General features: G+C 59.5%; 57 protein-coding genes, 1 tRNA gene and 1 other RNA gene (1 of these 59 only partly in view). 16 read left to right on the top strand and 43 right to left on the bottom strand.

Translation table 11 applies throughout. From position 1 onward, the window contains the following. Positions 1–808 carry the 5' portion of a D-alanyl-D-alanine carboxypeptidase family protein gene (locus U0L91_RS08625; RefSeq protein WP_330046113.1) on the bottom strand. It extends 377 nt beyond the left edge of the window, so only the first 808 of its 1185 coding nucleotides appear in the window; the start codon lies at positions 806–808; the stop codon falls past the left edge of the window. Between the two features lie 149 nt (positions 809–957). Between U0L91_RS08625 and mtaB the strand changes: the two genes are divergently transcribed. Together mtaB and U0L91_RS08615 are read left to right on the top strand one after the other, a co-directional pair. Then, positions 958–2271: a tRNA (N(6)-L-threonylcarbamoyladenosine(37)-C(2))-methylthiotransferase MtaB gene (mtaB, locus tag U0L91_RS08620; RefSeq protein WP_330046111.1), complete on the top strand. Its 1314-nt coding sequence runs from the start codon at positions 958–960 to the stop codon at positions 2269–2271. Between the two features lie 224 nt (positions 2272–2495). After that, positions 2496–4019 carry a 4Fe-4S dicluster domain-containing protein gene (locus tag U0L91_RS08615; RefSeq protein WP_330046109.1) on the top strand — a complete coding sequence of 508 codons (1524 nt, stop codon included), beginning with the start codon at positions 2496–2498 and terminating at the stop codon, positions 4017–4019. A 129-nt stretch (positions 4020–4148) separates the two neighbouring features. Here U0L91_RS08615 and rlmH read toward each other — a convergent pair whose 3' ends face one another. The 5 genes from rlmH to U0L91_RS08590 form a co-directional block, all read right to left on the bottom strand. Next, complete coding sequence (rlmH, locus tag U0L91_RS08610) at positions 4149–4634, bottom strand: 23S rRNA (pseudouridine(1915)-N(3))-methyltransferase RlmH (RefSeq protein WP_330046107.1); 486 nt, start codon at positions 4632–4634, stop codon at positions 4149–4151. 20 nt (positions 4635–4654) lie between these two features. Further along, complete coding sequence (locus U0L91_RS08605) at positions 4655–5443, bottom strand: MBL fold metallo-hydrolase (RefSeq protein ID WP_330046105.1); 789 nt, start codon at positions 5441–5443, stop codon at positions 4655–4657. A 127-nt stretch (positions 5444–5570) separates the two neighbouring features. Next, positions 5571–6854, bottom strand: coding sequence for a UDP-N-acetylglucosamine 1-carboxyvinyltransferase (locus U0L91_RS08600; protein ID WP_330046103.1), 1284 nt, complete (start codon positions 6852–6854; stop codon positions 5571–5573). A 180-nt stretch (positions 6855–7034) separates the two neighbouring features. After that, positions 7035–8936, bottom strand: a complete 1902-nt coding sequence (locus U0L91_RS08595; protein ID WP_330046101.1) for a peptidoglycan DD-metalloendopeptidase family protein — start codon at positions 8934–8936, stop codon at positions 7035–7037. Between the two features lie 21 nt (positions 8937–8957). Next, positions 8958–9923, bottom strand: coding sequence for an RluA family pseudouridine synthase (locus U0L91_RS08590; protein WP_330046099.1), 966 nt, complete (start codon positions 9921–9923; stop codon positions 8958–8960). A gap of 104 nt (positions 9924–10027) precedes the next feature. Here U0L91_RS08590 and rnpB point away from each other — a divergent pair. Then, an RNA gene (gene rnpB, locus U0L91_RS08585) (RNase P RNA component class A) lies at positions 10028–10384 on the top strand. A gap of 49 nt (positions 10385–10433) precedes the next feature. Here rnpB and U0L91_RS08580 read toward each other — a convergent pair. The 26 genes from U0L91_RS08580 to U0L91_RS08455 form a co-directional block, all read right to left on the bottom strand. Beyond that, positions 10434–10685: a pro-sigmaK processing inhibitor BofA family protein gene (locus U0L91_RS08580; protein ID WP_330046097.1), complete on the bottom strand. Its 252-nt coding sequence runs from the start codon at positions 10683–10685 to the stop codon at positions 10434–10436. Beyond that, entirely contained in the window at positions 10670–10897 is a 228-nt protein-coding gene (locus U0L91_RS08575; protein WP_330046095.1) for a hypothetical protein, read from the bottom strand. The genes U0L91_RS08580 and U0L91_RS08575 overlap by 16 nt, the downstream gene beginning before the upstream one ends. Positions 10898–10918: 21 nt before the next feature. Then, positions 10919–12394, bottom strand: a complete 1476-nt coding sequence (gene spoIVA, locus U0L91_RS08570) for a stage IV sporulation protein A (RefSeq protein ID WP_330046093.1) — start codon at positions 12392–12394, stop codon at positions 10919–10921. 16 nt (positions 12395–12410) lie between these two features. After that, complete coding sequence (locus U0L91_RS08565; RefSeq protein ID WP_330046092.1) at positions 12411–13895, bottom strand: hypothetical protein; 1485 nt, start codon at positions 13893–13895, stop codon at positions 12411–12413. Positions 13896–14237: 342 nt separating this feature from the next. Continuing rightward, complete coding sequence (locus U0L91_RS08560) at positions 14238–14882, bottom strand: thiamine diphosphokinase (protein WP_330046091.1); 645 nt, start codon at positions 14880–14882, stop codon at positions 14238–14240. Further along, positions 14879–15748 carry a ribosome small subunit-dependent GTPase A gene (gene rsgA / locus U0L91_RS08555; protein ID WP_330046089.1) on the bottom strand — a complete coding sequence of 290 codons (870 nt, stop codon included), beginning with the start codon at positions 15746–15748 and terminating at the stop codon, positions 14879–14881. Before rsgA ends, U0L91_RS08560 begins: the two co-directional genes overlap by 4 nt. Further along, positions 15742–17637, bottom strand: a complete 1896-nt coding sequence (pknB, locus tag U0L91_RS08550; protein ID WP_330046087.1) for a Stk1 family PASTA domain-containing Ser/Thr kinase — start codon at positions 17635–17637, stop codon at positions 15742–15744. The genes rsgA and pknB overlap by 7 nt, the downstream gene beginning before the upstream one ends. After that, complete coding sequence (locus U0L91_RS08545) at positions 17630–18379, bottom strand: Stp1/IreP family PP2C-type Ser/Thr phosphatase (protein WP_330046086.1); 750 nt, start codon at positions 18377–18379, stop codon at positions 17630–17632. Before U0L91_RS08545 ends, pknB begins: the two co-directional genes overlap by 8 nt. A 23-nt stretch (positions 18380–18402) precedes the next feature. Continuing rightward, positions 18403–19479, bottom strand: a complete 1077-nt coding sequence (gene rlmN, locus U0L91_RS08540; RefSeq protein ID WP_330046084.1) for a dual-specificity RNA methyltransferase RlmN — start codon at positions 19477–19479, stop codon at positions 18403–18405. Between the two features lie 7 nt (positions 19480–19486). After that, positions 19487–20833: a 16S rRNA (cytosine(967)-C(5))-methyltransferase RsmB gene (gene rsmB / locus U0L91_RS08535; protein WP_330046082.1), complete on the bottom strand. Its 1347-nt coding sequence runs from the start codon at positions 20831–20833 to the stop codon at positions 19487–19489. Continuing rightward, positions 20830–21795 (bottom strand): methionyl-tRNA formyltransferase, encoded by a 966-nt coding sequence (gene fmt / locus U0L91_RS08530; RefSeq protein ID WP_330046080.1) that lies wholly within the window; start codon positions 21793–21795, stop codon positions 20830–20832. Before fmt ends, rsmB begins: the two co-directional genes overlap by 4 nt. Then, complete coding sequence (gene def / locus U0L91_RS08525) at positions 21767–22282, bottom strand: peptide deformylase (RefSeq protein ID WP_330046079.1); 516 nt, start codon at positions 22280–22282, stop codon at positions 21767–21769. Before def ends, fmt begins: the two co-directional genes overlap by 29 nt. 42 nt (positions 22283–22324) lie before the next feature. Continuing rightward, positions 22325–24583 carry a replication restart helicase PriA gene (gene priA / locus U0L91_RS08520; protein ID WP_330046076.1) on the bottom strand — a complete coding sequence of 753 codons (2259 nt, stop codon included), beginning with the start codon at positions 24581–24583 and terminating at the stop codon, positions 22325–22327. A 24-nt stretch (positions 24584–24607) separates the two neighbouring features. Further along, positions 24608–25177 (bottom strand): guanylate kinase, encoded by a 570-nt coding sequence (gmk, locus tag U0L91_RS08515; RefSeq protein WP_330046074.1) that lies wholly within the window; start codon positions 25175–25177, stop codon positions 24608–24610. Further along, on the bottom strand, positions 25177–25431 hold the full coding sequence (locus U0L91_RS08510; protein WP_330046073.1) for a DUF370 domain-containing protein: 255 nt from the start codon (positions 25429–25431) through the stop codon (positions 25177–25179). Before U0L91_RS08510 ends, gmk begins: the two co-directional genes overlap by 1 nt. Positions 25432–25441: 10 nt before the next feature. Continuing rightward, positions 25442–26320: a YicC/YloC family endoribonuclease gene (locus U0L91_RS08505; RefSeq protein ID WP_330046071.1), complete on the bottom strand. Its 879-nt coding sequence runs from the start codon at positions 26318–26320 to the stop codon at positions 25442–25444. Between the two features lie 243 nt (positions 26321–26563). Then, on the bottom strand, positions 26564–27076 hold the full coding sequence (locus U0L91_RS08500; RefSeq protein ID WP_330046069.1) for a cob(I)yrinic acid a,c-diamide adenosyltransferase: 513 nt from the start codon (positions 27074–27076) through the stop codon (positions 26564–26566). A gap of 18 nt (positions 27077–27094) precedes the next feature. Then, complete coding sequence (locus U0L91_RS08495; protein WP_330046067.1) at positions 27095–27691, bottom strand: histidine phosphatase family protein; 597 nt, start codon at positions 27689–27691, stop codon at positions 27095–27097. A 23-nt stretch (positions 27692–27714) separates the two neighbouring features. Next, positions 27715–28164 (bottom strand): aspartate carbamoyltransferase regulatory subunit, encoded by a 450-nt coding sequence (locus U0L91_RS08490; RefSeq protein ID WP_330046066.1) that lies wholly within the window; start codon positions 28162–28164, stop codon positions 27715–27717. Beyond that, positions 28158–29105 (bottom strand): aspartate carbamoyltransferase, encoded by a 948-nt coding sequence (gene pyrB, locus U0L91_RS08485; RefSeq protein ID WP_330046065.1) that lies wholly within the window; start codon positions 29103–29105, stop codon positions 28158–28160. Before pyrB ends, U0L91_RS08490 begins: the two co-directional genes overlap by 7 nt. A gap of 12 nt (positions 29106–29117) precedes the next feature. Beyond that, positions 29118–30440: an aspartate aminotransferase type Ic gene (locus U0L91_RS08480; RefSeq protein ID WP_330046063.1), complete on the bottom strand. Its 1323-nt coding sequence runs from the start codon at positions 30438–30440 to the stop codon at positions 29118–29120. 176 nt (positions 30441–30616) lie between these two features. Then, positions 30617–31612: an ABC transporter permease gene (locus U0L91_RS08475; protein WP_330046062.1), complete on the bottom strand. Its 996-nt coding sequence runs from the start codon at positions 31610–31612 to the stop codon at positions 30617–30619. Continuing rightward, positions 31609–33078 carry a hypothetical protein gene (locus tag U0L91_RS08470; protein WP_330046060.1) on the bottom strand — a complete coding sequence of 490 codons (1470 nt, stop codon included), beginning with the start codon at positions 33076–33078 and terminating at the stop codon, positions 31609–31611. The genes U0L91_RS08475 and U0L91_RS08470 overlap by 4 nt, the downstream gene beginning before the upstream one ends. Continuing rightward, a complete protein-coding gene (locus tag U0L91_RS08465) occupies positions 33079–33936 on the bottom strand; it encodes a carbohydrate ABC transporter permease (RefSeq protein ID WP_330046058.1) in 858 nt (285 codons plus the stop codon). After that, on the bottom strand, positions 33933–34778 hold the full coding sequence (locus U0L91_RS08460) for a carbohydrate ABC transporter permease (protein ID WP_330046056.1): 846 nt from the start codon (positions 34776–34778) through the stop codon (positions 33933–33935). Before U0L91_RS08460 ends, U0L91_RS08465 begins: the two co-directional genes overlap by 4 nt. 32 nt (positions 34779–34810) lie before the next feature. Continuing rightward, positions 34811–36937: an extracellular solute-binding protein gene (locus U0L91_RS08455; RefSeq protein ID WP_330046054.1), complete on the bottom strand. Its 2127-nt coding sequence runs from the start codon at positions 36935–36937 to the stop codon at positions 34811–34813. 141 nt (positions 36938–37078) lie between these two features. Between U0L91_RS08455 and U0L91_RS08450 the strand changes: the two genes are divergently transcribed. Further along, positions 37079–37759 carry a response regulator transcription factor gene (locus U0L91_RS08450; protein WP_330046053.1) on the top strand — a complete coding sequence of 227 codons (681 nt, stop codon included), beginning with the start codon at positions 37079–37081 and terminating at the stop codon, positions 37757–37759. Continuing rightward, positions 37753–39045, top strand: coding sequence for a sensor histidine kinase (locus U0L91_RS08445; protein ID WP_330046051.1), 1293 nt, complete (start codon positions 37753–37755; stop codon positions 39043–39045). The genes U0L91_RS08450 and U0L91_RS08445 overlap by 7 nt, the downstream gene beginning before the upstream one ends. On the opposite strand, the gene U0L91_RS08440 is transcribed toward U0L91_RS08445, so the two are convergent. Beyond that, a complete protein-coding gene (locus U0L91_RS08440; RefSeq protein WP_330046049.1) occupies positions 39042–41294 on the bottom strand; it encodes a hypothetical protein in 2253 nt (750 codons plus the stop codon). The genes U0L91_RS08445 and U0L91_RS08440 overlap by 4 nt on opposite strands. 135 nt (positions 41295–41429) lie before the next feature. Between U0L91_RS08440 and U0L91_RS08435 the strand changes: the two genes are divergently transcribed. Then, positions 41430–42101: a response regulator transcription factor gene (locus U0L91_RS08435; protein WP_330046048.1), complete on the top strand. Its 672-nt coding sequence runs from the start codon at positions 41430–41432 to the stop codon at positions 42099–42101. Next, positions 42095–43366, top strand: a complete 1272-nt coding sequence (locus U0L91_RS08430) for a sensor histidine kinase (RefSeq protein WP_330046208.1) — start codon at positions 42095–42097, stop codon at positions 43364–43366. Before U0L91_RS08435 ends, U0L91_RS08430 begins: the two co-directional genes overlap by 7 nt. A 314-nt stretch (positions 43367–43680) precedes the next feature. Here the strand turns inward: U0L91_RS08430 and U0L91_RS08425 are convergent, their stop codons facing one another. Together U0L91_RS08425 and U0L91_RS08420 are read right to left on the bottom strand one after the other, a co-directional pair. Continuing rightward, positions 43681–44895 carry a tyrosine-type recombinase/integrase gene (locus U0L91_RS08425; RefSeq protein WP_330046047.1) on the bottom strand — a complete coding sequence of 405 codons (1215 nt, stop codon included), beginning with the start codon at positions 44893–44895 and terminating at the stop codon, positions 43681–43683. Continuing rightward, entirely contained in the window at positions 44895–45458 is a 564-nt protein-coding gene (locus tag U0L91_RS08420; RefSeq protein WP_330046045.1) for a helix-turn-helix domain-containing protein, read from the bottom strand. Before U0L91_RS08420 ends, U0L91_RS08425 begins: the two co-directional genes overlap by 1 nt. A 142-nt stretch (positions 45459–45600) precedes the next feature. Here U0L91_RS08420 and U0L91_RS08415 point away from each other — a divergent pair, with 142 nt between their 5' ends. From U0L91_RS08415 to U0L91_RS08380, 8 genes are read left to right on the top strand one after another with little or no spacing between them, the layout of a single operon-like run. After that, entirely contained in the window at positions 45601–45798 is a 198-nt protein-coding gene (locus U0L91_RS08415) for a hypothetical protein (RefSeq protein ID WP_330046043.1), read from the top strand. Further along, positions 45795–46241, top strand: a complete 447-nt coding sequence (locus tag U0L91_RS08410) for a hypothetical protein (protein WP_330046041.1) — start codon at positions 45795–45797, stop codon at positions 46239–46241. The genes U0L91_RS08415 and U0L91_RS08410 overlap by 4 nt, the downstream gene beginning before the upstream one ends. Before the next feature lie 3 nt (positions 46242–46244). Further along, positions 46245–46724, top strand: a complete 480-nt coding sequence (locus U0L91_RS08405) for a DUF6291 domain-containing protein (protein WP_330046039.1) — start codon at positions 46245–46247, stop codon at positions 46722–46724. A 6-nt stretch (positions 46725–46730) separates the two neighbouring features. Beyond that, on the top strand, positions 46731–46931 hold the full coding sequence (locus U0L91_RS08400) for a hypothetical protein (protein ID WP_330046037.1): 201 nt from the start codon (positions 46731–46733) through the stop codon (positions 46929–46931). Continuing rightward, complete coding sequence (locus tag U0L91_RS08395; protein ID WP_330046035.1) at positions 46921–47271, top strand: phBC6A51 family helix-turn-helix protein; 351 nt, start codon at positions 46921–46923, stop codon at positions 47269–47271. The genes U0L91_RS08400 and U0L91_RS08395 overlap by 11 nt, the downstream gene beginning before the upstream one ends. Then, a complete protein-coding gene (locus U0L91_RS08390) occupies positions 47272–47463 on the top strand; it encodes a hypothetical protein (RefSeq protein WP_330046034.1) in 192 nt (63 codons plus the stop codon). It begins immediately after the preceding gene. 14 nt (positions 47464–47477) lie between these two features. Beyond that, entirely contained in the window at positions 47478–47858 is a 381-nt protein-coding gene (locus U0L91_RS08385) for a hypothetical protein (RefSeq protein ID WP_330046032.1), read from the top strand. Positions 47859–47891: 33 nt separating this feature from the next. Next, the gene (locus U0L91_RS08380; protein ID WP_330046030.1) at positions 47892–48440 is read left to right on the top strand and encodes a hypothetical protein; all 549 of its coding nucleotides are present in this window, start codon (positions 47892–47894) and stop codon (positions 48438–48440) included. 264 nt (positions 48441–48704) lie between these two features. On the opposite strand, the gene U0L91_RS08375 is transcribed toward U0L91_RS08380, so the two are convergent. From U0L91_RS08375 to U0L91_RS08345, 7 genes are all read right to left on the bottom strand, one after another. Beyond that, a tRNA-Pro gene (locus tag U0L91_RS08375) sits at positions 48705–48781 on the bottom strand. Between the two features lie 163 nt (positions 48782–48944). Further along, a complete protein-coding gene (locus tag U0L91_RS08370; RefSeq protein WP_330046028.1) occupies positions 48945–49427 on the bottom strand; it encodes a GNAT family N-acetyltransferase in 483 nt (160 codons plus the stop codon). Between the two features lie 22 nt (positions 49428–49449). Then, a complete protein-coding gene (locus tag U0L91_RS08365; protein WP_330046026.1) occupies positions 49450–50022 on the bottom strand; it encodes a chromate transporter in 573 nt (190 codons plus the stop codon). Beyond that, a complete protein-coding gene (locus U0L91_RS08360; protein WP_330046024.1) occupies positions 50019–50585 on the bottom strand; it encodes a chromate transporter in 567 nt (188 codons plus the stop codon). The genes U0L91_RS08365 and U0L91_RS08360 overlap by 4 nt, the downstream gene beginning before the upstream one ends. Positions 50586–50781: 196 nt before the next feature. Further along, positions 50782–51357: a cytidylate kinase-like family protein gene (locus tag U0L91_RS08355; RefSeq protein WP_330046022.1), complete on the bottom strand. Its 576-nt coding sequence runs from the start codon at positions 51355–51357 to the stop codon at positions 50782–50784. 40 nt (positions 51358–51397) lie between these two features. Continuing rightward, complete coding sequence (locus tag U0L91_RS08350; protein ID WP_330046020.1) at positions 51398–52780, bottom strand: MATE family efflux transporter; 1383 nt, start codon at positions 52778–52780, stop codon at positions 51398–51400. Positions 52781–52875: 95 nt separating this feature from the next. Then, positions 52876–53337: a MarR family winged helix-turn-helix transcriptional regulator gene (locus tag U0L91_RS08345; RefSeq protein WP_330046018.1), complete on the bottom strand. Its 462-nt coding sequence runs from the start codon at positions 53335–53337 to the stop codon at positions 52876–52878. A 213-nt stretch (positions 53338–53550) separates the two neighbouring features. On the opposite strand from U0L91_RS08345, the gene U0L91_RS08340 reads away from it, so the two are divergent. After that, positions 53551–54282, top strand: a complete 732-nt coding sequence (locus U0L91_RS08340; protein ID WP_330046016.1) for a glycerophosphodiester phosphodiesterase — start codon at positions 53551–53553, stop codon at positions 54280–54282. A gap of 201 nt (positions 54283–54483) precedes the next feature. On the opposite strand, the gene U0L91_RS08335 is transcribed toward U0L91_RS08340, so the two are convergent. After that, a partial coding sequence (locus U0L91_RS08335) for an FtsX-like permease family protein (RefSeq protein WP_330046015.1) occupies positions 54484–56577 on the bottom strand: 2094 nt, incomplete at its 5' end.

The raw sequence follows: 56577 nt of genomic DNA, 5'->3' as shown, positions 1-56577 counted from the left end.
TCGTGGCAGCCTGGAAACGCTCCGCACCGGTCGAAGACCCCAGCACGACGGCAATCAGCCGCAGATTGTCCCGCTCGGCACTGGCGGAAATACAGACGCCCGCCTTGCCGGTTGTTCCGGTTTTCAGCCCGGTGATACCCGTATAGCTCTTGAGCAGTTTGTTCGTATTGACGAGCTGGGTGGCGCCGTCGCGCAGGGAGTCCATCCAGATCGTGCAGTAGTCGCCGATCTCGGGATGATGCAGCAGCATTTCCCGGCTCATGATGGCCACATCCCGCGCCGTGGAAAGGTGTCCGTCCTCATCCAGACCGCAGGCATTGCGGAACTGCGTGTTGGTCATGCCGAGTTCCGCCGCGCGGGCATTCATCCGGTCCACGAAGGCCGGTTCGCTGCCGCCCACATACTCGGCCACCGCCACCGCCGCATCGTTGGCGGACGCAATGCAGATTGCCTTGATCATCTCCTGCAGCGTCATCTTTTCACCGGGTTCCAGCCAGATCTGGCTGCCGCCGGTATGGTAGGCGTGTTCCGAAACGGGCACCTCGTCTTCCAGCGAGATCTGCCCGGCTTCGAGTGCCTCAAAGGTCAGCAGCAGCGTCATCACCTTGGTGATGGAGGCAATCGGGCGCTGCTGGTCGGCGTTTTTCTCGTACAGGACCGTACCGGAATCCTCATCGATCAGGATCGCGGCCTGGCAGGGCAGATCAAAGTCCCGGTCGGTCGCCGGCACAACTTCCAGCGCCGAGCAGGGCAGCATGCCCAGCACCAATGTCAGAACAAAAGCAATGGCCAGGACCCGGTATTTCATCGCAGAAGCCTCCTCCGCTTGCAGTGTTTTGGTCTTATTGTATGCGGCCGTTCTGACGAACATGCAGTGAAGCGTGCTCTCTTGTGCTTTGGTCGGATTTTGTATATAATGGAACCATCAATTACATTGGATAAGGATGTTTTTTTGCGATGCGTGTTTGTTTTTATACCCTGGGCTGCAAGGTGAATCAGAACGAGACCGGCGCCCTGGCACAGCTGTTCGAGCAGAACGGCTTCACGGTGGTGGAAAACGGCGAGGCGGCGGATGTGTATGTCGTCAACAGCTGCACCGTCACCAACTTCGGCGACCAGAAAAGCCGCAAGTGGCTGCGCCGCGCCAAGCGGGAGAACCCGGGCGCCGTCACGGTCCTGACGGGATGCTATCCCCAGGCATTCCCCGAGGAGGCTGCCGGAATCGCCGAGGCCGACGTGATCACCGGTTCCGGCAACCGGCTTTCCATCCTGCAGGATGTACAGAAGGTGCTCAGCGGTGAGGAAGCCCGGGTCGTCGATATCCGCCCCCATGTCAAGGGAGAAACCTTTGAGGAGCTGCCGATGGACCGGTTTGCCGACCATACGCGCGCCTTTGTGAAGGTGGAGGATGGCTGCAACCGGCGCTGTGCCTACTGTGTGATCCCCCGTGCCCGCGGACCGGTGCGCAGCCGCAGCGAGGCCAGCATCCTGGAGGAGCTGCGCCGGCTGGCGGCTTCGGGATACCGCGAGGTCGTTCTGACGGCAATCAGCCTGCCCAGCTACGGCAGTGATACCGGGACCGGGCTGGCCGATCTGGTGGAGCATGCCGCCCAGGTGGAGGGCATTGAACGCATCCGGCTGGGCAGTCTCGACCCCGATATGCTGACCGATCGCGACATTGCGCGGCTGGCCGCCGTGCCAAAACTCTGCCCGCAGTTCCATCTGAGTCTGCAGAGCGGCTGTTCGAGGACGCTGCGCGCCATGCGCCGTCCCTACACGGCCGACCAGTATGCCCAGGTTGCCCGGAAACTCAAGGACGCTTTCGGCGAGGAGAATGTCAGCTTCACGACCGATGTGATTGTCGGATTCCCCGGCGAGACCGAGCAGGATTTTGAGGAGAGCCTGGATTTTGTGGTCGGGCAGCGGTTTCTCAAAGTCCATGTATTCCCCTATTCCCGCCGCGAAGGCACGCCCGCCTTTGACTTTCCCAATCAGGTTCCCGAGCACGAGAAGGAAGCCCGCAGTCACCGGATGACCCAGGCCGCTGAGGCGGTCCGCGCCGAGCTGGCTGCCTCCCTGCAGGGACGCACCGCCGAGGTGCTGTTGGAAACGCCCCTTTCGGCGACCCTCTTCACCGGGTATACCCGGCAGTATCTTCCGGTGGCCGTGTCGGCGCCGGGGCACCGGAGCGGCGAAATCGTGACAGTCCGGCTGGGAGAATGGGATGGCCAGCGGTGCCGCGCCGAGGCCCTGCCGGGCGGGACCGTGTAACACCGTGCGCAAAACCGCCGCATAAAGATTCTGACCGGATTATTTACAGTATTTTTTGCTTTTTTTGCCCTTCCCCCTATTGTAAAGATTGCGATTTCTTGGTAAAATCTTAACAGAAGCCGAATTGACATTAATTTAACGTCTGTGTAACGGGCGAGGATTTTCCAAGACTGTCAATACGGCCGAAACGGTCATCAAAGTATAGTGTAAGGAGCAAAATCATCATGAGAGGCATTTACACCCCTGTCACCGACATTCGCCGCAAGGTCTTTACCGAAGTGGCCCGGATGTCCTATGAAGGCGGCGAGATGGCGGATTATGCCAAGGATATCCGCGACCTGCCTTACAAGATCATTCCCGGTGAGGTCGGCCAGCTGCGCAGCAGCATCTTCCTGGAGAGAGCCATTGTGTCGGAGCGCATCCGTCTTGCCATGGGTCTTTCGCTGCGTCCGCTCGATGCCAGTGTCCCCGCCACGGAGAATCTGGAGCACAGTGTCGTGGCCGACAAGTTCTATGAGCCGCCTCTGATCAATGTGATCAAGTTTGCCTGCAACCAGTGCCCCGAAAAACTCATCAAGGTAACGGCCATGTGCCAGGGCTGCCTTGCTCATCCCTGCCAGGAAGTCTGCCCCAAAAAGGCCATCAGCTTCCGCAACGGCAAAAGCCACATCGACCAGGATCTGTGCATCAAGTGCGGCCGCTGCGTGAGCACCTGCCCGTACAATGCCATCGTCAAGGTCGAGCGTCCCTGCGCCAAGGCCTGCGGCATGGGCGCAATCCATTCCGACGAATACGGCCGTGCGGAGATCGATTACGACAAGTGCGTATCCTGCGGCATGTGCCTGGTCAACTGCCCCTTCGGCGCCATCGTGGACAAGGGCCAGATCTTCCAGCTGATCCAGTCCATCAAGCGCGGCGACCGCGTCATCGCGATTGTGGCTCCGGCTTTCGTCAACCAGTTCCCCAACATGACGCCCGCCAAACTGCGCGAGGGCATGCGGCTTCTGGGCTTTGCCGGCACGGCGGAAGTTGCCGTCGGCGCTGACCTGTGCACCATCGATGAGGCGCACGATTTCATGGAGGAAGTTCCCTCCAAGCATCCCTTCATGGGCACGTCCTGCTGCCCGGCGTGGAGCGTCATGGCCAAGAAGACCTTCCCCAAGTATGCCGACTGCATCAGCATGACGATGACCCCGATGGTCCTGACGGCACGTCTGATCAAGAAATCCGATCCCAACGCCCGCATCTGCTTCGTGGGTCCCTGCTCCGCCAAGAAGCTGGAAGCCAGCCGCCGCACGGTGCGCAGCGAGGTGGACTTCGTCCTGACCTTCGAGGAACTGATGGGTATGTTTGAGGCCCGCAATGTGGACTTCAACGATCTGCCCGACGATCCCAGCGACAACTTTGACGATGCCAGCTCGGACGGCCGCGGCTTCGCGGTCAGCGGCGGCGTTGCCCAGGCGGTCGTGAACGCGATCAAGAAGATTGATCCCGACCGTGAGGTCAAGGTTGCTTCCGCACAGGGTCTTGCCGAGTGCAAGAAGATGATGCAGATGGCTGCCGCCGGCAAGTACAACGGTTACCTGCTGGAAGGCATGGCCTGCCCGGGCGGCTGCATTGCCGGTGCCGGCACGCTGGCCGACCCTGCCCGCAGCGCGATGATGCTGACCAAGTACAAGGCACAGGCCACCATGAAGTCTGCTGTCGATACGCCGTACAAGGATACGCTGGACAAGCTCAAGTACTGATCCGGATTTCCTTGTCTGCCTGAAAAATCCCAAACCACCCTCTGCCCGCACGGCCAGACAGCCGCCGGTGCCGGGGGTGGTTTTTTCTCACAAAAAGCGCCCGCATGGATGAACCGTGCGGGCGTTGTATTATTTATGATATTTCATGCCGGCATTGATGGTGCAGGCCCGGTAGATCTGTTCGGTCAGAACCAGCCGGGCAAGCTGGTGCGGCATCGTGATCCGGCCCATCGACAGTTTGGCCTGTGCCGCCTGTTTGACTTCCGGCGCAAGGCCGTGGGAAGAACCGATCACAAAGGTGATGTCCCCCGCTCCGCTGTTGGCGCGCTGTGCCAGCAGGGCGGCCAGTTCCTCGCTGGAAAACTGCTTTCCCTCCACGCAGAGCGCCGCCAGATAAGACCCCTTGCGGAGATTGGAAAGGATCGCCTTTCCCTCCTTCTGGAGCGCTTTTTCAATCTGGGCCTCGCTGGCATTCTTGTCGGCAAGGGATGCCTCGGGCAGTTCGATGATCCGGAAGTTGCAGAACGCGGAAAGTCGTTTCTGGTACTCCGCAACGCCGGCCGCAAAATAGGGCGCATTGAGTTTTCCGAGGCAGATCAGGTCAATGTTCTGCATTGTAGGAGCCTCCCTCCGGTTCAGAATTCAATGTACGGGCTGATGTCATTGCGCAGCTGTGCCTGGATGGTCAGGTCCTTTTCCAGATCAATGCCGGCGCTGAGCAGGACATTGTAGACCGTCGTCATGACCAGTTCCGGGGAGTTGTTGGTCTGGCTCAGATGGCAGAGTGCAAACTTCTTGCAGCCGTCCTGGATCAGGTCCAGCAGCTCGGCGGCACAGGCCTTGTTGTCCAGGTGTCCGCGGTCACTCGCGATCCGGACCTTGAGATAGTACGGATACGGCCCGCCGTGCAGACTGAAGGCATCATAGTTGGCTTCCAGCGCAACGAGGTCGCATCCGGCCAGGCTCTGCTGCACCACGGGGGTCAGCGTTCCGAGGTCGGTGGCAATGGCCATCGTGCGCTCATCGGGGGTGCGAATCCGGTACCCGCAGCAGGGCACGTCGTGACTGGTGGGGAAACTGGTCACCGTAAAGCCGCCGATCTCCTCAGTCCGGCCGTCCATCGCGATGGCTTCCACGGCGGGCGGGATCGTTCCGCGGGAATACAGTGTGTCAAGGGTATCGGCACAGCCGTAGACCGGCACCGTGTAATGCTTGAGGAAGGTGTCAAGGCCGCTCACATGGTCGGAATGTTCGTGGGTGATCAGGATGCCCTCGCAGTCCGAAACCGCCAGATTCAGCCGGCGCAGGGCATTCAGCGTGGTGCGGCAGCTCTTCCCCATATCCACCAGCAGGTACTTTTCTCCCTGGCGGATGAGTGCGCAATTTCCGGATGATCCCGAATACAGTGTGGTAAACAGTGCCATGGTATTCCCTTTCCCGCTCCCTTTTTCCGGCCCGCGGCCGTTGTGACAGCAAAACAAGCGGCAAATCGCACCCCGGCGTCCCGCGCCAGGCGCACCATTTGCCGCTTGATCTCGTTTTGACTTGCGGTCAGATCGCTCGTGTCAGACCGCGGACCGGCGCCTCAACACGGCGGATATCCGCGCCGAGTGCCTGGAGTTTTTCTACAATATTTTCGTACCCACGTTCAATATGGGCCGTCTCGTCAATCTCGCTGACGCCGTCTGCCGCCAGTGCCGCCATCACCATGGCAGCGCCTGCCCGCAGATCCAGTGCACGCAGGGGGGCGGGGTACAGCTTTTTGACGCCCTCAATGACCGCCACCTGGCCGTCCACCTGGATGTTGGCGCCCATCCGGATCAGCTCATCGACATAGCGGAAGCGGTTTTCCCAGATGCCTTCGGTCACAATGGACGTGCCGTCGGCCAGCGTCAGCAGCACCGTCATCAGCGGCTGCATATCTGTCGGGAAGCCGGGATGCGGCATGGTCTTGATCTTGACGGGATGAATCGGACCCGTGCGGGTGATCCGCATGGCGTCATCGTATTCGGTCACTTCACAGCCGGCCGCCCGCAGTTTGGCGGTGATCGGTTCCATATGCTTGGGGATCACGTTGTGCAGCGTCACATCGCCGCCCGTAATGGCGGCTCCCACCATATAGCTGCCAGCCTCGATCTGGTCGGGAATGATGGAGTAGCTGCAGCCATGCAGCTGCTTGACGCCGCGGATCTTGATCACATCGGTACCGGCGCCGTGAACATCGGCGCCCATCATATTCAGGCAGTTGGCCAGATCCACGACATGGGGTTCACGGGCCACATTTTCCAGAATCGTCAGGCCGTCCGCCATCACGGCGGCGAGCATGGCGTTCATGGTGGCACCCACCGAAACCGTATCGAAGAAGATATGTGCACCGGTCAGATGATCCGCCTTGACACGGATCATGCCGTACTCGACGGAGTCCTCCGCGCCGAGTGCCGTAAACGCCTTGAGGTGCTGGTCAATGGGACGGGGGCCCAGATTGCAGCCGCCCGGCATGGCGACCTGTCCGGCGCCGAACCGTCCGAGCAGAGCACCGAGAAAATAGTAACTGGCGCGCATCTGACGGGACAGCTCATTGGAGACCTCGGTGCAATCCAGATGGGTCGTATCAATCTCGTAGGTGCTTTTGCTGACCATGCGGATATTGGCGCCAAGTTCGCTGAGAATCTGCAGCGACGCCATCACATCACTGATACAGGGAAGGTTCTCAATGATACACTTATCCGCCGCCAAAATCGTGGCCGGCAGAATTGCCACCGCCGCATTCTTGGCTCCGCCGATCATGACATCGCCCTGAAGGGGTTTGCCCCCGTGAATCACAAACTTTTCCAAGCAGTTACTCTCCTTTTCGGATCGCCTGCACGGCGTATTGTGCCGCACATCTAGAAGTTATTATACACCATCTGGCGTGTTTTGAAAAGTGCCGACACTATTATTTGTAAAATATTTGCGAAATTGTAACCGGTCTGCAATTTTGTCCGCAGATCTTTCCGGAAAATTCTGGAACCCCTGTTACCATTCACGGACGGAGCCGCCGAACAGCGTTTCCGCACTGAAGCGGCCGTTGGGGCCATACATCTCGAAGTGGCAATGGTTACCGGTGGAGTCGCCCGTCGAGCCGACATAGCCGATGATGTCGCCCTGTTTGACGGCCTGTCCCACGCTGCACGCGAGGCGGGACATATGGGCATACAGGGTCTTATAGCCGTTGCCGTGGTCGATGACGACGTAGTTGCCGTAGCTGTAATGCGAGGTGGCGGTGATGACCTCACCGGAATCCGAGGCGTAGATCGGCGTGCCGTAGGCAGCACAGATATCGGCGCCCTTATGGTAGGAGCTCATCCAGCGGCTGACGTAGGTGTATCCCGGGACAGGCCACATGAAGTTGCCGGTGCCGATGGAGGCGATCATACCGCTCTGGAGGCGGGTGCCGCGGACCGTGATCTGGGCCACGGGCGCCTGCAGGACCTGCACATCCACTGCCTCGCGGGCCGTTTCGACGCCGTCCACATAGGTAACTTCCTGCGTGACCTGCTCCACGCCGTCCACGCCTTCCTGAACCGTGACAATCTTGCCGAAGTCATATTCATCGGAGTCGCTGGTCTGGGTCTCGAAGGGAATCGGTGCCGTGTAGGTGCTGCGGACAACCTCCTTGACCTTGAGCATTTCAGGACTGGAGACGCCGATAATCAGGTCGGTGCCTGCTGCCAGCTCCTCGTCGGTGGAGGTGAGCTGCGGGTTGAGGGCCGCCAGCGTATCCCACGAGACGCCGGAGTTGTCGAGCACCGTCTGGACCGTATCGCCTTCCGAGGCAACATAGCGCGAGATGTCCGAGCCCTGGTTCAGGGTATTGATGACATCCTGATAGCTCACAATGGAGTCCAGCAGATAAATGCCGTCCACCAGGCGGATATCATGGACGAAGCTGACCCGCTTGTTGGGGTCAAGCGCGTTGACGTAGGGGGCCTTGATGCTTTCCAGATAGGTGCGCAGATGGTCGCCTTCCGTTGTGACAAAGCGCAGACCGCCGTCCACATAGACGGCCGTTGCCTCGCCGATTTCGTTGCTGGAAGCCCGAAGAATGGCATCAACCACTTCGGTCTCGCTCATCGTGTCATCGCCGACCTTGAGCGTGTAGGTGGGGGTGATGTTCCAGCTGTCGCTGGAAACCGCCGCGCCGGTGGAGGCCATGACGGCTGCCGCGTTGTTGATACGGGACTGGACGTCCTCACTGGCGCTCTCAAAGACCTGCTCGTTGGCCACGCTGCCCACGGACTGGCCGTTGACCTGCACATTCAGCACAAAGGTGCGGTCCAGACCGGTCTGGACCACATAAATGAATCCGACGGCAGCCGCCACCGGCAGCAGATAGGAAACGGCATTGAGCACCAGCGGGAAATAGCGCTTGGTACCATCCGCAAAGTAGCGGAGCTTTTCCTTGCGGACCTGGCGGGCGCTCTCGTTGGCCATCTTCTCGGAGAGCTGCTGGATATGGCGGAAGCCCGAAGCCATCACAAAGAACGGCTCGGTCAGGCCCTCGCAGAGCATGATGATGCCCAGTGCAAAGGGACGGATGATCGTCACCAGCAGGCGGGCCGCATGGGTGCCGATGGCACGCAGCACTTTGGAAACCCCGCGGCCCGAGCAGACCAGTGCATACTCGACCCAGAAGCCGATCATGTACAGCGCATCACCGATCAGACGGGCATGGGGCATTCTGCCCATGAGCGAAGAGAGCCGGTGATGCCGGCGCGCCTTTTTGCTGCGCCGGTGCCAGGAACGGACCGTCATCCGGCAGCGGATCTGGTCCAGCCAGAGAGTCATGCCGCGATGGGTGGCTTTTTGTTTTTTACGGCGGGAGCCGGTTTCCGGCGTTTCGCCGTTTTGTTTTTCGTCAAGCTGAGAAGGATTCAAGGGGAACTCCTTTCCGCGCCGTCAAAGGCGCGAACGCAGAGGGTTGTCCTGTGCCGGATCAGCACCGACAGGCAGGACGGTTTGCAAAAGGTCGCCGATCTGTGCCCCGGCGGGAAGGCCGGCAGCAACACAGGCGGCTGAAAAGTCGGGAGGAAGCGGGCTCTGGACACGGCGCTCCTCCCCGCTGATCGGGACGCGGAACCGCAGTACCGCGCAGTGCAGCGCATGGCGGGTCATCAGGCCCTCATGGCCGCCGTACAGGGTATCCCCCGCAAGCGGATGACCCTGCCAGGAAAAATGGACCCGGATCTGATGGGTCCGCCCGGTGAGCGGAAAGCAGGCTGCCAGCGAATGCGTCGGGCTTGCTGCAAGCACCGTATACGCCGTCACGCTGGGTTTTCCATCCTCGCGCACGCAGCGGCCGATGATGGAATCCCCGCGCCGGGCAATCGGGGCATCAATCCGTCCCGGACCCAGCGGCAGGCTGCCCTCCACCAGGGCAAGATAGCACTTGCGGACGGTGGCGCTCAACAGCGGTGCCGCAAACGCATTCTGCGCACAGAGCACCAGTCCGCTCGTGTTTTTATCAATTCGGTTGACCGGGCGGAATACGCCGGTCTGCCCCCTTTGGGCAAGAAGGTAAATCCACCCGTTGGCCAATGTCCCATCGGGATGGTTGAGGGTCGGGTGCACAGCAATCCCGGCCGGTTTGTCCAGCACCGCGGCGAACTCGTCCTCGTAGGCGACGCGGAACGGTACCTGCTGGGCCTGGACATCGGTGGGCGGCTCGGGCGGCAGCTCAAAGGTGATCTGCTGGCCCTGCTGCACCTTCTGGTCGGTATGAATCGGCTCACCGGATGCAAAGAATCCCTTGCCGTGGTATTTGACCGTCTTGATGCAGGTCGCACTGACCCCCATCGTGCGCAGAAAGACATACAGCCGCATACCGCTGCAGTCTGCGGGCACCGGAAAACGAAGAAGCTGCATCGTTTTCCCTGCCCCCTTATCTTCCTATACTCACACACGGTGTATTATAGCATAAAATTCAGCCGGTTGCAAATATTGAAATAAAGTGGTATAATACCGTCAAACGAGTGGAACATACGGCGGCGGAGCGGCAAACCCGTTCTGAGGAAAGTCCGGGCTTCACAGAGGCATGGCAACTGCTAACGGCAGCCGGGGGTGACCCCAGGGATAGTGCAACAGAAAGAAACCGCCCTCTTCGGATGGCAAGGATGGAAAGGCGAGGTAAGAGCTCACCAGCGCACTGGTAACTTTGCGGCTATGTAAACCCTGTCAGAAGCAACAACCGTATGGGACATATGTGGAAGCCTCGCACGTCCCGGTGTTGGCGTGTCGGGCCTTCGGGCCCGCGGAATTTTGCGGTGACGCAAAATCAAGATAGATCGTCGTTTAATACAGAACCCGGCTTACGGTCCAGTCGTTTTACAAGAAAAAAGCAACTCCCTCTGTCCTTGTGGCAGAGGGAGTTGTTTTTTATAGCAGAACGTTCAGAATCAGCAGCAGGATCACGCCGGGCAAACCGAGGACAGCGGCACAGCCGCCGGTAAAGGCGTTGAACGGCAGCATCACCCCGGTCACCGGTTCCAGCAGCGCCAGCGCTGCAAGACCCGCCGCCCCGCACACCGCGCTGCTGAGCAGCCGCAGCAGCGGGTGGCTGTGTGACGCGGCAGCACGCGCCACCAGCAGCAGGCAGACCGCACCGGCGGCAATCAGGGGGACCGGCATTCTGTATCCCCCCTCAGTTCACGCAGCAGCGCCCGGCAATGGCACATCAGTGCCGCATGTTCGTAGATCACCCGCTCGATGGAGAAATCATCCTGCGCCAGCTGGAAGGCAGCTTCATTGCCACGCAGCCGCCGGATGGTGGCCTTCAGTTCGCGGACGGTCCGCTCCTTCTTTTTGCGTGCCGCGCGCTGTTTTCTGGATTCGATCCGCATGGGATTCCCCCTTTCCGAGGCTCAGAGCAGAATGCAGATCAGTCCGTCACAGCCCTCATTGATGATGCGTTCCAAGGTATGCTGCAGTCGGCTCCGCGCCTCGAGGGGCATATGCAGCAGTTTGGTCTGCACGCCCTCGCTGACCAGTTCATTGAGGCTCTTGCCGAAAATGTTGGTGCTCCACAGCTTGCCGGGATCGCCCTCAAAGTCCTTGAGCAGGTTCTTGATCAACGCCTCCCCCTGCTCCTCACTGCCGACGGTCGGGCAGAGTTCCGTCCGGATGGTGGCCCGCATGATATGCAGGCTGGGAGCGCTGGCCGACAGCCGGACACCGTACTGCCCGCCCTGGCGCACAATCTCGGGTTCTTCCATTGCCAGTTCATCCACCCCGGGCATCACAATGCCGTAGCCGGTGGCCTCGACCTGATCAAGAGCGCCTTTGATCTTGTCATAGGCATGTTTGGCTTTGGCCAGCTCCACCAGGCAGGGCAGCAGGCTGGCTTCGTCGGTGATTTCCAGACCGGTTTTCTCGCCCAGGATCTTATAAAACACCGAGGGTTCGAGTTCCACCCGCAGTCTGGCGCGCCCGGTGGCAAGATCCATCCCGGTCAGCGTCACGCCGGTGATGTAGGGACAGTCCGGGCGCGGACGGCTGCGCGTCATCTCCCCCATCCGGCGGATGCCGTCGGCGTATTCCAGCAGCGCGTCATAGACGGCGCTCTGGAGCCAGTGTCCCGGTTCCAGCATCGTGATCCAGGGCGGCATACTGACCGCAATGTCCTGCAGCGGGAACTCATAGAGAAGTTTCTGCAAAATCTCGCCGATCTCGTCTGCCGTGATCTGCAGCGCATTGATCGGGCAGACGGGGCGGCAGTAGGCGGATTCCATCCGGGCGGCCAGTGCGCGGCTCTCTTCGCTGGACGGGTCGGTACAGTTGAGCAGAATCAGATAGGGTTTGCCGATCTCCTCCAGCTCCGCAATGATCCGCCGTTCGGCGGGCAGGTACTTTTCCCGCGGCAGATCGGCCACGCTTCCGTCGGTGGTCATGACCAGACCGATCGTCGCATGTTCCCGGATCACCCGCCGGGTACCGGTCTCGGCGGCCTGATCGAAGGGAATCGCCTGATCGAACCAGGGACTCTTGACCAGGCGGGGCGCATTGTTTTCCTCGTGGCCGAGTGCCCCATCCACCATATACCCCACGCAGTCAATCAGCCGGGCACGGAAGCTCCCGCCGCCCTTGAGGTGAATGCTGACCGCCTTTTCCGGGATGAACTTCGGCTCGGTGGTCATGATGGTCCGGCCGGCGGCGGACTGGGGCAGCTCATCGTTGGCACGCTCGCGCTGCGCCTCGTTCTCAATATGCGGCAGCAGCATCAGTTCGGCAAACCGCTTGATGAAGGTGCTTTTTCCGCTGCGCACCGGACCCACCACACCGATGTAGATGTCGCCGCCGGTCCGCTGGGCAATGTTGTGATAAATCTGTTCCTGGGTCACAGGATGGTTCCCCCTTTCACAAAGCCGCCGGAATCAGCAGGCAGGCGGCGTCCACGGTCAGGTCCTCGACATGCTCTCCGGGCGATGCTTCAAGCCGGTTGGCAGCCGCCAGATCTGCCGTGCGCGCATGGTAGCGCTTGGCAATTTCAAAGACGGCCTCCCCCTGCTGCGCATAGTAGAGGTACAGTGTGGGGCCGTCCCGCAGATCGGCGAACTCCTCTCCCAGTTCCACCGCAACGGCGGCTTCCTGACTGCGGATGCAGAGCACCCGCCCGGTCACGGCAATGCCGATCTCGACCCGGGCCCTGGTTCCGTTCTTGCTGCTGGTCACCCGGGTGAGCGATGCGTGAAGGTGGGGTACCAGATCGGCGGCATTGCCCGCAAAGGATTCGGGCAGCGTCCAGGAAAAAGCCTTGTCGTAGCAGGTCAGTTCCCCGCCGGCATCGGTACAGATCAGATGCGCCACGCCGCGTCCGCCGATCCGCAGGTCTCCGGCTTCCACCGGCTGGATCTGGGGCGCGTCCAGTGTCACAAAGCAGCCCACCACGGCGGCCTCGGGGTCGGGCAGAGAATCCTCCGCTTCGGCGGTGACCGAGGTGTCAATCACCGAGAGATTCTGCAGCAGCCGGCAGGTCTGCCGCTCCACGGTGGTTTCACACATGGTGGAATAGGCATCCGTGACGGCCATGTACTGGACATTGCGCCACAGTTCCACATGCAGTTTCCAGGTCAGATGTAGCATCGGTTCCTTCTCCTCCCCCGAAGGAGCCGTCAGTGTACAGGCCAGGATTTCGCCCCAGGCGGTGGCTTCATCCCCCTCGGCGGCGTCGGGGAGATCCAGTGTCTGGGTGACGGGCAGGTCGCGGCTCTGGGTAGTCAGTGTCTGCGCATCGGCCGCCCGGCTGCAAAGCTGGATGGCCAAAGCGGCCGAGACATCCACCTGGCCGGTGCGCACCGTCAGGGAAGTCACCGAGACGTTGCCGCCGATGTCCAGGATGGTTTCCCCCGTGCCGGGCAGAGGAAAGGTGGTTTCGGCGGCAAAGGTTTTTTCCTCACAGGCTGTACAGGTGATTCCCGCAAGGGTCTGTGTCCGCTGCTGGATGCCGCAGCCGCTCAGCTTGGTGAGCAGGTCCATCTGTCCGTTCAGTCCCACCGCCACCCACAGCGTATAGGCGCCGCGGACATCGATGCGGTGTTCGCTGATGGCCCGGCAGTTGCAGTATTCGGTTTCGCCCCAGATCGTGGCCGCCCCCTGAAAGCCGCTGTCCTTGGGCAGATCGGCCGACTTGTCGAACGCATATTTCTGTTCGGTGCGGTAGAGTTTGGTTCCGGTTTCTTCGGACTGGTAATAGACGGTACAGCGCAGATAGCCTTCCCCCTGCCACCGCTGGCCGGAAACGGTATTCTGGATCACCACCGGTTCCAGCAGGCATTTGACGATCTTGAACACGGCCGGCAGATAATCGGGGATCAGAATTTCCGTTTCAATCGGAAGTTCCATCCGCGTTTCCCACCGTCCGGCGCAGACAGAAACCGTGCTGCTTTCCGTTACGAGTGCATTTTGCTCCATGTTCGGTGCCCCTTTCGTTCCATGTATTCTTGTGCAGTATATGCGGGCACCCAAAAAAATAGCCCCGCCGAGGGGATGCTGACAGAGCATCTCCCCGACGGGGTGATTGCGGACGGTCGGAGGACCGCCTGATTTCAGACTTTGAAAACGGCACGCAGGAGCCAACGGAGCGCTTGCGGGCATTTGACCACCACAATCTGCATGGCATACCTCCCCCTTTCCAGGCCCTTCAGGGTTGTTGTACGCCATCCTATGCGGCAGGGTGTCGGGTTGTTACCCGTCATCCTTTGTGACAATGACCAGGCCGTGGCCTCCGGTACAGGAGAGCCGTGCCGTCGGCTCGGTAAATTCGTTGCTGACCCCCAGCGGATAATCCGGTCTGAGGGTGGCATCCTGCAGCGGATAAAAGACACCCTGCAGGCAGACCCCGGTCAGCGGACCGTCCAGCGGGAAGAGGGAGAGGTATTTCCAGTCGCCCCGGCTGAGTTCCATCGGCCGGTCCGGGGAAAGAATCCGCAGTTCGCTCTGCTCGTCGGCCAGCAGCACATCGACTCCCTGTTCGGCCAGGTAGACTGCGGTGTGCAGATTGGCAATCGTATGTTCAATCCGGGCTCCGCCGATGGCGCCCAGCATGACAATCTGCCGAAAGCCCTGTCCACACAGCCACCGTGCGGCATAGTGGGTATCGGTGTCGTCCTTCACATGGGGAAGCACCACCAGATTGTCCTGATGCTCCGGCCGCGCCGCCGAATCGAAATCTCCCACGATCCAGTCGGGCCGGACTCCCAGCCGCTCGGCGTTATGATAGCCTGCATCGCAGGCCATGATGCGGTCCCCGGGCTGAAGATAGCGGCGCATGGCCGTGCTGACCGGGACCGCGGACAGAATCACCGCACGCCGGTCCGGTGTTGTGTTCAATGCTCCCACTCCTTTATCTGGCTGGCTTCCTCGTACATCGTCAGGTAACTCTGGTACCGGGTGGGAGAGATCTTCCCTTCCTTGAGCGCCGCACGCACGGCACAGCCGAGCTCGGTCCGATGGGAACAGCCGGTAAAGCGGCATTGGCCGAAATACGGCTCGAATTCCGGGAAGGCATGCTGCAGTTCTTCCTTGGGGATGCGGCAGATTTTCTGTGCATCCAGGCTGGCAAAACCGGGCGTGTCGGCAATCCGGCCGCCGCACACTTCAAAGATTTCCACCTCGCGGGTGGTATGCCGGCCGCGGCCCAGTTTCTGGCTGATGCTGCCGGTCTCGCGCCGCAGTTCCGGTGCCAGGGCATTGAGCAGCGTGGATTTTCCCACGCCGGAATTTCCGCAGAAGGCACACAGGTGTCCCCGGATCATCTGCCGCACCTGTTCCAGACCCTCCCCGCTGTCATAGTGCAGCAGGATGACCGGGATGGTGCTGAGGCGGTAAGCCTCGGTCAGACTGTCCGCTGCCGAGAGGTCCGCCTTGGTGATGACAAGCACCGGCTGAACGCCTTTATACACGGCAGCCGCGGTCAGCTCGTCGAGAATCAGCGTACTGGGGACGGGCTGGACCGTGCTGGCCACAATGAACAGGATGTCCAGGTTGGCCACCGGCGGACGGGCAAAGACGTTTTTGCGGGGCAGGATCTCATCGATGGCCGATCCGTCTGCGCTCAGACGCACACGGTCCCCGGCCACCGGGCTGATGTTCCGCTTGCGGAAAATGCCCCGTGCCTTGCATTCCACAAGGCCCTCGGCGGTCCGGACATAGTAGAATCCGCCGATGCCCTTGGCAATATATCCTTCCGTTACCACAGCATCTCACCGGTTTCGGCGTTGTAGACGTGGCCGTCACGCTGCACGGCCGTCACATAGTAACCGCCGTCGGGCGAGTTGGGGTCCTCAATCCACTGGCCCCAGGTTGCGCCGTCGCCGCTGGAAGGCGCTTCGGTGGGCGTCGGTTCGGTCTGGACCGGGATGGCCGATGCCACATACAGCGTGACCGTGCTGCCGGTGCGGACCTGCGTTCCGGCGATGGGGTCCTGGTTCAGGACCGTGCCCTCCGCCTCGGTGCTGGGCTGCTCAACCACACGCGGGTTGATATTGAGCTGCTGCAGTGCCTTGCGGGCCTCTTCCAGTTTCAGGCCGGACAGAGAGGGAACGTCCACTTCGTTGTCGCGCGCTGCACGGCTGACGTACATATTGACGGTGCTGCCGCCCTCGACGATCTCGCCGGCAGCAGGCTCGGTATACACAACGGTGCCGGCCGCCACGCTCTCATCCTCGATGAACTTCGTCACGACCTGCAGGCCGCTGTCCTGCAGCGTTGCCTTGCCGTCCTCGCTGACAAAGGTTTTCACATCGGGCACCGTGACCTGCTGGATGCCCATGCTGACTTTCAGCGTGATCTTCTGGCCTTCCTTGACGGTCCGGCCGGGTTTGGGGTTCTGCTGAAAGATCTGGCCCTCGGGCGCCTCGTTGTATTCATAAACCCATTTGGGGTCCAGTTTGCTGTAAAAGTCCGATGCGCGGTATTCGTCCTCGGTCATGCCGACAAAGCTGATGAGCTGTACGTCGGCATGGTTGGAGAAGAAGGAGTTCGTGGAGTTGGTGAAGATCAGGTAAACCAGAATCACCGAACCGATCATGAACGCCACTGCCATGCCGAACAAAGCCGGCAGCAGCCCGAATCCGCCGCGGGACGCGGCCTTTCTTTTCTTGCTTTTCACGTTTTTGCCTTTCCCTGCGTTGATCGTGCCGGTCCGGCGGGCCTGCGTGGTGCTGACGCCGGTCTTGGTGCCAGAGCCCACCACCTTGCCGATGGTCTTGTCGGGGTTATCCTGGGTGTTGTACTCGTACTCAAACTGAATGCTCGGGTCGCGCTTGAAGGCGTCGATGGCCTCGAGCATCTCACGCGCCGACTGGAAACGGTCGTCGGGATTCTTTTCCATCGCCTTCTCGGTGATCTGGCGCAGCCCCAGCGGGACATGAGGGGCAACCTCAGCCAGCGGTTTGGGCTTTTCGCTGATCTGCATGATGGCGATGGAAACCGCGCCGGTGCCGTCAAAAGGCAGCCGGCCGGAGAGCATCTCGTACATCATGACACCGGTCGAATAGATGTCGGTGCGGGCGTCGGTGTGGTCGCCCTTGGCCTGTTCGGGGCTGATATAGTGCACCGAACCGATGGCCTTGTCGCTGACCGTCTGGCTCTGGGCCCGGGAAAACCGCGCAATGCCGAAGTCCATCATCTTGATGGAGCCGTTGGCCTGCAGCATGATATTCTGGGGCTTGACATCGCGGTGAACAATGCCCTTGGAATGGGCGTGATCCAGAGCGCTGAGCACCTGGGTGGCAAAGTGGACGACTTCCTTCCAGGTCAGGGCGCCGCCGCGCTGCTTGAGATACTCCTTGAGCGTGATACCGTCAATGTATTCCATGACGATATACTGCAGCCGGTCGGTGACCGAGACATCATACACCTTGACGATGTTGGGATGGTCCAGAATGGAGATGGCTTTGGATTCGTTCTTGAAACGACGGACCAGCTCCTCATTGTCCAGGAATTCTTCCTTGAGAACTTTGACGGCAATCAGGTTTCCGGTACGGAGATCTTTGCCTTTATACACATTGGCCATACCGCCCACGCCGATCAGGCTTTCGATCAGGTAGCGGCCGTCCAGCTTTCTGCCGATCAGATTATCCATTTGTCTCCTCCGTTGTTTCAATGCCAAGCAAAAGAACCGTGATGTTGTCCTGTCCGCCGCCTTTCAGCGCACGGTCCACCAGGATGCCCGGTGCATCAAAGAACGCGGTTTCCTGCAGGATCAGCGCCAGTTCGGCGTCGGGGACCATGTTGGTCAGCCCGTCGGTACAGAGCATCAGAATGTCCCCGGGTTCCACATCGCAGCGGTTGTACTCCGGCACAATGTTGGCCGAGACCCCCAACGCCCGGGTGATCAGGTTTTTCTGGGGATGCAGTGCCGCCTGTTCCCGGGTGATCTGGCCGCTGTCCACCAGCTGCTGGACCATCGAATGATCCCGCGTGAGCTGACGGATAGAACCGCCGTGCCACAAGTAGGCCCGTGAGTCCCCGGCGTGCACGATATGGGCCAGCGGACCGCGCTGCAGCGCGCAGACGCCGGTCGTGCCCATGCCGAGCATCTCAGGGTCCGAGGTTGCCTTATCGTAGACGGCACGGTTGGCAACATCAAAAGCGCGCATCATAAAGGCTTTTTCTTCGCCGTTCTGCACACTTTTGAGCTGACGGTCAAAGTATTGCAGCATCGTCTGCGTGGCAATGCCGGACGCCGCACGGCCTCCGTTGGCGCCGCCCATGCCGTCGCACACGATGCCCCAGCCGGTGCCGTCGGTCAGCTGCCGGGCACAATAGTTGTCCTGGTTTTCCTGCCGACAGCAGCCGATATCTGTAAGCGCTGCGATCTTCATGAAAAGTTGATCCTTTCCCCTGGTTAAGTCGATTGCTGTTGTGCCGCCTGACGTGCGTCCTCCCGGCGGAGCTGTCCGCAGGCTGCACTGATGTCCGAGCCGAGACGGCGCCGGACCGTGGCATTGACGCCCAGCTCTTCCAGCATTTTCTGGAAGCGGCGGATATTGGCTTCATCGGACGCGGAATACGGGCTGCCGTCCACCGGATTGATCGGAATCAGGTTGACATGGGCGCCCATGCCCCGGATCAGGTTCGCCAGTTCCCGCGCCATCTGGGGCGAGTCATTGACGCCCTTGACCATGGAATATTCAAAGCTGATCCGCCGCCCGGTCTCCTTCTGGTAGGCGCGGCAGGCCGGAATCAGCTGTTCCAGCGGGTAGGCATCGTTGACGGGCATCATGGAGCTGCGGGTCTTGTTGTTCGGCGCATGGAGCGAGACCGAGAGGGTCAGCTGCAGATGCCGGCCGGCCAGCTTTTCAATGCCCGGCACCAGGCCACAGGTCGAAAGGCTGATATTCCGCATCCCGATATTGACGCCCTCGGGGCAGGAGATGATTTCGAGAAAATCCATCACATTGTCAAAGTTGTGAAGCGGTTCCCCGATGCCCATCAGCACGATGTGGGAGACGCGCTCCCCCGTATCCTTCTGGGCCGTATAGACCTCGGCGGCAATCTCGCCGGGAGTCAGGTCGCGGACCCGTCCGGCCTGGGTGGAAGCACAGAACCGGCAGCCCATGGCACAGCCCACCTGGGTGGAGACACACACCGTGTTGCCGTAATGGTAGCGCATCAGAACGGTCTCGATACAGTTGCCGTCACTGAGCTGCAGAAGATACTTCACAGTGCCGTCCCGGGACTGCTGCCGGCGCCGGATGGTAGGCGCCGCCAGCGTACATTCCCGCCCGAACTGTTCGAGCAGCGTCTTGGGCTGGTCGGTCATGGCGGAAAAATCCGTGACGAGTTTCTGATGAATCCATTTGAAGATCTGTTTGGCGCGGAAGGCCGGCTGGCCGATGGATTTGCAGTATTCGGTCAGGCGGGGCAGCGTCATATCAGAAAGGCAGATCTTTGCCGCTGCGGCTGACTTGGCAGATTCCATCAAAAGCTCACCTCATTTCCTGCGTCTGGCGGCGGGAAGGCTGTTCCCGCTTTCGTTCGAGAACACTGACAAAAAATCCGTCCGTCCCGGTTTCCTGCGGAAGGAAGAGCGTTCCGTACTCGCCCGTCCTGGCGCCGGGAAAAGAAATTTCCGGCGTTACTGTGTGGAAATCCGGGTTGGTTTCCAGAAATTGCGCAATCTGTTGCTCATTCTCAAAAAAGTTGACTGTACAGGTAGAATACACCAAACGGCCGTTTTGGGCAAGATACTTTGCGCCATTTTGCAGGATTTTTTGCTGTACTTTTTGTAAATTTTCGATTCCTTCAAGGTCCTTGCGGCGGATGTCGGGCTTCTTGCCGATCACGCCGAGACCCGAGCAGGGCACATCACACAGGACCCGGTCAAAGGTCCCGAGGGAGTCCTGAAAGACCGTGGCATCACCGCGGAACGCCTTGGCACAGTGCAGGCCGCAGCGGGAGAAGGTCTCGGTGAGCAGCGGCACACGGCCGGCCACTGCCTCCCCGCAGAGGAGGTCACCGTCATCCTGCATCTGCTGGGCCATCGTCACGCTCTTGCCGCCCGGCGCCGCGCAGAGGTCCAGCACCCGCATACCGGGTGCCGCCCCGACACAGAGGGCCGCGAACTGACTGGTCAGGCCCTGGACATGGAACTGACCGCGGCGGAATGCCGGCAAAGCCGCTGGGCTGCCCGCGAACTCCACCAGCAGACTGTGTTCCCACGGTCCGCGCTGCACACGGCAGCCGGCCTGCTCCAGTTCCCTGGCCAGGCTCTCATCCTCGGTGCGCAGCGGGTTGACCCGGATGGCCGTGGGGCGACGCTCATAGAACGCCTCCGCCATGGCCTGCGCTTCCTGCGGATACTGGGATGCCAGCAGCTCAGCGATGGGCCGGGACAGGCTGTAATACACCTCAAGGCGATCGGTGAGATCCGCCCACTGCGAAGGCTGCGGATCGAGGGCCGCGGCCCGACGGAGCAGGGCGTTGACCATACCGGAGGCGCTGGACTTGCCGAATGCCCGCGTCAGTTTGACAGACTCATTGACGGCGGCGGGCAGCGGTACCTGCATGAAGCGGGCCTGTGCCAGTCCCGCACGCAGAATCGCGCGGACCGGGGCATCCAGCCGTTCCAGCGGCCGCTTGGAGAACCGGGAGAGCATCCAGTCGATCAGCGTCTGGTGTTCCAGCGCTGTGTAGAAGATTCCCGAGGCAAAGGCCGCATCGCGCTGCGGCAAAGGCGGGGAGCATTTTTTCAGCTCGGAATCCAGGACCAGATTGGAATACCCGTTCTGTTCCTGGCGGATCAGCGCCTTGACGGCCAGATATCGCGCCGTCACAGGCTGTCCCCCACTTTCAGGCGCCGTCCGGCGGCCCAGGCCGAACCGGTCATGGGTTTGCCGCCTTCCGGCGTGACGGCTTCCAGCGTCACGGCTTCCTCACCGCAGGCCACTGTGAGGGGCTTGAGCGCAAGCACCGTACCGGGTTCGGCGCCCGCCGGGTTTTGGGCCAGGCGGCTTTGCTGGACCTTGATCTTTTTGCCGTCATGTTCAAAATAGGCCACCGGCCAGGGATTCATGCCGCGCACCCAGTTGTGAATGTGGCCGGCCGATTCCGCAAAGGTGAATCTGGCCATTTCCTTGGTCAGAGGCGGGGCCTTGGTGGCCTGCGCATCATCCTGTTTCTGCGGAGTGAGCGCGCCTGCCCGGATCTTGTCAAGCGCCTCCACAAGCGTCCGGGCGCCGATCGCGCTGACCTTGTCGAACAGCTCGCCGCTGGTCATCTCGGGGTCGATCTCCACCGGCTGAACCATCAGGATATCGCCGGTATCCAGCCCTTCATCCAGCTGCATGATGGTCACGCCGGTGGTGGTATCGCCGTTGAGCACTGCCCACTGGATGGGCGCCGAGCCCCGGTATTTGGGCAGCAGCGAGACATGCAGGTTGATGCAGCCGTACTTGGCCACATGGAGCAGCTGGGGCGGAATGATGCAGCCGTAGGCCACCACCACAATGATATCGGGGCTAAGACCGCGGATCAGATCATCGGAACTGCCGTCCCGCAGGGTGCGGGGCTGGTAGACCGGCAGTCCGTGCTGCTGGGCCAGCTGCTTGACGGGCGGTGCCGTGAGGATCTGGCGGCGCCCCACCGGCTTGTCGGCCCGGGTGAAGACGCCGCAGATTTCATGGCCCGCGTCGATCAGAGCGGCCAGGCTCTCGGCTGCGATATCGGGGGGTTCCCATAAACAGGATGCGCATAGTGAATCTTCCTCGTTATTCTTCGTTGTCTTCGGGGTAATCATCCTCATAGAAATGCGTCGCGCGGTCCATGATCGTCACGCCGTTGAGGTGATCGTTCTCGTGCTGGATGCAGCGGGCCAACATTCCGTCCGCTTCCAGCTCAAACCAGGCGCCGGTGCGGTCCTGGGCCTTGATCTTGACGGACTTGGAACGGACCACCGCACCATTGTGGCCCGGGAAGGACAGGCAGCCCTCGTACTGTTCGTCGGTCTCCTCGCTGAGATACTCGATCTCCGGGTTGACGAAGTCGATGAACTTTTCCTGGTAATCGGCGGGAACCTCCTCGGGTTTGTCCCGCTCATCCAGGCAGACAAACAGCCGGCGCATCATGCCGACCTGTGGGCCTGCCAGGCCGAGGCCGTTGGCGTCCAGCAGCGTTTCGTGCATATCATCCAGCAGCGTCGCCAGACGGTCATCGAACTTGGTGACCGGGCGGCATACCTTTTTAAGGATGGGATCTCCGTCCTGAACAATTGTGCGAAGAGCCATAACAATGTACCTCCAAATTCATTCTATTCAAAGCGCCGACGATCACAGATCGCCGTCCGAGTTGAAGTCCAGTGCAATCCCCGCTTTGGCGGGCAGTTTTTCTTCGGCATACGCCTCCAGCGCACTGCGGACCAGGGCCCGGAACGTCGCGTCGTTGCGGCATTTCAAAGTCAGTTTGTAGCGATATTTCCCGCCCAGCATGGCAATATTCATCGGCGTGGGGCCGAGGACCCGCAGCGGCTGGTCGGGATGCTTGGCAAAGCGCTCGGCCAGCAGGCGGCTGAACCGCAGTGCCGCGGCGTAGACATCGGGTTCCGACGGACCGGTAAATCCGGCCACGCAGAACGAGCAGAAGGGCGGATAGAGCGAGAATCTGCGGAACGCGATCTCCTGGGCGAAGAACGCCGGGTAATCCTGTGCGGCTGCGAGTTTGAGTACCGGATGTTCCACAACCGCGGTCTGGATCAGCGCACGGCCCGGCAGTTCGGCCCGGCCGCAGCGCCCCACCACCTGGGTGACAAGGCTGAACACGTTCTCGTAGGAGCGGAAGCCCTGACCGAAGAGCAGTGAGTCAATGCCCAGCACCCCCACCAGCGTGACCTTCTCGAAATCCAGTCCCTTGGCGACCATCTGGGTGCCCAGCAGAATGTCATATTCCCCACGGGCAAACTGGGCGAGCATCGTTTCATGCGCGTGTTTCTGGCCGGTGGAATCCTGGTCCATCCGCAGCACCCGGGCCTGGGGCAGCAGCTCGCGCAGCTCCTCCTCCACCTTCTGGGTGCCGAAGCCGCTGTACACGAGCTTGCCGCCGCATTCGGGGCAAACCGTCGGGACCGGGCTGACGCGGTGTCCGCAGTGATGGCACAGCAGCATCTGCTGCGCCTTATGGTAGACCAGCGGCACCGAGCAGTTGGGGCATTTGAGGACATGGCCGCAGATGCCGCACATGCCCACGGTACGGTATCCGCGCCGGTTGAGCAGCAGAATGCTCTGTTCCCCGTTGTGCAGGTTGGCGGCCAGTTCCCGGACAAGCCGGGCGCTGATTTCGCGGGAATTGCCGGATGCCAGTTCGGCGCGCATATCCACGAAATCCACCCGGGGCAGCGGGCGGCCGCCATACCGCTGTGTCAGCGTGACCAGCTGGATCCGGCCGCTCTGTGCTGCCTGATAGGTCTCGGTCCGCGGTGTGGCCGAGGCGAAGAGCAGCAGAGCGTTCTCCATTCCGGCGCGTTTTTTTGCCACCTCGTGGGCGGAGTACCGGGGCGCCGATTCACTTTGATAGGTGTGTTCCTGCTCCTCGTCCAGAATGATCAGTCCGATATTCTGCAGCGGGGCAAAGATCGCGCTGCGGGTTCCGACCACAATATCGGCATTGCCCTGCTGGATCATCCGCCACTGCAGCAGGCGTTCGGTGTTGTTGAGCGCCGAGTGCTGCACGGCCAGTCGGCTGCCGAACATGGCCTTGAGGCGGCGGATCATCTGCGGTGTCAGGCTGATTTCCGGCACCAGCACAAGGGCACGGCGGCCCAGAAGCAGCGTCTTTTCGATCAGTTTGAGGAATACCGCCGTCTTGCCGCTGCCGGTCACGCCAAACAGCAGCGCGGCCTGCGGGCCGTCCGCCACCAGCTGGCGTTCCAGGGTGTCATAGGCGGACTGCTGTTCCGCAGAGAGCTGCACCGGCTGCGGGTCGAACGGGATGGCGGCAAAGAGGTCCAGCGATTTGTAGCGTTCCTCCGAGCGGAGAACGCCTTTTTTGCACAGGCCCTCCAGCGTTGCCCGGGAGATTCCCAGCTCTTCGAGTTCACTGCGGGTCCGCGGGCCGTCCTGCAGCAGTTGCGCCGCCTGGCGCTGTTTGGCGCCGGGGCGGGGCTTTTCGGGCAGCGGAGCGACGAGGGTATAGACGGTCTCCACCGGGCGGGCCAGACGGTTCTTCACAACGGGGTGACCGTTTTCGGTGCCGGGGCAGTACTGCGCCCCATACGGAATGACCGCCTTGACGGCCTCGTACCAGGTGCAGAAGGTCCGGTCCTTGAGAAAGCGGACCAGCTCCATCAGGTCGGGCGTGAGCCGGGCTTCCTCCGGGGCCGCCGCCAGCAGCGGTTTGAGCCGCGGGTCGGCCTCGGGCTGTGTTCCGGTCTCAATCACCACGGCCATCCGGGGTTTGTTGGAACGGCCGAACGGCACCAGCACCAGGCTGCCCGGCCAGACCGAACCGGCCAGTTCCGGGCTTACGGTATAGGAATACAGTTTGTCAAAGTGGATGGTAGCGTCGTTTACCGCCACCTTTGCGATGTCCGGCAAACGATCCCCTCCCCTTGCCGTATGTCAGTCCCGGACAAGCCGGTCCTGAATGATGGAATAGATCTGGTCGGCACAGGTGTCAACCACATCGTTCACAACGTGTTCGTCATAGTCTGCGGAGAGCGCGATCTCGGTCTCGGCGCGGCGCAGCCGTTTCTCGATGACCTCCTCGCTCTCGGTACCGCGGCAGCGCAGGCGATGTTCCAGCTCCTTCATGTCGGGAGGCAGGACAAAAATCGTCGTCGAATCGGGGTACAGACGCTTGATGTTGCCGGCGCCTTCCACCTCAATGACGAGGATGACCGGGGTCTGCTCCATCATGTAGCGCTCCACTTCGGATCTGAGCGTGCCATAGTAGTTTTCGCAGTAGCAGGTGTGCTCCACGATACCGCCGGCCTCCAGCTCTGAACGGAACTGATCCTTGGTCAGAAAGTAGTAGCTGACGCCGTTGGTCTCCCCTTCCCGCATTGCGCGGGTCGTGGCCGAGACCGTCTTGTGGACCTCCGGGTGCTTTTTGAGCAGCTGCGACACCACGGTGTCCTTTCCGGTCCCGGAAGGTCCCGAAACCACAAACAGATACTTTTCCCCCTGCATTACACTTCCCCCTTCTTTTCCTCGCTGTCCATGCGTCCGAGAATCGTCTCGGGTTCAAACGCCGACAGCACCACATGATCCGAGTCCATAATCAGCACCGCACGGGTGCGGCGGCCATAGGTTGCATCAATCGCCGAGCCCTTGTCACGCGCATCCTGTACGATTCGCTTGATGGGCGCCGAATCCGGACTGACGACCGCAATCAGCCGGTCCGCATTGACCATATTGCCAAAGCCGATGTTGATGAGCTTCATGGGCGGCTCCTTATTCCATATTCTGGATCTGCTCGCGGATCTTTTCGATCTCGGATTTCAGCTCTACCACCAGACGGGTGATGTTCACGTCCTGGCACTTGGAGCCGATGGTGTTGGATTCCCGGTTGAGTTCCTGGGTCAGGAAATCCAGCTTGCGGCCCACCGGCTCGTTGAGTTCGAGAATCGAACGGAACTGCGCCACATGGCTGTGCAGGCGCACCGTCTCCTCATCAATGGCGGTCTTGTCCGCAAAGATGGCCGCCTCGGTGACAATCCGGGCATCGTCGATGGTCCGGTCCTCCAACAGTTCCCGCAGCCGGGTATACAGCCGCTCGGTGTAGGCCTGGACACGGCCCTCGGTGTTCTGCTCAATCCGGGCAACGAGTGCCTCGACGGTATCGAGACGTCCGGCCACATCCGCCTTGAGCTTTTCGCCTTCGACAGCCCGCATGGCCACAAAGGCATCCACGGCGCACTGCGCCACCTGTTCCACATCCGCCCACAGGGCATCCGGGTCGGTGGGGGCCGCCGTCTGGCTCAGAACATCGGGGAACCGGGCGAGCATGCCGGCCGTCAGGTCATTCTTGAGTTCCAGACGGTCCGCCATCTCCTGCATCGCCTTCTTGTAGCTCTCGGCGAGCTGCCAGTTGACCGTGACGACGGTGTCGGCCGCCGTGATGCTCTGCACCGTCAGGCTGAGCTCCACCTTGCCGCGGCTCACTTTCGAAGCCACCAGCTTCTTGAGTTTGTCTTCCAGAAAAGCACAGGTCCGGGGGATGCGGGAGGAATATTCAAAGAACCGCGAATTGACGCTGCGCAGTTCCACGGTGATGTTCCGTCCGTTCAGCACCTCTTCGGCGCGTCCGTAGCCGGTCATGCTAAGTACCATACTTCTACACCTCAACCTATCCTCACTGCGGCGGGATTGCCGCATATTTAATTGTTATTTTACTATTGTTGGCTCCCCTTTGCAAGGCAAAGCGGGGATTTCGGGCAGATTTTATAGTTTTGTAAACTTCTCGGCGAACGATTCCGGCAGGCAGCCTTCGCCTTTTTCCGACAAAAAAGCCATGCCGGAGCACCGCTTGCAGGGCACTCCGGCATGACAGTATATTAAATCGGAAAGCAGGTCTCAGAATTCGATGCCTTCCCGGGCATCCAGTCCGCTCTGGTACGGGTGTTTGCGGCAGCACATCTCGGTCTCGTAGTCGGCGTCCTGGCGCATCCAGTCCGCCGGGTCCCGCCCGGTCAGCACCACTTCCTGCTGCGGCGGACGATCTTCCACCGCCCGGCGCAGCATCGCTTCCTCCACCATGCCCAGCTGGCAGGCGGCACAGGCTTCGTCCAGGATCAGCAGGTCGGCATCCTCCGCCAGGGCCTTGCGGAGCATCGCCGTATGCTCGGCCAGACAGTCCCGCTTCTCCTCCTCGGTCATCTGAAAGACGAATTTCAGGCCCGGATGGCACCGGTGGACCGATGCGCCGAGCCGGCAAAGCAGCGAGATCTCTCCCGACGGCGTTCCCTTGAGGAACTGTACAACCGTCACCCGCTTGCCGGCGCCCAGAGCACGCAGGGTCAGCCCCATGGCCGCCGTGGTCTTGCCTTTTCCGTCACCCCAGTACAGGTGGACTTTTCCGTTTTTCATTCCGGTTCTCCGTTTCTCTCAGTGCAGCGTCTGTGCATAGCACACCGTCCGCACAAGATGCAAAGCATGGTCGGAAGCCCACTCCCGGGCGTCCAGCACATATCCGCCGCCGTTGGGCGCGCACCATTCCTCATAGGGTTTATGGGGAACGGCAAACCGATCCATCAGCGACATCAAGGTACCGCCATGTGCAACCACGACAAGCATCGGCTGCTCTTCCTGCACGGCCCGGTCCATCAGCGCCGCAAACGCCGCGCAGGTGCGGGCACGGAAATCCGCCCGGCGCTCGCCGTCGGGGTGTTCGCTGTGGTCGTTTTTCTCCAGCCAGGCGTAAAATTCCGGGTCGCGCTCCATCACACGGTAGGGTTCCCCTTCCAGCGTCCCGAAATTCATCTCCTGCAGGTCCCGGACCGCCACCTGGCGCGCCTTGGGGAAGAGCACCGCGGCCGTCTGACGGGCACGCTGCAGCGGACTGACATAGACCACCGGCGGGTCAAAATCCGCCCGGTGAAGCTGTTCAAGCCCTTCCCGGGAGAGCGGAATATCGCGCTGTCCCTGATACCGTTTTTCGGCATTGTAGTGCGTCAGTCCATGGCGCAGAAGAACCACCTGCATACCCTACGCTTCCTTTCCGATGATTACGGCTTTTCCCAGAGCATGTCCCAGCTCTGCGCCGTGGCTTCCTGTTCACAGTAGGCACAGCGATACCGCCCCGCCGCCGTGCGCAGAAAGATCTGGCGACATTCCGGTTCCGCCCCCGCGATGCAGCGGGGATTGGTGCAGCGGATCACGTTTTCCAGCCGCTCCGGCTTGTCCGGCGACCATTTGCGGACCACCTTGCCGTCCCGGATCTCGATCAGGGTGATCTGCGGGTCAATGCAGGCCAGCATCGAAAGATCCGGCGGCAGAGTGTCGCCCTCGATCTTGATCATGTCCTTGGTCACATATTTGTCGCTGCGCACCCGCTGCAGCAGCGACACCGAACCTCGGCAGCGATCCAGGCGCAGTCTCTGGTACAGTTCGAGGCCGCGGCCGGCGGCAATATGGTCAATGACCAGGCCGTTTTCCAGTGCTTCCACTTTCAGCATGCGATCACCTTCTCTCCGGTCAGCGGATCGTTGAGTCCCAGCAGTGCCATCAGAATGGCCATCCGCATATAGACACCGTTGCGGACCTGATCAAAGTAGGCCGCACGCGGATCGTCATCTACATCGAGGCTGATCTCCCCCACACGCGGCAGCGGATGCAGGACCGGCATATCCGCCGGCGCCGCCGACAATTTTTCCCGGGTGAGGGTGTAGGTATCTTTGAGGCGGACATAGTCCTCCTCATTGAAGAAGCGTTCGCGCTGCACGCGGGTCATGTACAGAACGTCCAGCGTGGGCAGGCTGGCTTCCAGGCTGTCGGTCTCCTCAAACGGCGTTTCGGTGGGACGCAGCACTTCCTCGGCGAGGTAGCCCGGGATGCGCAGCTCTTCCGGCGAGATAAAGCAGAACCGGATGCCGGGACGGCCGGACAGTTTCTTGACCAGCGAGTGCACCGGGCGGCCAAACTTGAGGTCCCCGCAGAATCCGATGGTCAGATGATCCAGGCGGCCCTTGCGTTCCAGAATGGTCATCAGGTCCAGCATGGTCTGGCTGGGATGGTTGTGTCCGCCGTCGCCCGCATTGACGATGGGAACCGGTGAGAACTGGCTGGCGCGCAGCGGGGCGCCCTCCTTGGGATGGCGCATGGCAATGATGTCGGCGTAGCAGCCCACAACGCGGACTGTGTCGGCAATGCTCTCGCCTTTGCTGGCGCTGGAAACCTGTTCGGCCGGGAAGCCCAGTGTGCGTCCGCCGAGGTTGAGCATGGCCGCCTCAAAGGAGAGGCGCGTCCGGGTGCTGGGTTCGTAAAACAGCGTGGCAAGTTTTTTCCGTTCCGCCACGTTGGCGTACGCCTCGGGCTGCTGTTTGATGCGCTGCGCCAGCGCCAGCAGCGCGGCGGTCTCCTCGGCGCTGAAATCGCGCGGATCAATCAGGTGTCTCATGGTGTTACCTCCTCATGCCGTCTGTGCGCCGGCCAGCGAAGGAACCGTCACACAGTACTGTGCCGCCAGTTTTTCCAGCGCCGCCAGCTTGGTGCAGACGGCCAGCAGCCGGGTTGCGGTCTCGACCTCGGAGATCGGTGCATAGCTCGGCGCAATGCGGATGTTGGTATCCTGCGGGTCATGGCCGTAGGGCCAGGTCGAACCGGCCGGCGTGAACTTGACGCCCGCCCGGGCACACAGTTCCACCACCCTGGCCGCACAGCCCGGCATGGTATCAAAGGACAGGAAGTAGCCGCCGCGGGGCGTGGTCCACTGTGCCACACCGCTGCCAGCCAGTTCCTCTTCCAGAACGCGGATCACCTTTTCAAATTTGGGGCGCATGAGGCTGGCATGGCGGGCCATATGAGCCTTGACACCGGCCATGCTCTTGAAATACCGGACCTGCCGCAGCTGGTTGAGCTTGTCGGGGCCGATGGTGGCAAACGCCCAGACCTTGCGCAGATCAATCAGGTTGGCCGGGCTTGCCGCCACGGCGCTGATACCCGCCCCGGGGAAAGCCATCTTGCTGGTGGAGCAGAATTCATAGACCATGTCGGGATGGCCGGCCAGTGTGCAGGCGTGGAGCAGATCCGGCAGCGGGGCATCGTCGTCGGGGTACAGGCCGTGGACACAGTAGGCGTTGTCCCAGAAAATCCGGAAATCCCCCGCCGCGGGCCGAAGATCGGCAAATTCCTGAATGACCTGCTTGCTGAAGACCACGCCGGTCGGGTTCTGATACTTGGGGACGCACCAGATTCCCTTGACGGTGGGATCTGCCTCCACCAGGCGCCGCACCTGGTCCATATCGGGGCCGTCCTCTTTCATGGCCACCGGGATCAGCGTGAAACCGAAATGCTCCGTCATGGCAAAATGGCGGTCGTACCCCGGCACCGGGCACAGAAACTTGCGGTTTTCCACACGGCTCCAGGGCTTGCTTCCCAGAAGGCCGTCCAGCATCGCATGGCTCAGAATATCAAACATCACGGTCAGGCTGCTGTTGCCGCAGACAAGGACATTTTCCGGATGGACGCCGAGCATCTCTCCCAGCAGGCTTTTCGCCTCGGGAATGCCGTCCAGGCCGCCATAGTTGCGGCAATCCATCCCGTTTTCGGAATCCAGAACGGAGCGCGACGTGAGCGTGTCCATCATCTTCATGGACAGCGCCAGCTGCTCCTTGCCGGGCTTGCCGCGGGAAAGATCCAGGCTCAGGTCCTGCTCCTCATATTTCAGATAGCGGTTCCACTGCTTGGTATACTCCCGTACCAGTTCCTTTCTGCTCAGTTCCCGATAATTCAAGATACCTTCTCCCCTTTATGCAAATCATATCTCCGCCGTCGGCCGCAGCGGCTTGCGATCGCATCTGCATTATACTTGGATCGGGGCCTCTTGTAAAATATATGTTTCGCATGTTTTCTATATCAAAATGACATATTGGCGCACCGCAAAAAAGGCCGTCCTTGCGGACAGCCTTTTCAGGGCTCAGGATGCCGCCGGCCGTCTGCGCAGGCAGACCGGCAGCGCAGCGCTTCCCACAGGATGCCCTGCAGGATTGCCAGGCCCATCTGGCCGAGCAGCCGCTGTCTGAGCCAGAGATCCCGCTCGGACACATCGGTGCTGAGCCAGGCCCGCAGATGCTCCGCAAGGCTGTCCGCCGTCTGTTTCCACCAGGAAAAATCGCTCCAGCGGGAGGGAATCAGCCACTGCGGCCAGACCGAAAAGAACCATGGCAGTGTCAGCACCGCCAGCAGCGCCACACCGAAAACAAGGAGGTCGGCCGTGAGCGGCGGAAGCCTGCGCAGCTGACGCAGAGCCCGACGCAGCAAAAGGATGCCGGCCAGCAGCAGCGGCAGCCAGGAGGCAAACCGGCAGAGCCAGGACAGTTCAAACAGAAAAAGAGCGCGGTCCGGTTCCGGCATTCCGCTTTGCTGCAGGCGGACGCGGAGCCAGCTGTCGGGATTCTGGCGGGCCTGTTCCTCGGCCGGAAGCTCCGCCGCCGTGAAACCGGCGTCCGTCCGCGGCAGCAGGGCCAGCGGCGTCTGCGACCCGAAGACGCCCCGCACCGTAAAAACGGTGCCGCCCGCCGTGAGGGTCAGCCCCACCGTATCTTCACTCCCGAACAGCGTCTGTGACAGTGCCGCCGAGATGGCACATCCGGCCGTGTCACCGATGCCCGGCATGGCGCCGTACCTGCAGACAGCGTTGTACACGTCGGAGGCCATTCCGGCATACAGCAGGGCCTCGGCCCGGGTATGGACCGTCCCTGCGGCAAATTCCGTCTGCTCCTGTTTCCAGAACGTCCAGCCCTGTTGTCCGGCAAGCAGCGTTTCTACGGTCTGCTGCGGGAGCGGGTCCCGGTAGCGCAGACTGATCGTGCCGCACTGTCGCTGCACGGCGTCGGCGCCGCACATTCCGCAGAGTGTGGCGGCAAAGAGCAGCAGCGCCAGCAGCCAGGTCTTCCCCGCCCTCATGCGGCGATCCTCACCGACGCACCGGGTGTGACGGCGCGGTCGGAGGAGACCACAACCTGCCTGGGGACATTGCCCTGCACCGCGGCGGTCTGGCCTTCGCTGTCGGTTTCCAGCACGGTGACCGGCACACGCTCGACCGTGTTGGCAATGCCGAAGAGGTTTTCGGTCTGGTTCAGCGCCAGAAGATAGCTGCCGCCGCTGTCCTGATGCAGCGCGGTGACGGGGACACAGCAGCCGTACTCGGTGCGGGAAAAGGTGATCTGTACCGAGGCGGGACTTCCCTGCCGGAGTCCGGCAGCTGCCTCGTCCAGCGCCGCCGTGATCTTGCAGTTGCCCGCCTCATCGGCCGGTGAGACCGTCTGCACCGTGCAGGTCTGCTGCACCGTTCCCTGCGAGACCGTGGCCGTCTGGCCGCGGGTCAGCAATTCGGCCTGGGCGGACGGCAGTGTGAATTCGACCTGCAGGGTGCTGTCCTGCACCGACAGTCTGAGACAGACCCCGTCGGGGACGGACTGATTCTCCGCCAAGGTACACAGGAGAATCTGGGCATTCCACGGCGCTGTGACGGCGCCCTCAAAATCCAGCAAAGACTGAAGCAGGGTGATTTTCTCCTCGGTATCCGCCATCTCGAGGCGCAGAGCCGACGCCTGTGCCCGGTTGCTCCGGTCTGTCAGCTCTGCCTGCTGATCCGACAAAGTCTGACTCCGGTCGGCCTGGTCCAGAGCCGTCCGGGCGTTGTCGATGGCCCGCTGTGCACTGAGCAGTGCATCATCCCGGGAGTTCTGCGCATCGCGCAGGGCCCGGTCGGCGGTTTCCAGCGCGGCGGCCGCACTCTCCATCGTCTGCTTGGCAGCGGCGATTTCCTCCTCGGGCACAGGCGGGTCCACGCAGGCTTGCAGGGCCCCCCAGGCATCCGCCGCTTCATCATAGGACTGCCGGGCCTGCTGCTGTGCCGCGGCGGCATCGTCCACCGCCGTCCGGGTTCTGGCATCGGTGCGGTCATAATCCTCCCGGGCCTGGGCCAGCGTCTGTTCCGCCGAGCGCACCGATGAATCGTCACTGTCCGTCGGCACTTCCAGTGCTGCCAGCTGTGCCTGCTGGCGTTCCCGGTCGGCCAGGCAGCCGTCCAGCTGGCGCTGAAGTTCCTTGGTATCGAGTTCCGCCATGCGTTCCCCCTGCTCCACCATCTGCCCTTCGGCAGCGCAGAGGCGCTCAACCGTCACGCCAGCAGGCAGCGGGATCTGGACACTGTCCTCCGCCCGGAGTTCGGCGCTGGTCTCGGTCTGCTGCACGATGGTTCCCTGACCGGCTGTTCCGAGTGTGACCTGTGCCATGGCCGCGGCGGAAGTGCCCCGGGCGGCAAGGGTCAGGATCAGGATGGCCGCAAAGAAGCGCAGTGTATAGCGAACGGCGGGATTGCCGTCGGCCGGGACAGCCGGGCGCGGAACATGATGCAAGATCCTCATTTATCCATCATCCTTTGACGAGAGGGCAGAGAGCCCGATTCCCTGTTCCAGATACGTTTCCCCCGCCAGGAACAGCAGCAGCGGCGGCGCCAGCATCATCAGGCTGGCCACCATGGCGGGGCCAAGGTCGGCCGCCGTAATGTTGGAAAGGTAGAGACTGAGCGGCCAGTTATTCCGGTCCTTGAGGAACATCATCGGCTGTTCGATGGCGTTCCAGGCCTCGATGAAATCCAGCACCACGGCGCTGAGCACCCCGGGCAGGCCCAGCGGCAGACCGATGCGCACAAAGATCCGCAGCGGACCGGCGCCGTCGATGGCGGCTGCCTCGAGCAGCGAGACCGGCACCGCGTCGAAAGCCTTCTTGGTGATGAAGACCGGAAAGGTGGAGAAAATGCCGGGCAGGATGACTGCACCGGGGGTATCCATCAGCGAAAGCCGGTCCAGCACCAGGTAGTTTGGCACCATGGTGATCTGAAACGGCAGGATCATCAGCAGCAGATACACGGTGTACAGGGCCCGCCGCCCCGGGAACGGGAGCTTGCTGAACACCCATGCCGCCGGAACCGCTACCGCGACCTGACCGAGAATCTGGGGAAACGCCAGTTGACAGGCGTTCCAGAACATCGTGAAAAAGAGCGGTGTGTCGAGAAGCAGCTGCACCAGCGGCTGCAGGGTCGGCCAGCTTGGCAAAACGGTCCAGAAACTCTGACCGGCTGGTTCGGTGAGCAATGCCGGGCCGATGGTGGCGCGCAGTTCCGTCTCGGTGGTCAGGGCGCCCATCACCATGAACCAGAGCACCCACCAGGTAAACAGTGCCAGCGCGATCAGGGCCGCCGCACAGAAAATCCGTTTGATCATCGGGAATGTTTCCTCCTCAGGCAATGCCGGAGCAGCAGCACCGCTGTCAGGCCGGCCACCGCCCCCGCCACCACAAGCACCGCCGCGGCGGTGATCCGGCCCAGTTCCAGGTCGAGGAACCAGTTGTTGAACAGGTGCTGGAGCAGATACATGCTGCGGTGAGGGTACTGCCCCGCCACCAGGTACGCCTCGCGGAAGACCTTGAAGCTGTTGATCAGGCTGAGCAGTGCCGTCAGCAGCAGCGTCGGCCGCAGGCCCGGCCAGGTGATGGCCCGGAACATCTGCCAGGCGTTGGCGCCGTCCACGGCGGCGGCCTCATACTGGGTTCTGGGAATGCGGTCCAGTCCCGCCAGCCAGAGAATCATATCATAGCCGCTGTTCTTCCACAGATAGGTCGCAATCAGCACCCAGAACGCAGCCCCGGTTCCCATGAAGTCCACTGCGTCGGCACCAAGGCAGCCGAGCAGCGTGTTCAGGAGTCCGGCCTCGGCAAACAGGACCTTCCACAGCAGGACGATGCTTGCCACCGGGATGGCCAGCGGCAGAAGATAGGTGGCCTTGAACAGATCGGAGGCACGGCCCGCGGTGCGCACCAGCAATGCCATGCCGAGGCTGAGCGCGAGAAGCAGCGGGATGCAGGTGCAGAGGAACCGCGCCGTATTGGCGGCCGCCAGCTGGAACGCCTCATTGGTCAGCACTGTCCGGTAATTGGCCAGCCCGACAAAGCGCCGGCCCATGGCATCGGTAAAACTCCGGCGGATCACCTCGACAAACGGCAGCAGATCAAACACCGCCACCCCGGCCAGGCTCGGGCCGAGCAGCACCGGAACGGCCCAGCGCATCCCCCGTTCAAGCGGTGAGCCCGCGGCTCGTCTCATTGTTCGGCGAGCCACAGTGCCGCACCGTCGGCCGCCGCCCGGACGGCCTGGCCCATCGTTCCGCCGTCCAGCACCGTCTGCACGCCCTTGCCGGCTGCGCTGCGCAGCACGGCGGAATTCTGTACCACGTCCATCCCTTCCAGAACCGTGGCCAGGTCGGTATTGCTGGTGGTCCCGTACTCTTCCAGACTGCTCTGCCATTTGTCCCGGATCACGGTTTTCAGCACCGGCATTCCGTCTACGGTGGATTGCCGCTGTACATCTTCGCTGAGCAATGCTGCGACAAACTGCGCCGCCTGTTCGGGGTTGGCCGCCGAGGCGTTGATGCCGACTGTACAGGAGGGGCGCAGACTGGTCTGCCCCGATGCACTCTGAAGTGCCTTGAGCTCACCGGAATCCTCTGTGCCGCTTGCCAGTGCATGGTAATGGAACTTGCTGCCCTGAGCCCCAAGATCAAACTGGGTACTGCAGAACGCCCTGGTGCCGTAGTTCATAAAGCAGCCGTCCGTTCCGTTCTGGGGATGGTAATAGGTTCCGTCGGGATGATCAAAGTCGGTACTGATTTTCAGGTTTTTGCCGCTGCCGGCCACGATGTCGGCCATCATCTGCACAAAGGAGCGGTAAGCCTCCTCGTTCAGGCGGCCGTCCTGCCAGATGCTCCCGGCATACACCGGATAAAAGGTATCAAAGACCTGCACGGTATTCCGGTACGCCAGCACCGGCGGATTGTCGGAACCATAGTACAGACTGTCTTCGGAAAGATCCGGCCCCGACGCAAGCTGCCGGGCCAGCGTTTCGGCGTCGGGGATGCTGTCCAACGTCTGCTTGTCGCCGCCCAGCAGCAGCGGGATGCACCGCGCCGACACCGCGTACATCCCGCCGTCGCGCTGCCAGTAACCGGCAAGGTTGGTGAGCATATCGGCGGTATCGGCAAGACCGCTCAAATCCATCAGCACGCCCTTGTCAACCATGCTGTCCACCGGCATCTCGTCCAGCACAATCACATCCGGACCGCCGCCGGCCAGCAGTTCCGTGTTGAGTTGGGTGATGGCATCCTCCCGGCCGCCCTGCGGGGTAAACTGGCCGTCTTCCACACTCTCTTCAATGGCATAGGTATAGGACACGTCCACACCGTATTGCTTTTTGACGGCGTTGACGGCCGCATCGACGGTTTCGGAGTGATACAGACTGAACACCGTCAGCGTTCCGCCGGTCCGGGCGGGAACCGAGTCGTCCCAGCGGTAGGCGTAAAGGGTATTCCGTTTGTCCGCGAGATTCATGGATGACATCTGGATATACAGCGTATCGTCGCTGCCCGCCACTCCTTTCTGAACCGACAGGTCGGCGGAAGTCAGCGAGAACATTCCGCCGTCCAGCACGGTCTCGGCGGTGGTGCCGCCCACGAGGTAATGCTGGATCTGATCGGAGCTGTCCAGCAGGTAAAAGCCATGGCTGTTGCCTCCGATCAGACGCCCGTATCCGATGTCCGGCAGTTCACAGGTGACGGGATTGCCCTGCAGGTCGTAGGCCCGCAGCGCTGCCGAGGTGGTGGCGGCGATGATGGTATCGCCGCAGACGGCCAAATCATTGACCGCACCGCTGTACTCGAGCGAAAGTTCCCCCGCCGGGAGGGTATCCAGCTTTTCCGCCCTGCCGTCCTGTACCCGGAAAATCGACTGTTCCGCCGTGCGGTCCACATCATCCGAGACGGTCACAATACACCAGTACAGAACTCCGTCCTGTGTGACGTAGGCACTGCAGGAGGCATAGTCCTTCTGGGAAACCTGGGCCACTGCGGCCTGGAATCCATTGTTCGGATTTTCTGTCCAGGCTCCGTCCTGTCCTCGGGTATACCAGTGAGCGACCTGCTGATCAAGCGGGTCGGCCGGATTTTCAATCGTGATGGCGTGGAGAGTGTCGCCAATCGCATACAGACCCACGTTGAAGTTCGTATCGGGGGAAATATCCTCCTCCACATAGCCGCCCATTGCCTCGGACACGGTTGCCGTCTGCTGCTGGGCTGAGGTCTGCGGCGGATTTTCCTGCTGCGCACAAGCCGGCAGTGCAATTCCCAACAGTGCCGCACACAGTCCGGCGGCCATACGTCTGATGACTCGTTTCATTGTGAAAGCTCCTTCCGTTGGATGTCTTTACCGGTATTGTAGCGCTCGGTGCTCTAAGGAATCTCTAAAGCGTTTAGAGATTGTTTAGAGATTCGGTGCTGTATTATAATAAAAAGAAATGCACGAAAGCAGGGATGAGTTTTGCGAATTTTGCTGGTGGAAGATCAGGATGCGCTGCGCCGGGCTCTGCACGATACCCTGACCGCCCTCCATTACACCGTAGACGACTGCGGGAACGGGGAGGATGCCTTGGACGCAATGTGTTCGGGCATCTATGACCTGGTCCTGCTGGACAGGATGCTGCCGGGCATGGACGGGCTGACAGCCCTGCGGCAGGCGCGCAATGCCGGTATCCGCACGCCGGTCCTGTTGCTGACGGCACTGGATGCCGTAGGCGACCGGGTGGAAGGCCTGGATGCCGGTGCGGACGATTATCTGGCCAAGCCCTTTGCCACCGAGGAGCTGCTGGCCCGGGTGCGTGCCCTTTGCCGACGGCCCGTCGAGTTACAGCAGCCCGATCTGGTACAGCGCGGTGATCTGACGCTGAATCTGCAAAGCCGCACGGTGTCCGGGCCGGGCGGAACATTCCGGCTGTCCGAGCGGGAATGTTCGCTGCTGGAGCTGCTGCTGCGCAACGCCGGAAAGACCCTGCCCCGCGAACGGCTTTTGCTGTATGTCTGGGGGCCGGACAGTGATGTGGAGAGCGGGAATCTTGACAATTACATTCATCTTGTGCGCCGGCGGCTGCGGCTGACCGGCAGCCGGATGCAGCTGACCACCCGGCGCGGCGCCGGCTACTGTCTGGAGGATTCACCATGCTGACCCGGCTGCGCATTTGCCTTGCGGCCATCACCTCCCTGCTGACAGGGGCCGTTCTTGCCGTGGCCGTGCTGCTGGGGTACGGCATTTCCCGGGAGCTGTATCTTTCGGGGCGGGAAGCCGCCTTTGTGTCTGCCGTCGATCAGGTACAGATGCAGTGGCTGCGGTATTCCACGCTGGATTCCGGTTGGCTGAATCAGATGGAATCCTCTGGCGATCTGGCATTTTATCTGGAAGAAAACGGCGTCCCGCTGCTGTATTCCCTGCGTCAGCCAGACACCGCACAGGCTGTATTTGATAAGATCCGCCAGAGTGCGGAACAGTCCTTTAACGTTTCTCTCTCCGCTGCACCGCTGACCTCCGCATCCGGTAAGGACCTGTCCTTCTCCCTTACCGAGAACGGAACCGTCTACCGCTGTGCAGTCCGGCTCTCGGCGCCGAAGCAGGGTCAATGGACCACCCTGCTGGCCTTTCAGGACACCGCACCAGAAGAGGCCTATTGCCGGGCGCTGGCCATCCGGTTTGCCTGCGTGGCCTTTGCGGGATGGGTGCTGCTGACCCTGATCGGGTGGCTGATTTCCGGGCAGGCGGTCCGTCCGGTGGCGCAGGCGTTCCGCAGCCAGCAGGCGTTTTTGAGTGCCGCGGGGCACGAGCTGCGCACCCCGCTGGCCGTGATCCGTGCCAACGCGGGCGCGGCCCAACAGCAGCCCGGAAAGGTATGGCAGTATCTGCACGTCATCGACGAGGAGAGCGCCCGGATGGGAACCCTGGTGGACGATCTGCTGTTGCTGAGTGCCGGCAGCTCAGCCCGACAGCGGCTGAATCCGGAACCGATCGAACCGGACGCCTTTCTGCTGGACTTTGCCGAGAGCATGGAGCCGCTGGCCCGACGCTGTCAACGCCGTCTGCAGGCCGATCTGCCCGACCAGGCCGTGCCGAAGATCCGTGCGGATGCTTACCGGCTGCGTCAGGTCCTGACAGTGCTGCTGGACAATGCCCTGCGCTTTGCACCCGAAAACACCACCATCCATCTGCGGCTGACCACTGCCCGGGGGCAGGTCCGGTTCACCGTGGAGGACAGCGGTCCGGGGGTGCCAGTGCGGGAGAGAAAGCGGATTTTTGACCGGTTTTATCGGATCGGCGGGCAGGGCGATGCCCGACATTACGGGCTGGGGCTCTCGGTGGCCCGCGAGCTGACCCAGCTGCACGGCGGCCGGATCTGGGTGGAGGATGCTCCGGACGGCGGCGCGGCTTTCTGCGTCAGTTTCCCCGCCGCGGCCGACGACTAGCTCTGTTCTGCCAGGCGGAGGGCGGCTTCCTGCCGGACCTGATCGCAGGCTGCATCGGCGGTCAGTTCGCCGTCGTACCAATCGGCGGCGGCCGACCTGGCGGCAGCCTGCAGCACCGGATCTATCTGAACGGGCTGCAACGAATCCAGCAGGGCATTCACATCGTTGGTGATGCCGAACGGATCGGTTTGCCGGACCCGTTCAGCCGCCGCTTCCAGGCCGCTGCGGGTGACCGGCAATCCGTTCAAGGCTGCGCTGCCCTGAATCTCATCGCTGAGCATCAACCGGAGAAACTCCAGCGCCAGATCCTGGTTTTCGGTACGGTTCCGGGGCAGTGCTGCACTGGTCAGCAGCATACAGGTTCCCTGTTCGCTGATGCCCGGCATCGGGTAGAGCGTCACCTCGCCGTAACTGCTGCCGGTCAGCCGGCCCTGCTCATCGCGGACAAGCTGGCTGAATTCTGCCCCCATCCGATCCCACTGCGCCACAAACCACCGGCCGCGACCATTCCAGAAATCGTTCAGGACAGAGATGGGACCCATCGCGTACCGTTCTTCCCCGCTGGTTCCCTGCTGGTTCTCGTTGCGAAGGTTATAACCGCGGATGGTCTCGGCGCCGACGCTCGCCGCCATCCGCCGGATCTGTTCCGCAAACGCCTGATAGGCCTGCGGGCAAAAGCTGCCGTCCTTCCAGATGGCATCGGCGCTGGCCGGGTAGAACAGATCGAAAATTTGCTCATACAGGGCATGATCCAGAGCCAGGCAGCAGTCGCCGGAATCCGACGTTCCCGGCATGGCTTGGACGGCATCGGCCAGGCCCTGCAGCGAAAGCAGCCGGTCATCGACCTGATCGGGGCGTCCGCCCGCAATGCAGGCTGAAAATCCCGTCGGCACGGCATACAGCCCGTCCTCCTTGGCAAAGCCGGACAGCAGGTTGCTTCTGGCGGCACTCCAGTCCCCGAGCCCGGACAGGTCGGTGAGGACTCCCTGTTCAATCAGAGAATCTGATGACAGACCGTCCAGAATCAGCAGGTCCGGTCCCCCGCCGGCCAGGAGTTCGGCGTTGATCTGACGGATCACGTCCTCCTCGGTGATACCGGTCTGGTCGGCATTGGCCATGCCGACGGTGTATTCGATGCGTGTCTCCGGATGGTCGGTATTCCATGCGGCGATTGTCTGGCGCACGGTGGAATCCTCCTCCAGTGAGAAGATCGTCAGGGTGCGTTCCACCGTCAGTTCGGAATCATAGACATAGCGGTAGAGCTGCTCGTTTCCGGATTCGGACACACACAGCCACAACACGCCGTCCGGCGTCACACAGCCGTGGGAAAAGCTCCCGGGCAGTCCCCAGACATAGTCGCTGCCCTGCATGAGGATTTCGCGGGTTTCCCCGTGCAGCGTATAGTGCGAAAGCTGCCGTTCCCCTTCCCAGGGCATGCTCAGGTGATAGAATCCGTCCCCTTCCCAATCCGGGAAAATCTGGCCGTTCTCGACCGAGAGATCGCCGGCAGACTTGAAATCCGGCAGCGTGTAGGCGACATCGTATTCGTTTGACCCTGCCCAGACATACCCGTTGCGCACTGCGCTGACCTGCAGTGCCGACCGGGTCTGACCGGGCAGCAGCAGCGGGTCCTGGGATTGGTTGCAGAGGTTGCCGTTGGTATCCAGGATTACCCAGTTCATGGCGTTGTCCATCACAAACAGGTATCCCTGGCTGACGCCGCTCAGGGTGCAGACCTGATCGGTGATCGACGCCTCCTCGGTAATGCTGCTGCCCGAAAGATCCACGGGAATCGGTTCCAGGGCTCCGTTTTCCTCCCGGAACAAAAGGAACGGTTCTTCCTCCTGCGCGTTCCGGTGCAGACTGGCCATCAGATAGAGGGTTCCCTCTTCATCCGTTGCCAGGCTCACGGCACGGGGTGCATCGGAGCAGATCTGTTCAAGCTGGTCCTGCCACGGCACAGGCTGTTCCTCCACCGTTCCGTCCGGCTGCACGGTCACCATGCAAATCTCCCCCTGCCAGCCTTGCTCACTATAACCGGACCCGGGCTCTGATGCGCCGTACAGTGTCACACTGCCATCGGCATGGGCAGTCATATTCATATACCCGCCGAAATCCTCGGGCAGTTGGATGGCCTGTTCGCGGAACCCGCCGGACACCGCCTGTTCTTCCACCTCGGGTGGTTCAGACGAACAGCCCGTCATCGCCATGACAGCGGCAAGGCCCACGGCCAGAAGCATTCGTTTCATATCCATCTCCTCCTGTTGTATGCTGCTGTCAGCATACCGGGCGAATCTCCATTTTGTGTCTAAAATCGGCTTAGACGAAAAATAAATTTTTCTTATTTATAATCTTTTCATCCAGTAATGTAAAGGAGAATCACGATGAAGCTGCTCCTGATCGAGGATGATGCCCCGCTTTGCGAGTTTCTGGAACGGATTCTGCGTCTGGACGGGCATCAGGTTGTGATCGCCTGTTCCGGTCCCGCCGGTCTGGCCCGGCTGCGGGAAGGGTCTTTTGATGCGCTGATCCTGGACCGGATGCTCCCCGGTCTTGACGGGATGGAACTGCTCCGCCGGCTGCGGTCGGAAGGGTTCACGCTGCCCGTGCTGATGCTGACCGCCCTCGGCACCGCCCAGGACAAGGTGGACGGTCTGGATGCCGGGGCCGATGATTACCTGACCAAGCCGTTCGACGCCGCCGAACTCCGGGCCCGGGTCCGCGCCCTGCTGCGCGGCCGGGCCGGTGGATACGGCGATACCCTGCGGGTGGCGGACGTTGCCCTCGATGCGACCACCCGCACCCTGCAAGGGCCGTCGGGCAGCTGCGAGCTCTCGGGCCGGGAAGCTTCTTTGCTGGAATTTCTGCTGCGCAATGCCAACCAGATTCTGCCCCGCGCCCTGATTCTCGACCGGATCTGGGGCAGCGACAGCGACGTGGAGGAAGGAAATCTGAACAATTATATCTTTTTTGTGCGACGCCGGCTCAGGCAGACCGGAAGTTGCCTGCAAATCCAGACGGTGCGGGGGCTGGGATACCGCCTTTGCCAATGCTAGCCCGGCTGCGCCGTCGGCTGACTGCGCTGGCCGCAGTCCTGACCGGCAGTGTGGTGGTGGCCGTAATCGCTGCCGCCTTCTGCATCAGCAGCAAGCTCTATACCCTGCAGCAGCAGACCGCCTTTGAAGCCGCGGTCGGGGACCTTTGGACCCAATGGGAACACGACGGAGTCTTGGACTGGGACCGGATTCAGCGCACAGCCCGTCTCGACGGAATCCGGCTGTATCTGGAAGAAAACGGGACGCCGCTGTTGTTCTCTGTATTGCAGGACTCCGCCACGCAGCCAACCGCCGTCAAAGGTCTGTTGCCGGGGCGAGGCTTTGACCCGTCAGTGCCGCCGCTTTCCGGTCAGGTTGAAAGCTGTCTTGTGCCCAACGGATCGCTGGACGGGCAGACGGTGCGGGTTCTGGCCCGCAAACAGTCCACGGGGCACGGATGGCGGCTGTTGCTGGCCTGGCAGAGTCTTGCCGCAGAACGGCAGACCTTGCTGCGCACATCCCTGTTGTTCGGCGGTGTGGCTGCTGTCGGCATTACCGTTCTGACGCTGCTCTGCTGGACAGTGGCCGGACGGGCCATCCGACCGGTACGGGACGCCATACACGAACAGGAAGAATTTGTCCGTGCCGCCGGGCATGAACTGCGCACACCGCTGGCGGTGCTGCGGGCCGGTCTGGCCGTATTGCCCGGCGAATCCTCTGCCGAGGCTGTGCGTCATCTGCAGCTTCTGGACGCGGAAGCGCTGCGGATGTCCGGGCTGATTGAGCAGCTCTTGCTGCTGTCGGGCGGGAGTGCTTCGGCCTCCCGTCCGGTACAGCGTGTCGAACCGGACACGCTGACGCTGGACCTTGCGGAGACCTGGGAGGCAGCCGCCCGGCGCAGCGGGTGCCATCTGGAATGTCATCTGCCGGAAACTCCCTTGCCGGTTCTTGAGATCTGCAAGGAGGACGTGTGGCAGATCTTATCCGTCTTTCTGGACAACGCCCTGCGCTATGCGCCCAAGGGTACAGCCGTGGAAATTGGCTGTCTGCAGCAGGGCCGCACGGTGATCTTCAGCGTTGCGGATCATGGTCCCGGGATTGCCGACCAGGACAAACCCCAGGTATTCCGGCGTTTCTGGCGTGCCGATACCAGCCGTACCGACCGCACCCACTACGGGCTGGGACTTTCGGTTGCGGCAGAGCTGGCCCGGCGCAGCGGTGCCCGGGTGGAGGCGGCCGACACACCGGGCGGCGGGGCCACCATGCGACTGGTAATGCCTATCTGATTTTAGAAAAAACAACCGGGTCCCTGGACATGCTATCCGGGGGCCCGGTTATTTCTGAGAAATCCGCAGTACAAAAAAAGCACCAACCTTTCGGTTGGTGCTTCCTGCCGAATCTGACGGCCCTTGTCTGGTCCGAGTGGCGAGAGTCGAACTCACGGCCTCTTGAACCCCATTTATAACAAGGGGGTAATGCGTCGTTTTGTTTCTTGCTATATTTTGCCGTATTATCGAAATTATTCACCGTTTCCATCCCCTATTGTATTATATCGTTCTTTGCTGGAAAATAACTTTGTTGACACTTTTGTTGACACTTTTTATACGCCGGAGGCCAGAGTATTGGCAAGGCTTGCGGTAGCTTTGCGCAAACTTTCGGCATCCACGCCTGCGTAAAATTTCAAAGTGGTTTCGGCATCTTCATGCCCTAAAAACTGTTGAACAGCTTTCAGATTGACGCCACTTTCCAGCATCAAAGAGCCGCAAGTGTGGCGCAGATCGTGGGGCGAAACGTCGGGAAGATCGTGCTGCTTGCAAAACTGTTTGACTTTCTTTGTGATATGCGTCGGGAACTGCGGGCTGTACGGGTCAAGATCGGCGCTGAACACAAACGCGGTCGGAGTAATGACAAGCGTGGTTTTTGATGTATTGGCAATCTCCCTAAAATAGGTTTCCTGTTCTGCTTTCCACTCTTTGAGCGTTGCCATTACGGCAGCGGGAGCCGGTAATGTACGGAAACTGTTGGCCGTCTTAGGCTCACCGACCACAACGCCGGCAGCTCCCGTATAGCACACGTTGCGCTGTACCCGGACTGTGTTTTCGTTGAAGTCGATATCTCCCCACTGCAGGCCGCAAACCTCACCACGGCGCAGACCGAGATACAGCATAATCTGCATAATTGCCCGCCAGCGTAAAGGGGCACTCTGTAAGGCTGTCAGAAACGCCTGGGCATCCGCCGGGGACAGGTAGTCCACGTCTTTGTGTGGCTGCTTTGGCGGTTTGATACCACGCATGGGGCTTTTTACAATGTACCCTTTTTCCTCTGCAAAGCTAAAAACAATCCGCAAAAAATTGAAGTAGTGTTTTTGTGTGGCAGCCGAAAGCGGCTTGCCATTTTTTTGTTTTTGCTCACGCAGCCAAATAAGAAACCGTTCGCAGTCTGTCTGCTTGATCGCGGTCAGCTTCTTGTTCCCCAAATACTCAAGGCAGCGGGGTTTCATGTTGGTATAGAACGCGACAGAGGAAGGCTTGAGGTTTCCCCCTTTTACATGGATTTCCCAAAAGTCACCCTCTACAAACCCTTTGAAAGTGCTGTTGTCGCAGCTTTCCGTGCCGTTCAGCAATCCCTGCTCCCATGTGTCCGCCTCAAGCTGCCACGCCTTTCTGATTTTCGCCTCTGTGCGCTCATCTGGAATGGTGGTAACTGTTTTGGTGGCCCACAGCTGTTTGCCTGTCCTATCGCGTCCTAAACAGGCCCGCCAGCGGCAGGATTTTATAACGCCGTGCTTGTCCTTTCGTATTGTGATATTTGCCATTAGTCGGACACCTCCCGTACATAGCTTTTTATTCTTTGTTCCACAAGTTCCTGACAATCAAGCGCCAAAAGATTGAAACGCTCAAGCGTACACGTTGCAAGGACTTTGCCGTCTTTGATGATTTTATAGCCCTCTTTTATGTTTTCAATGGCTTTTTCAATCTGATACGGACCTTCATTTTGTTCAAATAGGTTAATTTCATACCCTGCAAGATATGCAAGAACACGCATTGCATCTATTCGTTGTTGCCATTCAGTCTTGAAATTAGAGAATTCAGCGAGTGACCTCTCGGTTTCGGTTTTGTAGTCACTCTTTAGTTGTAAATAGTCGATGCTCACGTCTAGTGCCTCTGAAATGAGAACTGCATATTCGGTGGACATTGAACGTGTACCGCTTTCAATATATCCAATTTGCTTCTCGCTTCTATCCTTGCCGTTGTTTGCAGGTAAAGATTCAATAGCATCGACTAATTGCTGTCTTGTCATCCCGCGCATCTTGCGGCACTCCTTCACCCGTTGCCCGACTGCGAACCAAGTTTCATTGAATTTTGTTCTTTTAGTCATAAAGCGACCTCCTAAACAGGAAAATTGGAACGCGTTTTCTTGTAACCGTGCGGTTCCATTTTCGGAACATTTATGTTATCATCATAATAGCACGAAAGGCAACGAAGTGCAACCCCCTAAAACGTAGAAAGGAAGATAACGTATGATGCAAAGTATTCCAAAATTTCTCACCATCCGCGAAACCGCAAAAACAGGCATACTGTCAGAGCATTGCCTCCGGCTCATGGAGAAACGGAATGAATTGCCCTGTGTATATTCGGGCAATCGTTGCCTGGTAAACTTTGACCGCCTGCTGGAGCAGTTGAACCACCCCGCCGGGAAAGGGGGTGATGCAGAATGACAAAAGAAAAAGCCCGCCCTGCTGTTGGAGCAGCAGGACAGGCAGACAAGAAAGAATTCCTTGCCAGGACAAATCTTTCTCAAATCAATTTTACCACGCCCACAGAGCGAGAACAAGGGCCTGTGGAGGGGCTTTTGGGCAAAGGGCGGGAAAATGCCTTATCGCTCAAAACGCTTGCGAAAATGGCCGGTTTCCGCACGGCGCGGGACTTGCGCTTACAGATCGCAAAAGAGCGCAAAGCGGGCGCGTTGATTCTTTCCAGTTGCCGGGGGCACGGTGGCTATTACCGCCCGGCGGATGGCCCGGAGGGGCGGCTTGAATTGCAGGAATTTGTGCAATCTATGGCAAGCCGTGGCACCTGTTGTTTTGCTGCCGCTACAGCAGCAAAGAAAGCGCTGCAGAAACTAGACGGCCAGATAGCTTTTGATGAAGTGGAGGGGTGAAAAATGCGGCCTGGCATAATGGTGTATTTTGATATTCGCCCCTGTCTGAACCGCTTGACCTGCGAACAAAAGGGCCTCCTGTTTGAAGCAATGCTAGATTATGGCGAATCAGGAATAGTCCCGGACTTTGGGCAAGACGTTGCACTTGCTGTCGCATGGGATTTTATTAAACCGAAAATTGATCGTGATACCATCCGATATCAGGCGCAAGTTCTGCAAAAGCGATACGCCGCATTTGTCCGCGAAGTCAAGAAATCAGGCGATACACCGCCCAGTTTTGATGAATGGCGCAGCAGTCTGGCCGATGGACAAGCAGATAAAGGCTATCGGGAAGAATCACCCGATACCGGGCGATATCCAACAGCAACTACAACTACAACCCCAACAACAACTACAACACCAACAGCAACTTTGGGGGTTGATGAATCAATGGAGCAGAAACGCACAGAGATTTTGCGACTGCTCAAAGTTGGAAAGGAGTAAAAACTTATGTTTACAGAATGGAGCGAACTTGTTTCGCTACAGCGTGAAAAGATTGCCCATCTTTTGCATGAAATCCGGATTCTGACAACCGAGAATCGCAGCTTGAAGCGGCAAGTCCGAAAGCTGGAACGGCAGCTTGAGGAAATCCGAAAAGCACCGACAGAAAGGGGGGCTGACATTGTCAAAGAGGAAAACTGTGCCGGATAAAACGATTATTGCGGCACTGCTGGAAAATGCGACGCTGGAAGCGGCTGCAAAACAGTGTGGTCTATCTGTGCGCCAGCTTTACAAGCGCCGCCAAAACCCGGATTTTGTTCGACAGCTGCAGCAAGCACAAACCGATGCACTGAGCGGGACTGTTCGCTTTATGCAAAAGCACACAGCAACGGCAGCGGAAACACTGGTGGAGATTTGCGAAAACGGCCAGCAAGAGCAAAACAGGCTCAACGCCGCGCGGGTTCTGCTGGAACAGACGGCACGGCTGACGGAAACCGCAGATTTTGCCGAACGTCTGACGGCACTGGAAGAAATGGCGGGGGGTGATTGAGTGAACACAGCACTTTATAACCGGCTTAAACGGCTGGAAGATCGCAGCGCTGAAGGTGTGGGAATCCTTTCAAAGCTAGGGACTGTTTGGGTGGCAGCCTATAACGGACACACACGGGAATTCCCCACAGAGGCCGAAGCGGTTGCCTTTTTGGACAGGCTTGCCGAAGTTGTGATTTATGATGATTTTTGAAATGAGGTGATACCTTGAAGAAAACACTTGCACTTGTTTGTGCCTGCCTTATTTTCCTTTGCACCGGCTGTGCAGGAACGCCAGAGCGCCGCACACAGAGCGCCACAACGGCCGCAGCATCCCCGGCGGATAGTTTGACGCTGTTCGACACAAGCACCTTGCAGATCGTCCTGGACGGCGCAGAAACCACCGTCACAGACAAGATCAGCGGCAGCGAATACAGCTTTACCACCACGCGGAAAATCAGCACAAAGCAGCCCACGCTGGAACAGCGACAGGCCCGCTGCATCGCCAGGACTACCGCCAACACCGATACCATGAAAATTGAACTTGCAGGCGGGCTTATTATCGTAACCGACAAAAGCACCGGCCAGATTTACTACATTCAGCACTGACAGCGGCAGAAACCGCAGAAAGGATAAGACACCATGAGTTTTTGCAATGACATTCGCACCACCACCCGCCGCTATGTAGCGGAGATCAATAAGAAAAACGCAGCGCTTGCGGCCTTTGAGCAGCAGAAAGCAGGCTACTACAGCCCGCAAACATTCCAGAAAAAGCGCGGCGAACTGGTGCAGGAAAAGCAGGATACCATCGAAGCCGCCCGCGCCGCTGTGCAGGCCCTTGTGGACCGCTATAAAGACGGCCTGAAAGACGCGGACGTGCTGAACGGGTCGGACGTAACCGACGACGCCAAACTGCTGACGGGGGCTTTCAAGTTGACTGCCGCAGACCTGGAAGCTATGTTTGACCGGTCCAGCGGAAACCGCACCATGCTGCGGCTGATTATGGACTACGCACGGGAGCATAGTATTTTCATTGCCCGAAAGTTCTATACCGCAGAGGACAAGCGGGACGGCGCAAAAACCATGCTGCAATACGCTTACAATTCCTTTTCCCGTCCCGAATACGCGGACCTGATGGACACGGACGAATACTTTGAACAGATCACCCCTGACGCCGTAAAGGGAGAGTAAAGCTCCCCCGCAAACGAAACCGCTGAAAAAATCACGGCGGCAATCTGTATTATTCAATGCAAAGAGGCAGCATCCCTGCACAAGGAAGCTGCCTCTTTATCTTTGTTCATGGAAAGCCCCATCCCCCGAAAGTTTGTGTTTGTTGACACTTTTTGTTGACACTTTTTATTGAGGGGCAAAACCCAAGCAAAAAAGAAAAACCGCGTAGCAGTCAACAAATGACTAAGCTACGCGGTTTTCTTGCTGATTCAACCAGCCCTTGTTTGGTCCGAGTGGCGAGAGTCGAACTCACGGCCTCTTGAACCCCATTCAAGCGCGCTACCAAACTGCGCTACACCCGGTCATCTGGGGGCTCGCTGTCATCAGCAGATATTATTATACCAGACGCGAACAAAAAGTCAAGCATTTTTTCAAAAAAATACAGATTTTTCTGAAAGTTGTCCGATACCGGTCCTCTCGGCGCAAAACGGTACGGTCTTTTTCATCCGGGTGTCCGGCGCAGATTCAGAAGGTCAGCCGCATTTCATACCATTTCACGCCGCCATGCACCGACTCGGACACGCCTTCCTCCCGGAAACCGAACGTTTCATAAAACGGAATCAGTGCTTCCTTGCAGGTCAGGACAATCCCTTGTCTTCCCTGCCGGCGGGCCTGCTCAATCACATGGCGAAGCAAGGTTCCCGCACAGCCGGTGCGCCGCGCGTCCGGCGCCGTGACAACCCCGAAAATCATCTGCCAGGCGCCGTTTTCCCGATGCATGGTGGCATCGGCATACATATCATCGGTCAGGTGCGGTTCATCGGTCACCATCCCATCCACCAGGCTGATCAGGCGATCGCCCTCCCAGAGTAGCCAGAAATGGTCCGCATACTGCGTCAGGCGGTCGGCAATCTGGTCATGGGTGGCGGCCTCCGCCGGCGGAAACCCCGCCGCTTCCAGCGCGGCAATGGCCTCGAGATCCTCAGCGGTTGCTGTTCGAATTGTCATAGAAGGTGCCTCCCTGTCTTGTTCACAAAAGATACCGCTGGCCTGCGGCCACTGCCAGTTTGAGCACACCGGCCAGCACCATCACCGCGATGGGGTTCATTTTTCTGATCCGGAGCAGCAGCAGGCAGATCACAAACAGAATTACCATGGTCCAGCTGGTCTGTGCCAACGGGCCGATCTGATCTGCCCCCCAGAATGCTGTGAGGAGAATGGATACCCCGGCAGAGGCAATCATGGCCACGACCGCCGGGCGCAGCGTTGCCAGAACGCCCTGCAGCATATCCATCGTCCGGTATTTGAGGTACAGTTTGGCCAGCACCGTCACCACGATACAGGCCGGGAAAATACATCCGAAAGTCGCAACAACCGCCCCGAGAATTCCTGCGATCTTGATGCCGACGAAGGTCGCCGAGTTGATGGCCACCGGGCCGGGCGTCATCTGCGAGATGGTGATGAGGTCGGTGAACTCACTCATACTGAGCCAGGTGTGTTTGACAACGATCTGGTCCCGGATCAGTGGGATGGCCGCATAGCCTCCGCCAAAGCTGAACAGGCCGATCTGCAGGAAGCTCCAGAACAATTTGAGGTAAATCATGGTTTCTCCTTCCTGCGGGCGGCCAGGGTGCGGACCACGCCCAAGGCGGCACAGACCAGCACCACATAAACCACATTGACACCGAAAAAGCAGGTTGCCGCAAAGGCCGCCAGCATAATGACCAGCGAGACGGTGTGATCGGCTTTGAGGACCGTTTCGCCCATATCATAGACCACCGAGGCGATCACCGCTCCGACACCGGCCTGCATTCCCTGCAGGATCTGTCCGACCACAAAATTGGTACAGAAGGCATCATACAGCACCGACAGCAGCGAGATGATGACAAAGGGCGGCAGGATCGTGGCCACAATGCAGACAACCACGCCCACCATGCCGGCCAGCTTATACCCCACCACAATGGCCCCGTTGACGGCAATCGCCCCCGGCGAGGACTGCGCAATGGCCACCAGATCCAGCATCTCATCTTCCTGAATCCAATGGTACTCGTCCACAAATTTCTTTTTCATCAGCGTGACGATGACATAGCCTCCGCCGAACGTAAATGCGCTGAGATAGAGCGTTGAAACGAAAAGTTTCCACAACAGCTGTTTTTTCTCTTTCATGGGCGTTCCCTCCACGGCTTCCAGTATAACGCCGGGGAAAGATTCTGTAAAGCAAGTGCGGGATTTTTTGTCGGAATCCGCCGCGTCTTCTCAACAAAAAACGGACCGGCCGTCTTTCCCGAAGGAAGTCCGGCCGGTCCTGTTTGTCTTGAAATCCTATCATGCTCATTGCCCGGTTTGCTTTTGCGTTCCGGACTCAGTACAGTTCCTGGATGATCCTGACGCACTTGTCGATCCCGAGTGTTCCGCTGTTCAGCGTCAGATCATAATTCTGCGCATGTCCCCATTTCATATTGGTATAGAACCGATGATAGGCGGCACGGCGTTTGTCCTTGTCCTTGAGGCGCTGCTCGGGAGATTCCTCCCGTTCCCCGTATTCCTTCACAATACGTTCGGCACGGAACGCCAGGTCCGCATGGATAAAGACTTTGAGGCAATCCGCCTTGTCGCGGAGGATATAATCGGCGCAGCGGCCCACGATAACGCAGGGACCTTTTGCCGCCAGGCCCGCGATGATCTTGCACTGGATCTTCCACAGATAATCCTCATTGGTCGGTCCATAGGCACGGCCGGTCAGTGTGGACAGGAAACCGCCGGGGGCATACTCTCCGGCCTCCTTGATATATTTTTCATTGAAGCCGGTTTCCTCAGCGATTTTCTGGATCAGTTCACTGTCATAGCAGGGAATGCCCAGTTTCTCCGCCACCTTCTTGCCGATCGTGCGGCCGCCGCTGCCAAATTCGCGGCTGATCGTGATGACTCGGTTTTTCATGGTTTGTTCTCTCCTTCCAGAATCAGAATTTGCCGCCGCTTCAAGCCGCGGCTGCCAACTTTTTCAGCTGTTTTCTCTCGTAGATGATCAGCGCCAGTGCGAGGATGAACGCCAGGCCATCCGCCACGGGACCTGTCCAGAGGACCCCCACAACGCCCAGGAACCGCGGCAGAATCAGGGCTGCCGGCACAAAGAAGATGATCTGCCGCGAGAGAGACAGGATCGCCGATTTGATCGGTTTGCCGATCGCCTGCAGATAGATGGCCGCCACTGTCTGGAAGCCGGTCAGCGGGCAGAACAGCAGGAAAATCCGGAAGGACATGACTGCAAACTCATTGTACAGTCCTTCCTCGGAGCCAAACAGCGAGACAACACTCATCGGAGCGAACTGGAAGATCAGGAACGCGAGAATCGCAACAATTTCCGAAGTGACCAGCGCAATGTCAAACGCTTTGTGCACGCGCCGGAAGTTCCGGGCGCCATAGTTGAATCCGATAATCGGCTGTGCACCGGTCGAGATGCCAACCAGGATGGAGATCAGGATCTGGTTGACCTTCATCACAATTCCCATGGCCGTCAGAGGAATTTCGGAGCCGTAGATAGAGCCGGCGCCATACCCGGCCAGCAGGTTGTTGGACAGCGCCATCACGATGGTGATGGCAATCTGGGTGATGAAGCTGCTGATTCCGAAGCTCAGCACATTGATGCAGGTCTTGTACCGGGGCCGGAGGGCAGAAACATCAAATCGGAAGCTCTTGAAACGAAAAATATAGACAACCGACACCACAAACGACGCTACCTGGCCCATCACCGTGGCAATGGCAGCGCCCCGCACGCCCATGTGGAACACAAAGATGAAGATCGGGTCAAACACCGTATTGATGATGGCGCCCAGCACCATCGAGAACATCGCGTACTTCGGGTTGCCGTCCGCGCGGATCATCGAGTTCAGCGCAGCGGGAATCATCATGAACGGCAGACCAATGCCGATCACGGTGCCGTATTCCAGCGCAATGGGACGCAGGGTTTCGGTCGCACCGAACAGCGTCAGAATCGGGTTGATGAAGATCAGAAAGACCGCCAGCAGCAGGATACTCACAACGGTTACCATCGTGATGGCATTGCCAACGCCGCGTTTGGCGCTCTTGATGTCCCCTTCACCGAGTTTCAGGCTCAGATACGCCGCGCCGCCGTCGCCGATCATCAAAGAAAGCGCCAGCGCAATGATCGTGATGGGAAACACAACGTTGGTTGCGCCGTTGCCGAGATAGCCGACGCCCCAGCCGATGAAGATCTGGTCGACAATGTTATACAGCGAGTTGACCAACAGCGAAATAACGCACGGAATGGCGAATTTCGCAATGAGCCGACCGATCGGCTCTGTCAAGAAAGGGCTTTTGTTTTCGGATGCACTGTTTTCCATGTTCATTCTCTCCTTATTAAGTAACTAGTTACCTATTTGAGCAAAAAAGGCAGGCAGAGTGTCCGAGTCCATACTCGGCACGCTGCCTGGGGAATTCAATCTCCCGGTATCAAAGACGATTCCGAATCAATGTTGTCCAGAAGACGGTCTGCCAGTTCCAGCATGGTCCGCTTCTGCTCCTCCGAGAAATTCCTGCAAAGCTCAGAAAGGACTTCCTCGTCCTGTTCGAGAATCATTTTATGAATTCCGGTTGATTTCTCGGTGCAGGTGATCTTTTTGTACCGCCGGTCCCGGGCACTCGGGACGCACTGGATAAAGCCCTTGCTTTCCAGTCTCTGCAGGAGCTTCGTCATCGCCGGGTGTGTCACATGTTCGATGCGTTCGAGATCATTCTGGTGGATCTCGGTCTCCCCTGCGGCTTCCAGTCGGCTGACCGATCCCAGCACGCGCAGCTGAACCGCCGTCAGTCCCATGGTGCCGGCTTTTTCATCCAGTCTCTTACGGAAAGCACGGTTGATGATTGCAATCTTCAGTCCGAACGGCATGGTGCTTCGCATGGTCCCACCCCCTCATAATAGGTAACTAATTACATAGTAACCTGTCTGGGAGGGTTTGTCAAGACCATGCGGACAGGTTGGCAGCCTTTGTGTGGTAAGCGCTCCGGAATCGGTGGAAACAACTAAAAATCCTGCCAACCGGATGCCCGGATTGCAGTTGCTGTGCTATAATGTGGGCAGTGATCACTCGCCAAATGAAAGGAAGCGCTGTTCATGAAACCAATCCGTGTGTATGCCCATCGGGGCGCAAGCCACTATGCCCCGGAAAATACGCTGCCCGCCTTTGCCCTGGCCGCCCGTCAGGGTGCTGACGGAATCGAACTGGATGTTCATCTGACCAAGGATGATCAGCTGGTTGTTATCCATGACGAAACTGTGGACCGGACAACCAACGGAACCGGCTGGGTCAAGGACTATACGCTGCAAGAACTCAAAACGCTGTGCGCCGACAATCACATGCCCGGCTTTGCGGATGTCCGCATCCCCACGCTTGAGGAAGTACTCGATCTCATCCAGCCGACCGGTCTTTCCATCAATATCGAGCTGAAAACCAGCATTCTCTGGTATGACGGCATCGAACGGAAGGTCCTGGACCTCGTCAAGTTCAAGGGAATGGAAAATCGGATTCTCTATTCCTCCTTCAATCATTACAGCATTGAAGCTATCCGACAGCTGGCCCCGGAAGCGGAGACCGCCTATCTGTATTCCGACATCATCTGCAACGTCGAGCAATACGCCGCCGCTCACGGTGTCAAAGGACTGCATCCCGGTCTGTGGAATGTCAAAATGGCGGATTTCCTAACCACCTATCTGAACAGCGGCCTGGCCGTCCGCGTCTGGACCGTAAATGATCCGGAAGATCTCCGCTGGCTGATGCAGGCCGGCGCCGATGTGATCACCAATGATCCGAAATTGGCCGTTCAGATCCGTTCTGAACTGGTCTGATCCGGGAGAATCTGCCCTGAAACGCAGTTTTTCCCCTGTCACATCTAAGAGAGCTGACTGGTTATAAAAACCGTCAGCTCTCTTTTTTATGGCGAAAAAAAGTTGTGAGGCTGTTCCGAGCCGATGAGAACGGCAGTTTTTATGTCGCACTTCGGAAGCAGAGGCCATCTGCTTGGTATCGTAATTCAGCATTTTTCTATGTCAGATCCTTAGGGTGCGGCAAACTGTTTTTCTGGTAAACCGGTACGCACCGTAGAGCAGCAACGACAGTCCCGCGGCAACCGCAGCACAGGCACCCATGCCCGCCAACTCGCCAGGAGTAAAACGATTGTCATTAAAATACATGATCATGGTATAGAAGGACGCAATCATCAGAGTACCAACAATAGCAGGCACCAGGAACACCTTGGAAACCTGCCCCTTAACAGAGCGGAAAAGGTAAGACTTAGGGGCTCCGAGATGCCGAAGATCGTCGTACACATGCGCATTGGTAAGCGCAATCGTCATACAGCGGGTGAAGGCGATTACAATGACTGCCGCAAAGCAGATCAGAGCGATAAAGATGAAAAGCATAAGGAATACGGCCATGGTGGTGACAAAATCGTTTTGATCTAAGACCCGGAATTGGGGCATATAGAGCCAGTAGTTGCGGAACTCTGTGCTGTCCCGGTCCTCCCGGTCCATTACCGGAAAATCATAGGCTGCCACATTCTCCCGGTCAAACTCATAGGGCTCACCAGCCTCTTCTGCCAGCAGCTCGGACACCAGGTCATAGGCATCCAACTGCATCACTTCATCGCCGGACCGGTCTACGATTTCATTATAAAGAGCCTTTGCAAAAGGATAACTGGCATCTACATCCGCTACATCAAAAAACACCCATGTCTCTCGCCAAAGATCAGATAGACCCGCTGAAATGGCTTCGTAATCTGCATCATCCAGTACATAGCAGCCCAAAAGCATGGTGAAACGCAATGGTTCGACGGGTGTTACGGACAGGCTTTTTCCGGTGACCATGTTGGTAATCCGGTTCACATCGCCGCCGGAAAGGTAGTCACTGCCGCCCTCATCGTCCAGAACATTGGCGCATGTACCAGGGGCCAGATCGATGTTCTGACCGGTAAGGGTGTTCCATGCGGATTCAGAGAAGAAGGAAGCGCCGGATGCGATCTCAAGATATTCCGTAACATAGGTGGTTCCCATGGCACCGTTGTTCTGCTCGATGGAGATGATCCCGTCGCAGCCCAGGGTTGCTGTAGTGACCTGTGCCCAGGATGTAAGCTCCACACCGTAGTCAGCCGCCAGAGACTTCACCTCATCCTGATTCGGCAGGTCCTGATCGCAGCGCCAGTGGTACTCAAAATCCACTGGGCGGCTTGCAAAACTGTAAGCCGAATTGGTAGAGAGCATAGGCGCGTAGAAAGCGGCAAAATAGGCACCGGCGATGAGAAGCGTCATAACCAACATATTCCGCACCGTCTGTCTGCCTTGAAATTTCATCATAGACGTGACGATGATGTCCCGGTATTTGTGGCGTTCTCCCCAACCATTCACAACGGTATGGAGCAGAATCATATACATACCGATGAGTGCCGGTAGGAAAAACAGAGCATCTACCACAGAGGGCGCATACCAATGAAGCACCCGGATGAAAAAGCTGGGCATCAAATACCCTGCCAGAGCACCCACCGCCACCAAGAGAATACCAACAGGACCATACCACTGTTTTACATCTCGGATCGGTTCGGAGGTATGGGATTCCTGAATGACATCCATAATGTTGGTACGGCTAACGGATTGGCTGCCCAATACAAACAGCATCGTTACAACATAGAGCGCAAAGCCGAGAGAAAAAAGGTACGCTTTGGGGTCAAATGCCAGCGTCATTTCCTGAGAGTCCACCAGGAAGATGCGGAACATCTGCCACACAAACCAGGCCAGAGGACCACCCAAAATTCCCCCGGCCACACAGGAACCAAGGGAGAGTACAACCAATTCCTTGTTCAATTCCGTTTGGAGTTGACATCTCGCGGCACCCAGGGCCAAAAACACACCTGTTTCACGAGACTTTTGTCGAAAGAACAGCCCCGCAGCATAAGTCGTAAATACCGCGCAACCAATCACCGCCAGCACAAAGATCATCGTGACCTGTTTTCTGGAATCGCCGCCCTCAGGCAAAATAGAAAGGATTGTGGGCGCTTGCATCATGCAGGCATAGGCAGTAATCAATAAAGAGGAGAAGAAACAACACCCTGCCAACAACAGGTACTGTCCTTTGTTTTTTCGTCTCAGCAC

The sequence above is a fragment of the Gemmiger sp. genome, assembly GCF_036306485.1.
Taxonomy (GTDB): domain Bacteria; phylum Bacillota; class Clostridia; order Oscillospirales; family Ruminococcaceae; genus Gemmiger.
Note: the sequence above shows the minus strand (reverse complement) of the source record. Positions and strands in the feature narration are given on the sequence as shown.

What these genes read in the sequence shown, in the direction of transcription:
- mtaB (WP_330046111.1), top strand. Translation starts at nt 958, where the DNA reads ATGCGTGTTTGTTTTTATACCCTGGGCTGCAAGGTGAATCAGAACGAG.
- U0L91_RS08615 (WP_330046109.1), top strand. Translation starts at nt 2,496, where the DNA reads ATGAGAGGCATTTACACCCCTGTCACCGACATTCGCCGCAAGGTCTTT.
- rlmH (WP_330046107.1), bottom strand. Translation starts at nt 4,634, where the DNA reads ATGCAGAACATTGACCTGATCTGCCTCGGAAAACTCAATGCGCCCTAT.
- U0L91_RS08605 (WP_330046105.1), bottom strand. Translation starts at nt 5,443, where the DNA reads ATGGCACTGTTTACCACACTGTATTCGGGATCATCCGGAAATTGCGCA.
- U0L91_RS08590 (WP_330046099.1), bottom strand. Translation starts at nt 9,923, where the DNA reads ATGCAGCTTCTTCGTTTTCCGGTGCCCGCAGACTGCAGCGGTATGCGG.
- U0L91_RS08580 (WP_330046097.1), bottom strand. Translation starts at nt 10,685, where the DNA reads ATGCCGGTCCCCCTGATTGCCGCCGGTGCGGTCTGCCTGCTGCTGGTG.
- U0L91_RS08575 (WP_330046095.1), bottom strand. Translation starts at nt 10,897, where the DNA reads ATGCGGATCGAATCCAGAAAACAGCGCGCGGCACGCAAAAAGAAGGAG.
- U0L91_RS08565 (WP_330046092.1), bottom strand. Translation starts at nt 13,895, where the DNA reads ATGGAACTTCCGATTGAAACGGAAATTCTGATCCCCGATTATCTGCCG.
- pknB (WP_330046087.1), bottom strand. Translation starts at nt 17,637, where the DNA reads ATGGATAATCTGATCGGCAGAAAGCTGGACGGCCGCTACCTGATCGAA.
- U0L91_RS08545 (WP_330046086.1), bottom strand. Translation starts at nt 18,379, where the DNA reads ATGAAGATCGCAGCGCTTACAGATATCGGCTGCTGTCGGCAGGAAAAC.
- rlmN (WP_330046084.1), bottom strand. Translation starts at nt 19,479, where the DNA reads ATGGAATCTGCCAAGTCAGCCGCAGCGGCAAAGATCTGCCTTTCTGAT.
- fmt (WP_330046080.1), bottom strand. Translation starts at nt 21,795, where the DNA reads ATGATTACCCCGAAGACAACGAAGAATAACGAGGAAGATTCACTATGC.
- def (WP_330046079.1), bottom strand. Translation starts at nt 22,282, where the DNA reads ATGGCTCTTCGCACAATTGTTCAGGACGGAGATCCCATCCTTAAAAAG.
- gmk (WP_330046074.1), bottom strand. Translation starts at nt 25,177, where the DNA reads ATGCAGGGGGAAAAGTATCTGTTTGTGGTTTCGGGACCTTCCGGGACC.
- U0L91_RS08510 (WP_330046073.1), bottom strand. Translation starts at nt 25,431, where the DNA reads ATGAAGCTCATCAACATCGGCTTTGGCAATATGGTCAATGCGGACCGG.
- U0L91_RS08505 (WP_330046071.1), bottom strand. Translation starts at nt 26,320, where the DNA reads ATGGTACTTAGCATGACCGGCTACGGACGCGCCGAAGAGGTGCTGAAC.
- U0L91_RS08500 (WP_330046069.1), bottom strand. Translation starts at nt 27,076, where the DNA reads ATGAAAAACGGAAAAGTCCACCTGTACTGGGGTGACGGAAAAGGCAAG.
- U0L91_RS08495 (WP_330046067.1), bottom strand. Translation starts at nt 27,691, where the DNA reads ATGCAGGTGGTTCTTCTGCGCCATGGACTGACGCACTACAATGCCGAA.
- U0L91_RS08490 (WP_330046066.1), bottom strand. Translation starts at nt 28,164, where the DNA reads ATGCTGAAAGTGGAAGCACTGGAAAACGGCCTGGTCATTGACCATATT.
- pyrB (WP_330046065.1), bottom strand. Translation starts at nt 29,105, where the DNA reads ATGAGACACCTGATTGATCCGCGCGATTTCAGCGCCGAGGAGACCGCC.
- U0L91_RS08475 (WP_330046062.1), bottom strand. Translation starts at nt 31,612, where the DNA reads ATGAGGGCGGGGAAGACCTGGCTGCTGGCGCTGCTGCTCTTTGCCGCC.
- U0L91_RS08470 (WP_330046060.1), bottom strand. Translation starts at nt 33,078, where the DNA reads ATGAGGATCTTGCATCATGTTCCGCGCCCGGCTGTCCCGGCCGACGGC.
- U0L91_RS08465 (WP_330046058.1), bottom strand. Translation starts at nt 33,936, where the DNA reads ATGATCAAACGGATTTTCTGTGCGGCGGCCCTGATCGCGCTGGCACTG.
- U0L91_RS08460 (WP_330046056.1), bottom strand. Translation starts at nt 34,778, where the DNA reads ATGCGCTGGGCCGTTCCGGTGCTGCTCGGCCCGAGCCTGGCCGGGGTG.
- U0L91_RS08455 (WP_330046054.1), bottom strand. Translation starts at nt 36,937, where the DNA reads ATGAAACGAGTCATCAGACGTATGGCCGCCGGACTGTGTGCGGCACTG.
- U0L91_RS08445 (WP_330046051.1), top strand. Translation starts at nt 37,753, where the DNA reads ATGCTGACCCGGCTGCGCATTTGCCTTGCGGCCATCACCTCCCTGCTG.
- U0L91_RS08440 (WP_330046049.1), bottom strand. Translation starts at nt 41,294, where the DNA reads ATGAAACGAATGCTTCTGGCCGTGGGCCTTGCCGCTGTCATGGCGATG.
- U0L91_RS08435 (WP_330046048.1), top strand. Translation starts at nt 41,430, where the DNA reads ATGAAGCTGCTCCTGATCGAGGATGATGCCCCGCTTTGCGAGTTTCTG.
- U0L91_RS08430 (WP_330046208.1), top strand. Translation starts at nt 42,095, where the DNA reads ATGCTAGCCCGGCTGCGCCGTCGGCTGACTGCGCTGGCCGCAGTCCTG.
- U0L91_RS08425 (WP_330046047.1), bottom strand. Translation starts at nt 44,895, where the DNA reads ATGGCAAATATCACAATACGAAAGGACAAGCACGGCGTTATAAAATCC.
- U0L91_RS08420 (WP_330046045.1), bottom strand. Translation starts at nt 45,458, where the DNA reads ATGACTAAAAGAACAAAATTCAATGAAACTTGGTTCGCAGTCGGGCAA.
- U0L91_RS08415 (WP_330046043.1), top strand. Translation starts at nt 45,601, where the DNA reads ATGATGCAAAGTATTCCAAAATTTCTCACCATCCGCGAAACCGCAAAA.
- U0L91_RS08410 (WP_330046041.1), top strand. Translation starts at nt 45,795, where the DNA reads ATGACAAAAGAAAAAGCCCGCCCTGCTGTTGGAGCAGCAGGACAGGCA.
- U0L91_RS08405 (WP_330046039.1), top strand. Translation starts at nt 46,245, where the DNA reads ATGCGGCCTGGCATAATGGTGTATTTTGATATTCGCCCCTGTCTGAAC.
- U0L91_RS08400 (WP_330046037.1), top strand. Translation starts at nt 46,731, where the DNA reads ATGTTTACAGAATGGAGCGAACTTGTTTCGCTACAGCGTGAAAAGATT.
- U0L91_RS08380 (WP_330046030.1), top strand. Translation starts at nt 47,892, where the DNA reads ATGAGTTTTTGCAATGACATTCGCACCACCACCCGCCGCTATGTAGCG.
- U0L91_RS08370 (WP_330046028.1), bottom strand. Translation starts at nt 49,427, where the DNA reads ATGACAATTCGAACAGCAACCGCTGAGGATCTCGAGGCCATTGCCGCG.
- U0L91_RS08365 (WP_330046026.1), bottom strand. Translation starts at nt 50,022, where the DNA reads ATGATTTACCTCAAATTGTTCTGGAGCTTCCTGCAGATCGGCCTGTTC.
- U0L91_RS08360 (WP_330046024.1), bottom strand. Translation starts at nt 50,585, where the DNA reads ATGAAAGAGAAAAAACAGCTGTTGTGGAAACTTTTCGTTTCAACGCTC.
- U0L91_RS08355 (WP_330046022.1), bottom strand. Translation starts at nt 51,357, where the DNA reads ATGAAAAACCGAGTCATCACGATCAGCCGCGAATTTGGCAGCGGCGGC.
- U0L91_RS08350 (WP_330046020.1), bottom strand. Translation starts at nt 52,780, where the DNA reads ATGGAAAACAGTGCATCCGAAAACAAAAGCCCTTTCTTGACAGAGCCG.
- U0L91_RS08345 (WP_330046018.1), bottom strand. Translation starts at nt 53,337, where the DNA reads ATGCGAAGCACCATGCCGTTCGGACTGAAGATTGCAATCATCAACCGT.
- U0L91_RS08340 (WP_330046016.1), top strand. Translation starts at nt 53,551, where the DNA reads ATGAAACCAATCCGTGTGTATGCCCATCGGGGCGCAAGCCACTATGCC.